This is a genomic window from Streptomyces sp. NPDC091282 (assembly GCF_044757385.1).
Lineage (GTDB): Bacteria > Actinomycetota > Actinomycetes > Streptomycetales > Streptomycetaceae > Streptomyces > Streptomyces gramineus.
Genome location: NZ_JBIVUX010000003.1, coordinates 223,869 through 278,925, shown reverse-complemented (window position 1 = coordinate 278,925; position 55,057 = coordinate 223,869). Strand labels below are relative to the sequence as shown.

Below are 55,057 nucleotides of genomic sequence, written 5' to 3'. Positions count from 1 at the left end.
ACCCACGGAGTGGATGCCCTCACGCTTGAGGCAGTTGTAGGAGCGGACCGTGAGCTCCAGCTCCTCGATCGGCAGCGCCAGGTCGGCGGCCAGGGCGGCGTCCGTGGGGGACGGGCCCATGTCGATGCCCTCGGCGTCGATGTTCAGCTCGCGGGCGAGACCGAACAGCTCCACCAGGGTCTTGCCCGCCGACGCCATGGCGTCGCGCGGCCGCATGGCCTGCTTCGTCTCGACGTCGACGATCAGCTTGTCGAAGTCGGTGCGCTGCTCGACACGGGTCGCCTCGACCTTGTACGTGACCTTGAGCACCGGCGAGTAGATGGAGTCGACCGGGATACGGCCGATCTCCTGGCCCACCTGCTTGTTCTGCACGGCGGAGACGTAACCGCGGCCGCGCTCGACCGTCAGTTCCATCTCCAGCTTGCCCTTGCCGTTGAGCGTGGCGAGGACCAGGTCGGGGTTGTGCACCTCGACACCGGCCGGGGGCGCGATGTCGGCGGCGGTGACCAGACCCGGGCCCTGCTTGCGCAGGTACATCACGACCGGCTCGTCGTGCTCCGAGGAGACGACCAGCTGCTTGATGTTGAGGATCAGGTCGGTCACGTCCTCCTTGACGCCCGGCACGGTGGTGAACTCGTGCAGGACACCGTCGATGCGGATGCTGGTGACAGCAGCGCCGGGGATCGACGAGAGGAGGGTGCGACGCAGGGAGTTGCCGAGGGTGTAGCCGAAGCCCGGCTCCAGCGGCTCGATCACGAACCGGGAGCGGAATTCGTCGACGACCTCTTCGGTCAACGAGGGACGCTGAGCGATCAGCATGGTGTGGATCCTTCAGTTGCGGGCGCCCGCTATTTGACGCCCTGCTGGTACTGCAAGGGTACGGGCGATACGGCCCTTTTACGGAGCCGTACCGCCCGGAAACCTCAGGCCCGAAGGCGTCGCGTCAGACGCGGCGGCGCTTCGGCGGACGGCAGCCGTTGTGCGGGGTCGGGGTGACGTCCTGGATGGAGCCGACCTCGAGGCCCGTGGCCTGCAGGGAGCGGATCGCGGTCTCGCGACCGGAACCCGGGCCCTTCACGAACACGTCGACCTTGCGCATGCCGTGCTCCTGGGCGCGGCGGGCAGCCGACTCGGCGGCCATCTGCGCGGCGAACGGCGTGGACTTCCGGGAGCCCTTGAAGCCGACGTGGCCGGCGGAGGCCCAGGAGATCACGTTGCCGGACGGGTCCGTGATGGAGACGATCGTGTTGTTGAACGTGCTCTTGATGTGCGCGTGGCCGTGAGCGACGTTCTTCTTTTCCTTGCGGCGCACCTTCTTGGCAGCGCCCTGACGACCCTTGGGGGGCATCTAGTAACTCCTACGGGGAGGTGGTCGGTCCTACAGCGAAGACCGCTGATGAAGCGTTGTCCGCTGAGGACTACTTCTTGCCCGGCTTCTTCTTGCCGGCGATGGCGCGACGCGGGCCCTTGCGGGTGCGGGCGTTGGTGCTGGTGCGCTGACCGCGGACGGGCAGACCGCGGCGGTGACGCAGACCCTGGTAGCAGCCGATCTCGACCTTGCGGCGGATGTCGGCCTGGATCTCGCGACGGAGGTCACCCTCGGTCTTGATGTTGTTGTCGACGTACTCACGAATCGCGACCAGCTGCTCTTCAGACAGGTCACGGACGCGGGTGTTCGGGTCGATGCCGGTCTCGGCCAGCGTCAGCTGGGAGAGCGTGCGGCCGATGCCGAACACGTAGGTGAGGGCGACTTCCACACGCTTTTCGCGCGGGATGTCAACACCGGAAACGCGTGCCACTTCAATGGCTCCTGGTGATCTTCGGAGGTCTTCCGCAGGACCGGCTCCCAGCCGCCGTACCAGGTACGAACTGGGTCCCCGGCCTCCGAACCGGGGGTGTCGAGCCGCGTGCGGCTCGGGCCCTGCGTATGAACAAATTCAGCTTGCGTCGCGCGAAACTCTGCGATGGGTGCAGAGGGATCGGTCGTGCGTCAGCCCTGGCGCTGCTTGTGGCGCGGGTTCTCGCAAATGACCATGACCCGACCGTGACGGCGGATCACCCTGCACTTGTCGCAGATCTTCTTGACGCTCGGCTTGACCTTCATGGGATTGAGGTTCTCCGGGTCAGTTGCCGGCAGCCCCGCTCACACGGGACCTGGGCAAGATCTACTTGTATCGGTAGACGATCCGGCCACGCGTCAGGTCGTACGGAGAGAGCTCCACCACGACCCGGTCGTCAGGGAGGATGCGGATGTAGTGCATACGCATCTTGCCGCTGATGTGTGCCAGGACCTGGTGGCCGTTCTGGAGCTCGACCTTGAACATCGCGTTCGGAAGAGACTCGACGACAGTGCCCTCGATCTCGATGGCACCTTGCTTCTTGGCCACGCTTCGCCCTTCGAATCGACTACCTTGATCGACTCCCGCATTTTCCCTCTCGGGCGCATGCGGACATGCGGGTGCACGAGAGCCGACGAGTCAGTCTACGTCAGCGCACCCGGAAAGACGAATCGAGAGATCCTGCCCCGGAAGGCAGATCATTAAGCGCGCCGGTCATGGGCGCTGGGGGTCCCCCCGGCCGAAGGCTGGGGGAGGAACTGCGCGCTCGGCCCCCACCGGGCCGCAGATTCCGAGATGCTCAGCCCAGCGGATCCGGCGCAGCCGTGATCCCATGCTCGGCCAGCTTGGCCTTGCCTCCGTCGGGCGCCGTCAGCACCAAGGGACCCTCTTCGGTCAGCGCCACACTGTGCTCCCAGTGCGAGGACCACGTCCCGTCGGTCGTGATGACCGTCCAGTCGTCCTCCAGCACCTCCGTCCGCGGCGTCCCCAGCGACACCATCGGCTCGATGGCCAGGCAGAACCCGGGGACCAGCTTCGGGCCCTTGCCCCGGCGCCGGTCGACGTAGTTCAGCAGGTGCGGGTCCATGTGCATCTCGGTGCCGATGCCGTGGCCGCCGTAGTCCTCGATGATCCCGTAGCGGCCGCCGCCCGGCTTCGGCTGCCGGCGGATGTACGTCTCGACCGCACGGGAGACGTCGACCAGCCGGTTGCCCAGCTTCATCGCGGCGATGCCGGCCCACATCGACTCCTCGGTCACCCGGGACAGCTCGATGAGTTCCGGAGCGTGACCGGAGCCCACGAACGCCGTGTAGGCCGCGTCGCCGTGCCAGCCGTCGACGACCGCGCCGCAGTCGATGGAGATGACGTCGCCGTCCTTCAGGACGACGTCCTCCGAGGGGATGCCGTGCACGACCACGTCGTTGACGGACGTGCAGATCGTCGCCGGGAAGCCGCCGTAGCCGAGGAAGTTCGACTTGGCGCCGTGCTCCGCGAGGACCTTGCGGGCCACCTCGTCCAGGTCCTTGGTGCTGGCACCGGGGACCGCCACCTCACGGGTGGCCGCGTGGATGGCGGCTACGACCAGGCCCGCCGCCCGCATCTTGGCGATCTGCTCGGGGGTCTTGATCTGCACCATGGGGGGCCTGCGCTCTCCGTCACTCACGTCAACGTCAACCGGATACCTGACAACAGTACGGCCGCGGCACCCGACGGGGCACCGCGGCCGGAACCGCCGTGGAACTACTTCTTCTCGTCCTCGTCCCGTCCGAGCGCGTCCAGCGCCCGCCGGGTGATCTCCTCCACCGGGCCCAGCGAGGAGATCGTACGGACCAGGCCCTGCGACTTGTAGTAGTCGATGATGGGCTCGGTCTGCGTGTGGTAGACCTCCAGCCGCGTCCGGACCGTGTCCTCGGAGTCGTCGTCGCGCTGGTACAGCTCGCCGCCGCAGATGTCGCAGACACCCTCGGTCTTCGGCGGGCTGTAGGTCACGTGGAAGACGTGGCCGTTGTCCTTGCGGCAGATGCGGCGGCCCGCGATCCGCTTGACGACCTCGTCCTCCGGGACCTCCAGGTCCAGGACCGCGTCGAGCTTGATGCTCTCGTTCTTCAGGAGCTCGTCGAGCGCCTCGGCCTGCGAGACGTTGCGCGGGAACCCGTCCAGCAGGAAGCCGCCGGTCGCGTCCGGCTGCTCCATGCGGTCCTTGGCCATGGCGATGGTGACCTCGTCCGGGACGAGGTTGCCGGCGTCCATGTAGGACTTCGCGAGCTTCCCGAGATCCGTCTGCTGGCTGATGTTGGCCCGGAACAGGTCGCCCGTGGAGATGTGCGGGATCTTCAGCTTCTCGGCGAGGCGAACGGCTTGCGTTCCCTTACCGGCACCGGGCGGCCCGACGAGGACGATTCGCATCAGCGGAGGAACCCTTCGTAATTGCGCTGCTGAAGCTGGCTCTCGATCTGCTTCACCGTTTCGAGGCCCACACCCACGATGATCAGGATGCTGGTGCCACCGAACGGGAAGTTCTGGCTTGCCCCAAAGCCAACCAACGCCATCGTCGGTACGAGAGCGATCAGACCCAGATACAGCGAACCCGGCCAGGTGATCCGGTTGAGCACGTACGACAGGTACTCAGCGGTCGGCCGGCCAGCCCGGATGCCCGGGATGAAGCCACCATACTTCTTCATGTTGTCGGCTACTTCTTCGGGGTTGAAGGAGATAGCGACGTAGAAGAACGCGAAGAAAACGATCAGCAAGAAGTACAGGGTGATGTAGATCGGGTGGTCACCCTTGGTGAGGTTCGTGCTGATCCACTGCTTCCAGCCGGAGTTGCCGCCGGCGAACTGCGCCACGAGCGCCGGGATGTACAGCAGCGACGAGGCGAAGATGACCGGGATGACACCGGCCTGGTTCACCTTGAGCGGGATGTACGTCGACGTACCGCCGTAGGACCGGCGGCCGATCATGCGCTTCGCGTACTGGACCGGGACCCGGCGCTGGGCCTGCTCGACGAAGACCACCAGGGCGACCATGACCAGGCCGACCGCGATGACGGTGCCGAACTCGATCCAGCCGCCCGCCAGGGTGCCCTGCTTCTTGATGGCCCACAGCGCGGACGGGAAGGTCGCGGCGATCGAGATGAACATCAGGATCGACATGCCGTTGCCGATGCCGCGGTCGGTGATCAGCTCACCGAGCCACATGACGACGGCCGTACCGGCGGTCATGCAGATCACCATCGTGATGGTGGTGAAGATGGCCTGGTCCGGGACGATGCTGGAGGCGACCGTGCAGCCGTTGAAGAGCGCGCCGCTGCGGGCGGTGGCGACCAGGCCGGTGCCCTGCAGGATGGCGAGGGCCACCGTCAGGTACCGGGTGTACTGCGTGATCTTCGTCGTGCCCGCCTGGCCCTCCTTCTTCAGGGCTTCCAGGCGCGGGATGACCACGGTCAGCAGCTGCAGGATGATGCTCGCGGTGATGTACGGCATGATGCCGAGCGCGAAGATCGTGATCTGGAGCAGCGCGCCACCGCTGAACATGTTGACGAGACCGAACAGGCCCTGGTTGCCGGAGGCCTCGTTCACACACGTCTGAACGGCTTTGTAGTTGACGCCGGGGATCGGGATGTGGGTGCCGACCCGGTACACCACGATGATGGCCAGCGTGAAGAGCAGTTTCTTGCGCAGGTCGGGCGTCCTGAACGCCCGGGCGAACGCGGTGAGCACGGTGCCTCCTGCGACCCCCGCGTGTGCGCGCGTGAGGTGGATGACTAAGGGTTTGATGGCCTGTGGAACGAGATTACGGCATGCCGAGACGGCGCTGGATACCAGCGGCCCAGCCTACCCATATCGAGGTCCTTACGGGACACCGATCCGCATGGCTCTTACGGGTCAATGTCTCGAACACCTGCGTACAAAAACCTCTTTACCGCTCGCACGGGCATACCGCGGCCCCCGCGCTCGAACGGCTGATCGACGATCCGCGACATGAGAACGGCCGGGGACGACCCTCCTGAGAGGGCGTCCCCGGCCGTCTTCGCTGACGTGAGTCAGACGGTCACCGGACTCAGACGAGCTCGGTGACGGTGCCGCCGGCGGCGGTGATCTTCTCCTTGGCGGAGCCGGAGACGGCGTCGACCGTCACCTGCAGCGCCACGGAGACCTCACCCTGGCCGAGCACCTTGACGAGGCTGTTCTTGCGAACGGCACCCTTGGCGACGAGCCCCTCGACGGTGACCTCGCCACCCTCCGGGTACAGCGCGGCCAGCTTGTCGAGGTTCACGACCTGGAACTCGGTCTTGAACGGGTTCTTGAAGCCCTTCAGCTTCGGAAGACGCATGTGGAGGGGCATCTGGCCACCCTCGAAGCGCTCCGGCACCTGGTAACGGGCCTTCGTACCCTTGGTACCACGACCAGCCGTCTTACCCTTCGACGCCTCACCACGACCCACACGGGTCTTGGCGGTCTTGGCGCCCGGGGCGGGACGGAGGTTGTGGATCTTGAGCGGGTTGTTCTCCGCCATGATCAGTCGACCTCCTCGACCGTCACGAGGTGGCGGACGGTGTGCACCATGCCGCGGAACTCGGGGCGGTCCTCCTTGACGACCTGCGTGTTGATGCCCTTGAGACCAAGGGAACGCAGGGTGTCACGGTGGTTCTGCTTGCTGCCGATGTAGGACTTGACCTGCGTAATCTTGAGCTGCGCCATGATTACGCACCCGCCCCGGCACGCGCACGCAGCAGAGCCGCGGGAGCGACGTCCTCCAGGGGCAGACCGCGGCGGGCCGCGATCTCCTCGGGACGCTGCAGGCCCTTCAGGGCCTCCACCGTCGCGTGCACGATGTTGATCGCGTTGTCGGAGCCGAGCGACTTCGACAGCACGTCGTGGATACCGGCGCACTCGAGCACGGCACGCACCGGGCCACCGGCGATAACACCGGTACCGGGGGACGCGGGCTTGAGCAGGACGACGCCGGCAGCCTTCTCACCCTGGATGGGGTGCGGGATGGTGCCCTGGATACGGGGGACCTTGAAGAAGTGCTTCTTGGCCTCCTCAACACCCTTGGCGATGGCGGCCGGCACCTCCTTGGCCTTGCCGTAACCGACACCCACGGTGCCGTCACCGTCGCCCACCACGACCAGCGCGGTGAAGCTGAAGCGACGACCACCCTTCACAACCTTGGCGACGCGGTTGATCGCGACAACGCGCTCAACGTACGCGGTCTTCTCGGCGGCAGCAGCGCCGCCGTCACGGCCCTTCCGGTCCCGCCGCTCGCCGCCACCGGCACCGCCACCGCGGCGCTGGGGTCCAGCCATTGGATTACCTCTCTCTTTCCGCTAGCTACAAGCGGCTCAGAACTTGAGCCCGGCTTCGCGGGCGGCGTCCGCCAGGGCGGCGATGCGCCCGGCGTACTGGTTGCCACCACGGTCGAACACCACGGCCTCGACACCGGCGGCCTTGGCACGCTCGGCGACCAGAGCGCCGACCTGCTTGGCCTGCGCGGACTTGTCACCCTCGCCACCACGGACCGAGGTGTCCAGCGTGGACGCCGACGCCAGGGTGTGACCCTTGATGTCGTCGATCACCTGGGCCACGATGTGGCGGTTCGAGCGGGTAACGACCAGACGGGGACGCTCCGCCGTACCGGAAATGTTCTTACGGATCCGGATGTGACGGCGCTTGATCGCGGCGCGCTTGTAGGCGTCGCCCTTGAGGATCTTCTGTCCGTATGCCATGGCTTACTTACCCGCCTTTCCGACCTTGCGGCGGATGACTTCGCCCTCGTACTTGACGCCCTTGGCCTTGTACGGGTCGGGCTTGCGCAGCTTGCGGATGTTGGCCGCGACCTCGCCGACCTTCTGCTTGTCGATGCCCTCGACCGAGAACCGGGTGGGGTTCTCGACCTTGAAGCTGATGCCCTCGGGGGCCTCGACGAGGATCGGGTGGCTGTAACCGAGCGCGAACTCGAGGTTGGCGCCCTTGGCGGTCACGCGGTAACCGACACCGCTGATCTCGAGCTTCTTCACGTAACCCTGGGTCACGCCGGTGATCATGTTCGCCACCAGCGTGCGGGACAGGCCGTGCAGGGCCTTGCTCTGACGCTCGTCGTTGGGGCGGGTCACCGCGAGAGTGCCGTCCTCGCCCTTGGCGATGTCGATCGGAGCCACGACGGTGTGGGTCAGCTCGCCCTTGGGGCCCTTGACCTTCACCGTGCGGCCGTCGATGGTGACGTCCACGCCGGCGGGAACCGCGATGGGGAGCTTGCCGATGCGCGACATAGCTGTTTCCTCCGTTCCCTTCTGCTACCAGACGTAGGCGAGGACTTCTCCGCCTACGCCCTTCTTGCCGGCCTGCTTGTCGGTGAGGAGCCCGTGCGACGTGGAGATGATCGCCACGCCCAGGCCGCCCAGCACCTTCGGCAGGTTGGTGGACTTCGCGTACACCCGGAGACCGGGCTTGGAGATGCGCTTGATGCCCGCGATGGAGCGCTCACGGTTGGGACCGAACTTCAGGTCCAGGACGAGGTTCTTGCCGACCTCGGCGTCCTCGACCTTCCAGCCCGTGATGAAGCCCTCCTGCTGGAGGATCTCCGCGATGTGAGACTTGATCTTCGACGCCGGCATCGTCACGGAGTCGTGGTATGCCGAGTTCGCGTTCCGCAGACGCGTAAGCATGTCTGCGATCGGATCAGTCATGGTCATGAATTGGCCTTCGGCCTCTCTCGCCGGGGTTTCCAGGTGCCCATCCCTCTCCTCGATCCGAGACGAGGCGGGTGCGGTGCGGTGGACCTACGGCGTAGTAAGTCGTACGGGGCGTCAGGCGCCCAACCCTCCAAGCCTAAGCCATGGAAGGGTGGGCCCCTGACACGCCCATTGCTTACCGAGAGCTTCGGGAATCCCTAAAAGCAGGGACTACCAGGAGCTCTTGGTCACGCCCGGCAGCTCGCCACGGTGAGCCATCTCACGAAGGCACACGCGGCACAGGCCGAACTTGCGGTACACGGAGTGCGGGCGGCCACAGCGCTGGCAGCGGGTGTAGCCACGCACACCGAACTTCGGCTTGCGAGCAGCCTTGGCAATCAGAGCCTTCTTCGCCATCTCGCTCACGCCTCCTTGAACGGGAAGCCGAGGTGACGAAGGAGCGCGCGGCCCTCAGCGTCGTTGGTCGCCGTGGTCACCACGGTGATGTCCATACCCCGGGTGCGGTCGATCTTGTCCTGGTCGATCTCGTGGAACATGACCTGCTCCGTGAGACCGAAGGTGTAGTTGCCACGGCCGTCGAACTGCTTGGGGGACAGACCACGGAAGTCGCGGATGCGCGGCAGCGCGAGCGACAGGGTGCGGTCCAGGAACTCCCACATGCGGTCGCCACGGAGCGTGACGTGGGCACCGATCGGCTGGCCCTCACGCAGCTTGAACTGCGCGATGGACTTGCGGGCCTTGGTGACCTGCGGCTTCTGACCGGTGATGGTGGTCAGGTCGCGGATCGCGCCCTCGATCAGCTTCGAGTCACGGGCGGCGTCGCCGACACCCATGTTGACCACGATCTTGACGAGGCCGGGGATCTGCATGACGTTCTCGTACTTGAACTCGTCACGCATCTTGCCCGCGATCTCCTCGCGGTACTTCAGCTTCAGACGCGGAGCAGTGGTGGTAGCCATCAGATGTCCTCACCCGTCCGCTTGGCAACGCGGATCTTGTTGCCTTCGTCGTCGAAGCGGTAACCGACACGCGTGACGACCTTGTTGCCGTCCTTCTCAACGACCAGCTGGACGTTGGAGACGTGGACGGGCGCCTCGGTCGTGACGATGCCGCCGGCCTGGGAACCGCGAGCGGTCGGGCCGGCCTTGGTGTGCTTCTTGACCCGGTTGACACCCTCGACCAGGACGCGGTCCTCGCGGGGGTAGGCCGCGATGACCTTGCCCTGCTTGCCCTTGTCCTTGCCGGTGATGACCTGGACCAGGTCGCCCTTCTTGATCTTCATGCTTACAGCACCTCCGGAGCCAGCGAGATGATCTTCATGAACTTCTTCTCGCGCAGCTCACGGCCGACGGGGCCGAAGATACGGGTGCCACGAGGGTCGCCGTCGTTCTTGAGAATGACAGCGGCGTTCTCGTCGAAGCGGATGTACGAGCCGTCCGGACGGCGGCGCTCCTTGACGGTGCGAACGATGACCGCCTTGATGACGTCACCCTTCTTCACGTTGCCGCCGGGGATCGCGTCCTTGACGGTGGCGACGATGACGTCACCGATGCCCGCGTAGCGGCGACCGGAGCCACCGAGCACACGGATGCAAAGGATCTCCTTCGCACCAGTGTTGTCGGCGACACGCAGTCGCGACTCCTGCTGGATCACGTCTATCTCCTGTTTGTCTGCCGGTTCCCGGCAGGGGCCTCAGTGAAGAGGGCCCCTGCCGAGCCTGGCGGAACTGTCCTGCGAGGGATGCCCCGCAGGAACGTACTTTTGGGAATTCCCTTGCGGGAATTACCTACTTGGCCTTCTCGAGGATCTCGACGACGCGCCAGCGCTTCGTCGCGGACAGCGGCCGGGTCTCCATGAGGAGGACACGGTCGCCGACGCCCGCGGCGTTCTGCTCGTCGTGCGCCTTGAGCTTGTTCGTACGGCGGATGACCTTGCCGTACAGCGCGTGCTTGACGCGGTCCTCGACGGCGACGACGACGGTCTTGTCCATCTTGTCGCTGACGACGAGACCCTCACGGGTCTTGCGGAAGCTGTCGCGCGCCTCAGTGTTCTCAGTCACGTTGCTCTCGCTCATCAGGCGCTCTCCACCGTCTCGATGCCCAGCTCGCGCTCACGCATCAGGGTGTAGATCCGCGCGATGTCCTTACGGACGGCCTTGAGCCGACCGTGGTTCTCGAGCTGACCCGTCGCCGCCTGGAAGCGGAGGTTGAACAGCTCTTCCTTGGCCTCGCGGAGCTTGCCGAGAAGCTCCTCGTTGCCCAGCTCGCGCAGCTCGGACGCCTTGGTACCGGCCGACATCACGCTTCACCTGCCTCGCGCTTGACGATCCGGCACTTCATCGGCAGCTTGTGGGCTGCGCGAGTCAGGGCCTCACGGGCGATCTTCTCGTTGGGGTAGGACAGCTCGAACATGACCCGGCCCGGGTGCACGTTCGCGATCCACCACTCCGGAGAACCCTTACCGGAACCCATGCGGGTCTCGGCAGGCTTCTTCGTGAGCGGGCGGTCCGGGTAGATGTTGATCCAGACCTTGCCGCCACGCTTGATGTGGCGGGTCATCGCGATACGAGCGGCCTCGATCTGGCGGTTGGTCACGTACGCCGGCGTGAGGGCCTGGATGCCGTACTCGCCGAACGCGACCGTGGTACCGCCCTTGGCCTCACCACGCCGCTTGGGGTGGTGCTGCTTGCGGTGCTTGACCCTACGGGGGATCAGCATGTCGGTCAGGCCTCCGTTCCGGTGCTCTCAGCAGCCGGAGCGGCGGCGGCCTCGGCCTGGGGGGCCTCGGCAGCGGGAGCCTGCTGCGGCTTGCGACCGCGCCGCTCGCCACCACGGCCACCACGGGCCGGGCGGTCACCAGCGCCACCGCCACGGGCCGGGCGGTTGCCGGCACGGGCTGCGGCGTTCTCGGCGCGGACCTCGGCGATGTTCTTGACGTCGCCCTTGTAGATCCAGACCTTCACACCGATGCGGCCGAAGGTCGTCTTGGCCTCGAAGAAGCCGTAGTCCACGTTCGCGCGGAGCGTGTGCAGGGGCACGCGGCCCTCGCGGTAGAACTCCGAGCGGGACATCTCGGCGCCGCCGAGGCGGCCACCGCACTGGATCTTGATGCCCTTGGCGCCGGCCTTCATCGCCGACTGCATGCTCTTACGCATGGCGCGGCGGAAGGAGACGCGGGAGGAGAGCTGCTCGGCGACGGCCTGAGCAACCAGCTGAGCGTCCGTCTCGGGGTTCTTGACCTCGAGGATGTTCAGCTGGACCTGCTTGCCCGTGAGCTTCTCGAGGTCGCCGCGGATGCGGTCGGCCTCGGCGCCACGGCGGCCGATGACGATGCCCGGACGCGCGGTGTGGATGTCCACACGCACACGGTCACGGGTGCGCTCGATCTCCACCTTCGAGATGCCGGCGCGCTCCATGCCGGACGTCATCATCCGACGGATGGCGACGTCTTCCTTGACGTAGTCCTTGTACAGCTTGTCGGCGTACCACCGGGACTTGAAGTCCGTGGTGACACCGAGCCGGAACCCATGCGGGTTAACCTTCTGGCCCATTACCGGGTTCCTTCCTTGCTGCTGACGACCACGGTGATGTGGCTGGTCCGCTTGCGGATCCGGTAGGCACGGCCCTGGGCACGCGGCCGGAACCGCTTCAGGGTCGGGCCCTCGTCGACGTACGCCTCGGAGATGAAGAGGCTGTCGGCGTCGGTGTGGTCGTAGTTGTGCGCGGCGTTGGCGATGGCGCTGTCGAGCACCTTGCCGACCGGCACGGAGGCTGCCTGCGGAGCGAATCGCAGAACAGCCTGAGCCTCCGTGGCATCCATGCCACGGATAAGGTCCACCACGCGGCGGGCCTTCATGGGCGTAACGCGGATGTACCGCGCCTGGGCCCTGGCTTCCATGGTTGTCCCTCTCAGTTACTTACGTGTCTGAATGCGATCCGCTACTAGCGGCGCTTCGACTTCCGGTCGTCCTTGACGTGGCCCCGGAAGGTGCGGGTCGGCGAGAACTCGCCGAGCTTGTGACCGACCATCGACTCGGTGACGAACACCGGGATGTGGGTCTTGCCGTTGTGCACCGCGAGCGTGTGACCCAGCATGGCCGGGACGATCATGGAGCGACGGGACCAGGTCTTGATGACGTTCTTGGTGCCGGCTTCGTTCTGGGCGTCCACCTTCTTGATCAGGTGGTCGTCTACGAAGGGCCCCTTCTTCAAGCTACGAGGCATCTCAACCAGTCCTTAACGCTTCTTGTTCGTCTTGCGGCGGCGGACGATGTACTTGTTCGACGCCTTCTTGGGCGAACGAGTACGACCTTCCTTCTTGCCCCACGGGGAGACAGGGTGACGACCACCGGACGTCCGGCCCTCACCACCACCGTGCGGGTGGTCGACCGGGTTCATGACGACACCACGGACGGTCGGGCGAACGCCCAGCCACCGCTTGCGGCCGGCCTTGCCCCAGTTGATGTTCGACTGCTCGGCGTTGCCGACCTCACCGACGGTGGCGCGGCAGCGCGCGTCCACCATGCGGATCTCGCCGGACGGCATACGGAGGGTCGCCATGGCGCCCTCACGGGCGAGCAGCTGCACCGAGGCACCCGCGGAGCGGGCGAACTTGGCGCCACCGCCGGGACGGAGCTCGATCGCGTGGATCGTGGTACCGACCGGGATGTTGCGGAGGGCCAGGTTGTTGCCCGGCTTGATGTCGGCCCCGGGACCGTTCTCCACGGTGTCGCCCTGCTGCAGGTTGCGCGGGGCGAGGATGTAGCGCTTCTCGCCGTCCGCGTAGTGCAGCAGCGCGATGCGCGCGGTGCGGTTGGGGTCGTACTCGATGTGCGCGACCTTCGCAGGCACGCCGTCCTTGTCGTGACGACGGAAGTCGATCACTCGGAAGGCGCGCTTGTGTCCGCCACCCTGGTGGCGAACGGTCACACGACCGGCGTTGTTACGGCCGCCCTTGCTGTGCAGCGGGCGGACCAGCGACTTCTCCGGCGTGGACCGCGTGACCTCGACGAAGTCGGCGACGCTGGCGCCACGACGGCCCGGCGTAGTCGGCTTGTACTTGCGGATTCCCATTTCTCAGTCCTCGTCCGATATCGGACGATCCGACCCGCTTACGCGGTCGGACCGCCGAAGATGTCGATACGGTCGCCCTCGGCGAGGGTCACGATCGCGCGCTTGGAGCCCGCGCGCTGACCGAAACCGGTCTTGGTGCGCTTGCGCTTGCCCTGGCGGTTGAGGGTGTTGACCCCGGTGACCTTGACGTCGAAGACCGCCTGGACGGCCTGCTTGATCTGGGTCTTGTTGGCGCCGGGCGCGACGATGAACGTGTACTTGCCCTCGTCGAGGAGCGCGTAGCTCTTCTCCGAGACGACCGGCTTGAGCAGCACGTCACGGTGGTCCGTGAAGGACTTGCTCAGCGGGGTCTCGACGGTGTTCTTGCCCTCGGCGGCGTGACGGCGCGCCTTGGCGACGCGCGCGGCCTTGGCGGCCTTGGCGGCCTTCGAGGCGATGCTCGGGTGACGGGTAGCCATCAGACCTCGGTCCCTTCGGTGTCGTTGGCCTTCGGGCCGGCGACGAAGGACTCGAAAGCGGCCTGGGTGAAGACCACGTCGTCCGAGACGATCACGTCGTACGTGTTCAGCTGGCCCGGCTCCAGGATGTGGACCTGGGGCAGGTTGCGGGCGGACAGCCACGCGGCCTCGTCGGCGCGGTCGACGACCAGGAGCAGGTTCTTGCGCTCCGAGATCTTGCCGAACAGCGTGCGAGCGGCCTTGGTGCTGGGGTTCTCGCCCTCGATCACGCCGGTGACGACGTGGATGCGGTTGTGGCGCGCCCGGTCGGTGAGGGCGTGACGCAGAGCGGCAGCCTTCATCTTCTTCGGGGTGCGCTGCGAGTAGTCACGCGGCTGCGGGCCGTGGACGACGCCACCGCCGGCGAACTGCGGGGCGCGGGTCGAGCCCTGACGGGCGCGGCCGGTGCCCTTCTGGCGGTACGGCTTCTTGCCACCACCACGGACTTCGCCACGGGTCTTGGTCTTGTGCGTGCCCTGGCGGGCAGCGGCGTTCTGCGCGACGACGACCTGGTGGATCAGCGGGATGCTGACCTTCTCCACGCCGAAGATCTCCGCGGGGAGCTCGACGCTACCGGTCTTCTCGCCGGCAGGCGAAAGGATGTCAACAGTGCTCATCGGTACCTCAGGCCCCCTTGGCCGCGGTGCGGACCAGGACGAGGCCGCCGTTCGGACCGGGAACCGCGCCCTTGATGAGCAGCAGACCCTTCTCCGCGTCAACGGCGTGGACGGTCAGGTTCTGGGTGGTGACCCGCTCGTTGCCCATGCGACCCGCCATGCGGAGGCCCTTGAACACGCGGCCCGGGGTGGCGCAGCCACCGATGGAACCGGGAGAGCGGTGCTTGCGCTGGGTGCCGTGACCGGCGCCGAGGCCCTTGAAGTTGTGACGCTTCATGACACCGGCGAAGCCCTTGCCCTTGCTCTTGCCGGTGACGTCGACCTTCACGCCGGCCTCGAAGACCTCGGCGGTGACTTCCTGACCGAGGGTGTACTCGGTGGCGTCGGCCGTCCGGATCTCGACGAGGTGACGACGGGGGGTGACGTCGGCCTTCGCGAAGTGACCCTTGAGGGGCTTGTTCACCTTGCGCGGGTCGATCTCGCCGAAGGCGAGCTGGACGGACTCGTAGCCGTCGACGTCGTTCGTACGGACCTGGGTGACGATGTTCGGGCCGGCCTTGACGACGGTGACCGGGACGACACGGTTGTTCTCGTCCCACACCTGCGTCATGCCGAGCTTCTCGCCCAGGATGCCCTTGATCTGCTTAGCCATTCTCAGATCACCGGCCCTCAGAGCTTGATCTCGATGTCGACACCGGCCGGGAGGTCGAGTCGCATCAGAGAGTCAACGGTCTTGGGCGTCGGGTCGAGAATGTCGATCAGGCGCTTGTGCGTGCGCATCTCGAAGTGCTCGCGCGAGTCCTTGTACTTGTGCGGCGACTTGATGACGCAGTACACGTTCTTCTCAGTGGGCAGCGGCACCGGGCCCGCGACCGACGCACCAGTGCGGGTCACCGTCTCGACGATCTTCTTCGCCGAGGAGTCGATGACCTCGTGGTCGTAGGCCTTGAGCCGGATGCGGATCTTCTGTCCCGCCATGGCTACTCAGTAGTCCTGTCTCTTCTTACGCTCCGGAACCCGGCGGATTCGTCCTGCTGCCTTCGCGTCTCCGACCCACGCGGTCGGGCGTGTCGCGCTCCCGCTGACACAGATGCCCCTTGTTCGAACATCCCTGTGGGGAATGCACACGGCCCTTCCGGAACCGCAGGCCGGGGGCGGAAGGCCCACCGGGTGCCTGGTCGGTGCCGCACCTTGCTTCCCGAAAGATTCCCGTACGTCCGTCCCAGTGCTGCCGTGTGGCAGTTAGGACGACGAGTACTGTGGGACTCGCTTCCGGTCCTCCCGGCGGGAGGCGCGCAGCATCAACACTCGACCGAGCAACCCCGCTAGTCTGCCATACGTGACAGGGGGCTGGCCAATCGAGCCGGAGAGAATACCCCCAGGGTGACGTAGGTCAAACACAGGGCCGAGCGGGGCGGGGTCAGAATCCCCAGGGGTCGGGGTGGGGCTTGGCCGCGGGATCCTCCGACCAGGTCAGCCGGGCCTCGATCTGGTCCCCCGTGAGACCGAGCAGCCGTTCGGCGGCCCAGCCGTTCCACTGGACGGCGCGCGGGAACTGGGGCAGCCGGAAGGCGGGCAGCCCGGCCGGCAGTGCTTCGGGGCGGTACACGGGTTTCTTGATCTCGCCGTTCCGCTTCGGTTTGGACGACCTGCGGAGGTCGAGGCAGTCGACGACCTGGTCGACGAGGAACAGGACATAGTCGTCGCCCTTGCCGTTGCGGATCTCGACGGGTACCAGGCTTCCGGCCGACAGCAGCTCGTCCCCGAACCCCTCGGCCAGGCGGCGGCTGAGCACGGGCGCTCCGGGACTGCCGCTCGGGAACTCGCTCCTGGGCGCGGAGTCGTCCATCCATTCGGCACGCAGCCCGGTCGGCCGGTCCGCGTCGCCGCCGCTCCGCTGCCACCGCATGAGCCTGCTCTGGTCGGCACCGTCCAGCCGCAGCGTCTCGTAGTCGCTCAAGCCGGGCAGGAGCCTGCAGACTGCCCGACGCGGCACGCCGTCGGCCCCAGGGGACCTGGTCCGTTCGTACCCCAGGATGTTCACACCGCCTCCCTCACACCCCGTCGATCAAGCCGATGCCGCCCTTGACGGTCCGCGAGGCCCGGTTCGCCCAGGGGCCGGACGGGTCAGCGCAGGCTCTCCTCCACCAGGGGCAGCAGCTCGTCGAGCCCCAGTTCCTGGGTGTTGTCGGACGCGTCCGACAACACCCACGTGCCGTTCCGGTCCCACCGCACGCGGCGGACGTCACCGGCGTGGTTCTCGTACTCCACGAACCCGCCGGGAGCGTCCCGCAGCTCCGGGATCTCGGCCAGCAGGACCTGGGGCCGGGCCAGGGCACGCCCCGGGTTGTCGCTGCCTCCCCCGGTCCGGGGGTTGTCGAAGCGCATCTTCAGGAACGGCATGGGGCCACGGCCGATGTCCGCGGTCGCCAGCATCTTGTGGTACCTGGCCTCCGCCTCCTCCACCGTCTCCCGCCCCGAGAACTCGCACAGGTACGCGGGGAAAACGATGGTCGTCAGAGGCGTGAGGTCGGGGTTCTGGACCCGGTGGTGGCCGTGCACCCCGGGCACGACGGCCGCGACGGCGTCGAAGGAGTACCCGGGCGCCTCGAAGCCGCCGACGCAGGTCAGGAAGCGCCCTTCGGCGAACAGCTCGGACTCGTGCGCGCGGGCGAAGGCGAGCACCGCGGCGGCCAGCGCGTCGTCGTGCCGGCGCACCTGGTTCATCTGGAGAAGCCGGGTGCCGTCGCCGGTCAGCGCGCCCGCGAAGTTCAGCACCGGGTTCAGCCGCCAGGTCCAGGCGCGGTCCAGGCCGTCGATCGGCGTGGCCCGCGGAAATGCGGTGACGGTGGACTGCAGGTCCATGGTTCCTTCCGGGGTGTGCGGGGTCGGTTCCGGTCGGTGGGGCCCGGCCTTCAGCGGCAGGAGTAGTTGTCGCCCGTGTCCTGCCGGTATCGCGCGTCCATCAGCGCACCACCGCGAGAGTTCTTGCTCTTCTCCATGGCTTCCATCTTGTCGGCGTCGTTGTAGAAGTCGTTCCGGGTGGCCCGGCCGGTGTCGTAGCCGGTGCTGTTCCAGTGATCCACGACGGGTTGCGTGTGCTCGTACGTGACCGTCTCATGGAACGGTTTCGAACCGGGGTTCTTCGGGTCCCAGATGATGTCACCCTTGGAGTCGAACCAGGTGAGATCCTCCCGCGGGATCTTGTTGCCCCTCGCGTCGACCGGCCGCGCGTCCTGGTCCACACCCTCCAGCGTCCAGTTCTTGGCCATCTCGTCGTGTGTGGACTCCCGGTATCCGGACGGGTACTCGCTCTTCCTGTTGTGCGCCGTGTCCGGTGCGTCGGGGTCGCGGGCGTACTGGCCGTTGTCCTCGTCCCGGTAGAGGCCGAGCGGGTCGATCCACCGGTACGGGTTGGACACATAGGCGGTGTCGTTGGCGGCGGGCAGCAGCCCGAGCGGATCGGGGGTCGTGTAGTGCCCGGTCTCGGGGTCGTAGTGGCGGTGGCGGTTGTAGTGCCAGCCGGTCTCGGCGTCGGCGTACTGGCCGGGAAAGCGCAGCGGGCAGGCGATCTCGCCGGCCGGTTCCCCGGCGCCACCGGACGTCGCCCCCATGGGCAGACCCCACAGCGTGCTGAGTCGCTTCCAGACCAGCTCACCGTCGGGTGAGACGAGTTCGGCGGGTGCCCCCGACAGGTCGGTGATCACCGCGTGGAAGCGGGTGCCCTCCCCGGGGCCGTCGGTCAGACGGTCGATCTGGGTCAGCGGCAGGTGGGTACCCGGGGCGTAGTCCCAGGAGGTCACCCGGCCACTGGTGCTGATCTGTTCGGCAAGCCGCGCGCCGTCCCAGGTGAAGCGCGTCTCCTCGGCGACGGTGCCGTCCGCGGCGAAACACAGCTTCGCCACTCTGCGGCCCTCCGCGTCGTAGCGGTAGCGCCAGCGCGTGCCGTCCGGCGTCACGGTGCCGACGAGCTGGCTCTGGCTGTTCCAGGCGAACGTACGGACGCGTTTCTGCCCGTTGAGCAGTCGGCGCACCGAACGGACGATCCGGCCGTCGGAGTCCCGTTCGTAGCTGGTCCGGCCGCTTCGGCGGATCAGGGTTCCGGTGAACTGCCGGTCCCTGTCGTCGCCGCCGGTGACCGGTGTCGAGGCCTGGACCAGGTTCCCGAGGTCGTCGTAGGCGTAGGTCTCGGTCCAGTCGCGCGCGTGGACGGCGGTGACGCGTCCGCCGCCGTCGAGTTCGAACCGCCGTGTGCCGCTGGTCAGTTCGCTCAGCTCTACCAGGTAGCCGTCGGCGCGGTAGGCGTAGCTGCGGTGCTGGAGCAGTGTCTCCGCGCCCTCCGGGTGCCGGGAAAGCGTCTGGGACGTGAGCCGGCCGGCCTCGTCCCAGGACTGGCCGAGCGTGATCCCGGGGCCCAGGCTGCGGGCGGTCTCCCGTCCTGCGGCGTCGAAACGGAAGCCGATCCTATGACCCGCGGCCTCCAGGCCGTCGGGTCGCCCGGCCGCGTCGTAGGTCCATGTGGAGACGATCCCGGAAGGCGTCCGTCGCTCGACCCGGCGGCCGAGTGCGTCGTAGCGGAAGGTCGTGGTGCGGCCGTCGACGCTCTCCGAGAGGAGCCTGCCGACCGGGTCGTAGGCGCGGGTGACCCCTACCTCGGGCCCGGCCTGTTCGACCAGCTGTCCCTGTCTGTCGTACCGCAGCACCGTGGTCCCGCCGTCGTGGCGGAAGGACGTCGTGCGGCCCAGGGCGTCCCGGCCGAACGAGACGGTCTCACCGGCGCCGTTGGTGGCCGCCGTGAGCCCGCCCATGGCGTTCACCTCGTAGGTGAGCGTGCGCCCGTTGAAGTCGGTCTCGGCGATCACCCGGTTCACCGCGTCGTAGGCGTAGTCCCAGGTGGCTCCCTGGGGGTTGGTCACCTGGACCAGGTTCAGCTCGGTGTCGTAGGTGAACGTGTAGCGCGAGCCGTCGGGGCGGGTCCGGGTGGCGGCGAGCTGGAAGTGCGTGGGCGTGTAGGTGCTGGTGTTGCCGGCCTCGTCGGTGTACCGCACGAGGTTCCCGGCGGGGTCCCACTCGAAGCGTTCCGCGGGTGCGTCACCGGTCTGCCGCCAGGAGAGCCACCCCTCGGCGGTCCATCCGAACCGGGTGACCTGTCCCATCGCCCCGGTGAGAGCCGTGGTCCGGCCGAAGGCGTCGTACTCGGCCGTCGAGGCGCTGCCGACCGGGTTCGTGAGCCGGACCGGCAGCCCCACGGTGTTCCCGACGGCGGTGTGCCGGTTTCCCAGGGCGTCGGTGACCTCGGTCAGGAATCCGGTCGCGTCGTAGGAGTAGCGGGTTTCCGCGCCGAGCGGATCGCGGGTGACGGTCCGGTTTCCCCGTTCGTCGTAGCCGTGCTGCCAGGTGACGCCGTCCTCCTCGGACACGGAGACCGGCAGGCGGAGGTCGTTGTAGGTGGCGGCCGCGGACGTGCCGTCGGGGCGCGTGATCCTCGTGACGTTTCCCTCGCTGTCGTAGGCGTAGCCGAAGGTGTGCCCCAGGGCGTCGGTGCGGCTCACCAGACGGTCGTACTCGTCCCACACGTTGTGCACGGCCGCGCCGAGCGGATCGGTGGTGGAGACGAGCTGCAGCCGTTCGTTGTGCCGGTAGACAGTGGTACGGCCGAGGCTGTCGGTGTAGCAGGTGGCTCGGGCCTCGGCGTCGTAGTCGACGGTGCAGTCGAGCACGCCGTCCGCGCCCTCGCCCCGGACGACGCGATCGCGGTCGTCGTAGTGGTAGCGGTACCAGGAGCCGTTCCGGTCCGTACGGGACTCGATCCTTCCGGCGAGGTCGTAGCCGAAGGTGTACGGCACTCCGGTGGAATCGTGGATCTCCGTCAGGTCCCCGGCCCCGTCGTAGCCGAACCGCAGGATCGTGGTGCCCGAGGGCCCGTCGGCGGGATCGCGCAGGCTGAGCCCGACCACGCGGCCTTCCCGGGTGTCGACGTGAAGGTGGTAGCCGCCCGAGTGTCGTACCGCCACGGGCGCGCCGTCGGGGGTGCGGTCGAAGTGCACGCGGTTGCCATTGCGGTCCGATATCGCGGCCAGCGGCAGGGTGACCGCCGATTCGTTCCGGTTTCCGCTCGCCGACGGAGCGAAGTGCCGGGTGATCCCGGTCCTGGGGTCGGTGACCCGGAGTTCCCCGGGGTGTTCGTCGTCCTGGGTCAGGGGCCAGCGCGGTCCCGCCACCGGCAGCGCCGTACCGTCGGCATCCGGAACCGGATAGCGGAGGATCATTCCGTCCTCGGTGGCGAACAGCACCTCGTCCGCGTCCACTTCCAGCCGCTCGTCGAGGGTGGACGCCCATGACTCGCCGAACCAGTTGCCCCAGTGATAGGTGGACAGGTGCGTCCGGCGAAGGATGACGGGAAGCACACCGGGCAGACCCACGTCGGTCTGCTCGATGAGCATCTCGCCGGAGACCATGTCGATGGGGTCGCCGTTCTTGCACCGCCCCTTGCCCGGCTTGCTCTTCTCGAAGGCGTCCTCGGCTCCCTTGCGCAGGTCCCTGCCGAGCCCTCTGCCCATGGCCTTGAGGCCGCCCTTGAGGAACTTCATCTCCTTCACGCCCTTGGCGAGTTTGCCCAGTGACGTGATGCCCTTGCCGCCGGGTATGCAGTCCAGGGCCGCGAACGCGACGTCCCACAGCGACGCTTGGCCTTTGGAGTATTTGTAGAGGGTGTCCGCGAGGACGACGAGGGCGGCGACCAGGACGATCGCGCCGAGGATCGGACCGCCGATGATCAGCGCGATGATCCCCACGACCGCGACGACGACCTTGCAGACCGTGACGATCGTGTCCCAGTTGTCCTCGAACCAGTGGCCCACGTCCTGCCACCAGTGCCGGTTCGGGATCCCCGCGTCCGACGCCTCGTCGATCTTCCGCTTCGCCTCGCCCGCCGCGTCGTCGCGCATCCTCCGCGCGTCCTCGGCCATCTTCTTCGCCGCGTCCAGCGCGCTCTGCGCGGTGGTGACGTCCGACTGGGCAGCGGTGTGGGCGGACTTCGCGTTCCGCATGTCCCGGGTCGCGGCCCGCACCTTCGCCTCGTCCGGCTTCTCGCCGTCCGACTGCGCGCCGGTGGGGTCGTCCTTGTACTTGTCGGCTTCCTTCCCGGCCCGCGTCACCCACGAATCAGCCGAGGACAGACGCGACTTGGCCGACGACAGATCCGACTGCGCGTCCTTCGCCTTCGCGAGCGCCCGGTCCGCCAGAGCCTGCGCCCGCTCCAGCTTCGGCCAGTAGTCCGCCAGCGCGTCCCCGCACAACTCGTAGGACTTCTTCAGCTTCTTCAGGTTCTTCGGAACGTCCTTGAACTGCTCCTTGAACACGTCCGCGGACTTCCCCGCCCACTGCAGCAGGGTGTCCTCACCCGCCATGCCCTTCACCAGACGCAACGCGTCCGAGACGTCATCGGCGAAAGCGTGCAGCTGGGAGGCGAGCGTACGGACCCGGTACGGATCACCGGGCGTCGGATCCCGGTCCAGATCGAGTGGCTGCCAGTCCGCCGGCCGGTACCCCGCCATACCCCGCAACCCCCGTCGCGTACGCCCCGTCAACCCGCCTGTGCACACGCGAACTTACAAGGAACTGGCGTTCGGGGTGAAGGCCGGCGGCACGGCCGCACCCTGTACCTGGTGGTGGTCGTTGGTCCGCCGGGACGGATCCCGGAAGGAGACGACGTGAACCGAGCGGACATGGTCACGCTGTGGGAACGGCACACGGAGTACGAGTTCGTCGCCAGGGACGCCGACCTGGCGGTGTCCACCATGGTCGAGGACGCCCGCGTGATGCACCTGCCGACGATGAGCGGCGGCTTCGGCAGGGAGAACCTGCGCGCCTACTACCGCGACGTCTTCATTCCCGGCGTTCCGCGGAACACCACCATGGAGACGGCGGACCGGTCGGTGGGCGACGACTTCCTGGTCGAGGAGATCGTCATGCGGATGCCGCACGACCGGGAGATCCCGTTCCTGCTGCCGGGGCTGGCCGCGACCGGACGCACCGTGGAGGTACCGCTGGTGGTGGTCGTGAAGTTCCGGGACGGCCTGATGGCGAGCGAACGGATCTACTGGGACCAGGCGGCCGTGCTCGCCCAGGCCGGGCTGATCGACGACGGCGACCTGCCCATGGCCGGCTGCACCGAGGCGGCCCGCTTCCTGCGGGAGCGGGTCAGGACCTGACCGTGTCCGCGAAGCGGAACGTCGACGTGACCGCGTCGAAGATGTCGAGGAAGGAGTCCGCCAGGTCCAGGACCTGGCTGCTGCCGGCGACCAGGGCGACCTTGCCCTCCTGGCCGGGAACCGGGATGAACGTCTGCATCAGGACCGCGCGGATCGTGCGGCCCAGGCTGTCCTCGGGGACCGGGATGTCCTCGATGCCATAGGTGCGCGCGGCGGGGCCGACGCCGGGGATGTCGACGGTGGTCACCTTGCGCCAGGAGTCGCCCTCGCGGTGCGCCTCCTTGGGCGCGAGCTGGGCGGCGATGGCGGCCGGGTCGTTGGAGAGCGGCGCGCCCTCGCGGGTGCGGCCGCCGACCAGCGAGACGGTGACCGAGCCGGTGATCGGGGTGTCGCCGCCGAAGCTCTCCGCCATGCAACCGCAGTACAGCGCGCCCGACTTCCACGCGTCGGCCGCGGACTTGCGCAGGAAGCCGACGTAGGTGTCCCGGTAGGGAGCCAGCTCCGGGTGCTGGGCGACGCGTTCGTCGACCATCCGCCGGATGGAGTCGTCGCGGGACTCCGGCCGTACGTCGAACTCCCACCACGACTCGGGCACCTTGATCCGGAATCCGCCGCGCTCGATCGTGAGCGTCTCCATGTAGCGGGCCATGGTGTACGTCGTCCCCGTTCCGGTGATCTGATATACGGTGCGGCCAGACTACGAGATGCGCGGACGGGGGACGGTCACGTGGGCACGGGCAAGAGCGACCTCGCGATACCGCTGAGCGAGCTGGAGGACTACGGCCGCAAGCTGCGTTCCATCAAGGAGCGTCTCGACCACACCAAGAAGATGTTCGAGTCCTACCGGGACGACGTCGGCAGCGGCACGGTCTACGACGCGCTGGACGACTTCGAGTCCAACTGGCACGACGGCCGCGAGGACATCACCAAGCAGATCGACTCGCTCGCCGACATGTCCGACACCGTGGTCCGCGAGTTCAAGAAGCTGGACGACGACCTCGCGAAGAAGGCGAAGGACGCGGTACGGCCGGAGGGCCGACAGCAGGGCGGCGGCGGGCAGCCCAAGGCCGAGTAGCCGACCGGCCTTGGGGCCCCAGGCTCCAGGGATCCGGCAGCTCGGCGCCGCCGAGGAGCGGCGCGGTGTTTCGAGTCGGACACCGGCCGGCCGTTGGCCACCGCCGGTGAGCGTCCCACCGCCGATCCGTCCTCGGACTTCAGCACCTCGATGCAACCCGCCAGGCCCGCGTGCCCCTCACGATCCGTCGGCATCACCTGCAGCTCGACGTTCCGCCGAGTTCCACCGCCTTGGCCTCCAGCTGTGCCAGGTCGCGCACTTTCTTCGGATACCGGACGCGGCCCACGTCCTCTTTCATCGCGGAAAGCGGTCCGTCCGCGCGCAGTACTTCGTCGGCGCGGTCCAGGTATTCCGGCCGGGGAATGCGTTTCCGCCCTCGATCTTGTAGACCAAGTCCTCGCCGTAGCCGACCGTCTCCCCGAACTCGGCGGCCCAAGGCCCTGAGCCGTTCCACCGTGCCGTCCACGCTCATCCCGCACCCCATCCGTCGTACGACCGTGCCGTGACGCCGACCGGTGACCCCACGTGACGGCGCCGTCACCGCTCACCGTAGGCACATGCGGCGACGCCGAGTGACCGGAGCGGGCGGATCTCCACCCGGCGTGAAGCGTGTGCCACCACCGGAAAAAGTCGAGGTTAATGGCGGGTTATTCGACGTGGATGCGGAGCGAATAGCAGAGGGCATTCACTGGTGAGCGACCCTTGGGGAACATTTCCGGACCCTGTGACAATTACTGGCCACGGCTTTACCATCGCCCAATGCGCATTTCCGAGGTCGAAGCAGCCAATGCCCGCATGCTGGCCCACGCACCATCGGTCCGGCCCGTCGCCACCGGCGACATCATCCGCGTGCACCGCAAGAAGTTCCCCTACCGCGGCTACGTGGAAATCGATTCGCCGTACTGTCCGCCGTTCGTGATGTTCTGCGTCAACGACGACGCGGTCGCCATGGACACCCTGTGGAACGGGACGTTCGGCTACGAGCCGGGCACCCTCGCCACCTGGGCCCGGCTGGCGGCACGGAGCGCGACGATCGCGGACGTCGGCGCGCATGTCGGCTACTTCTCGATGATCGCCGCGCACGCGAACCCGAGGGCGAAGGTGCACTCCTTCGAGCCGGTCGACCAGATCCACTCCCGGCTCTCGGTGAACGTCCGCTCCAACGGCGTCCAGAACGTCAAGCTCCACCAGGCCGGCGTCTCCGGCGAGCCGGGCTGGGCCGACATCAGCGTCCGGTTCTCCGGGAACCTGCTGTCCACCGGTTCGACCCTGGAGGCCGCGGCCCCCGACGCGCAGCTCAAGCGCATCCGACTGGTCACGCTGGACGAGGTGTTCGCCGACACCCGGCTGGACCTCGTCAAGATCGACGTGGAGGGCCACGAGATGTCGGTGCTGCGCGGGGCCCGCCAGGTGCTCAAGCGCGACCGGCCGTTCCTGGTCATCGAGGCCCTGGTCGACGCCTCCCTGGACGAACTGTTCGCCGAGTTCGAACCGCTCGGCTACGACGCCCACTGGATCACCGAGGCGGACGGCACCCCGGTGCACTGGCGCGAGCCCCGGCCCGCCCACACCAGGAACCTGCTCTTCACCCCGCGCGTCTGAGGCTGTCCCCACCCCCGGCACACCTGCCTCCCGGATGGTCCGGGCCGGGCCGCGTCCGGCACCGTGGCGACCGGAAGCGAACTCGCGTGGGGGAAGGACATCGTCGTGAGCGTAGGTCGCCGTGTCACTGTCGGAACCGGGGCCTGTGCCCTGGCCCTGACCCTGGCCGCCCTGGGAGTCGCGGGCGCGCCGCACGCCCGGGCCGGCGGCGCAGGCCCGCTGGAGGGCGTGTGGCGGATGGACGGGTACGGAACCGTTCTCGCCGTCGACGGCCGCGAACTCCGGGAGTACCAGACCACCGCCGTCAGCTGCCTCCCGGGCGACGTGGCGCGGGCGACCGGGCGGCCGGGGTCGTACGAGGCCGGCGGCAGCGTGCTCACCCTGCGTCCCGCCGCCGACGGCGACCACGCCCGGCTGAGCGCGAACCAGGACGTCGGGCACCGGCTGCTGCGGCGGATCGCCGCCCTGCCGGAGGCCTGCACCGTGCCGCCCGCCTCTTCCGGCCCGCGCGCCGCCTTCGACGTCTTCTGGCAGTCGTTCGAGGAGAACTATCCCTTCTTCGCCGCCAAGGGCGTCGACTGGCGTGCCGTCCGCGACCGCTACCGCCCGCTGGTGCACGCGGACACCACCCGGTCCGAGCTGTACGACCTGTTCAGCCGCATGGTCGCACCGCTCCACGACGCCCATGTCGCCGTCCAGGACGGGGACGAGATCCACGGGGTCGGGCGGCCGGGAACCGTCCTGCCGACTCCGGAGCTGGACGCGCGGGTGAAGGCGTTCGTCCGTGAGCGCGATCTCGCCGGCGCCTCGCACGTCCAGGACTTCGCCGACGGCCGCATCACCTACGCCGATCTGGGCGCGGGCCACGGCCGGCTGGGCTACCTGCGCGTCTCCGGCTTCACCGGCTACGACCCGCACGACGGGTCGTACGTCGCCCAACTGGCCGCCCTGGACCGGGCCCTGGACACCGTCTTCACCCCGGCGCGCACCCGGCGCCTGCACGGTCTGGTCATCGACCTCCGCGTCAACGGCGGCGGCTCCGACGCCCTCGGCATCCACCTCGCGGGACGCCTCACCGACACCCCGTACACGGCCTACTCCAAGCGCGCCCGCAACGATCCCGCCGACCCGGCCGGCCGTACCCGCCCCGAGCCGGTCCCCGTCACCCCGGCCCGCGCCCCGCGCTACACCGGCTCCGTCGCCGTGCTCACCGGCGGCTCGACGGTCAGCGCCGGCGAGACCTTCACGCAGGCCCTGATCGACCGTCCCGGCCGCACGGTCCGTATCGGCCGGCCGACACAGGGCGTCTTCTCGGACATCCTTATCCGCCGTCTCCCCAACGGCATGGCGGCCTGGCTGCCGAACGAGGAGTACCTCACCCGGACCGGCCGCACCTTCGACGGCACCGGAATCCCGCCCCGGATCAGCGAACCGGTCTTCACCCGGGAGGAGTTCGCGAAGGGCCGGGACTCGGCCTTCGACCGGGCCGTCGCCCTGCTCCGGCGCGGGCTCTGAGGCTCCGCGGCCGCGGTGTCCCCCGGGCATGCGGAAGGGGCCCGTACGACCGAAGTCGTGCGGGCCCCTTCAGACAACCGGGTCAGCCCTTGCGGGCCGAGATCACTTGTTGATCTTGGTGACCTGGCCGGCGCCCACCGTGCGACCACCCTCACGGATGGCGAACTTCAGGCCCTCCTCCATGGCGATGGGCTGGATCAGCTCCACCTTCATGTCGGTGTTGTCGCCCGGCATGACCATCTCGGTGCCCTCGGGGAGGGTCACGACGCCGGTCACGTCCGTGGTACGGAAGTAGAACTGCGGGCGGTAGTTGTTGAAGAACGGCGTGTGACGGCCACCCTCGTCCTTGGACAGGATGTACGCGGTCGCCTCGAACTCGGTGTGCGGCGTGACCGAACCCGGCTTGATGATGACCTGGCCGCGCTCGACGTCCTCGCGCTTGATGCCACGGAGGAGCAGACCGACGTTCTCACCGGCCTGGCCCTCGTCGAGCAGCTTGCGGAACATCTCGATGCCGGTGACCGTGGTGGTGGTCTTGTCCTGCTTGATGCCGATGATGTCGACGGTCTCGTTGACCTTGAGGACACCACGCTCGATACGACCGGTGACGACGGTGCCACGACCGGTGATCGTGAAGACGTCCTCGATCGGCATCAGGAACGGCTTGTCGACGTCACGCTCGGGCTCCGGGATGGACTCGTCGACGGCCTTCATCAGGTCGAGGACGGACTGGGTCCACTCGGCGTCGCCCTCGAGGGCCTTGAGCGCGGAGACCTTGACGACCGGCAGGTCGTCGCCCGGGAACTCGTACTCGGAGAGCAGCTCACGGACCTCGAGCTCGACGAGCTCCAGGATCTCCTCGTCGTCCACCATGTCGGCCTTGTTCAGGGCGACCACGATGTACGGCACGCCGACCTGGCGGGCCAGGAGCACGTGCTCCTTGGTCTGCGGCATCGGACCGTCGGTGGCGGCGACGACGAGGATCGCGCCGTCCATCTGCGCGGCACCGGTGATCATGTTCTTGATGTAGTCCGCGTGACCCGGGCAGTCGACGTGGGCGTAGTGACGGGTCTCCGTCTGGTACTCGACGTGCGCGATGGAGATGGTGATACCGCGCTGGCGCTCCTCGGGCGCCTTGTCGATGTTGTCGAACGCGGTGGCCTCGTTCAGGTCCGGGTACGCGTCGTGCAGCACCTTGGTAATGGCGGCCGTGAGGGTCGTCTTACCGTGGTCGATGTGACCGATGGTGCCGATGTTGACGTGCGGCTTAGTCCGCTCGAACTTCGCCTTCGCCACTGGGGTCCTCCTGGGAGTGGTTCTGTACGCCTTGATTCGATCGGCGCCAGGTGATCTTTGCTGTTGGTTCCCGGGCCCCGGGTCATTCCGCCGCGAAAGCGGAGGAACGACCCGTGAGGCTCCGGGGTCAAGCCTAAAGCGTCGTAGCGCGGTGCGTTACTCGCCCTTGGCCTTCGCGATGATCTCCTCGGCGACGTTCCGCGGAACCTCGGCGTAGGAGTCGAACTGCATGGAGTAGCTGGCCCGGCCGGACGTCTTGCTGCGCAGGTCGCCGACGTAACCGAACATCTCCGAGAGGGGCACGAGGCCCTTCACGACGCGGGCACCGGCCCGCTCCTCCATGGCCTGGATCTGACCACGGCGGGAGTTGATGTCGCCGATGACCTCACCCATGTAGTCCTCGGGCGTGGTGACCTCGACGGCCATCATCGGCTCAAGGAGCACGGGGGACGCCTTGCGCGCGGCCTCCTTGAAGGCCTGCGAACCGGCGATCTTGAACGCGAGCTCGGAGGAGTCGACCTCGTGGTAGGCGCCGTCGAGAAGCGTGACGCGGACGCCCGTCATCTCGTAGCCGGCGAGGATGCCGAACTGCATGGCCTCCTGCGCACCGGCGTCCACCGAAGGGATGTACTCCTTCGGGATGCGGCCACCGGTCACCTTGTTCACGAACTCGTACGAGGCGTCGCCGCCCTCGATGGGCTCGATCGCGATCTGCACCTTGGCGAACTGACCGGTACCACCGGTCTGCTTCTTGTGGGTGTAGTCCACGCGCTCGACGGCCTTGCGGATCGTCTCGCGGTAAGCGACCTGCGGCTTGCCGACGTTGGCCTCGACCTTGAACTCACGGCGCATACGGTCGACCAGCACCTCGAGGTGCAGTTCACCCATACCACCGATGATGGTCTGGCCGGTCTCCTCGTCCGAGTGGACCTGGAAGGACGGGTCCTCCTCGGCCAGGCGCTGGATCGCGACGCCCAGCTTCTCCTGGTCACCCTTCGACTTGGGCTCGATGGCGACCTGGATGACCGGCGCCGGGAAGTCCATGGACTCCAGGATCACCGGCTGCTTGTCGTCGCACAGCGTCTCACCGGTCGTGGTCTGCTTCAGACCCATGACGGCGATGATGTCGCCGGCGCCCACCGACTCGATCTCCTCACGCTTGTTCGCGTGCATGCGGTAGATCTTGCCGATGCGCTCCTTCTTGCCCTTGACGGAGTTCAGCACGGCGGTGCCGGACTCCAGGCGGCCCGAGTAGACCCGGACGAAGGTGAGCTTGCCGAGGTGCGGGTCGCTCATGATCTTGAACGCGAGCGCCGACAGCGGCTCCTCGTCGGACGGCTTGCGCTTGACGATCTCCTCCGCGTTGTTGACGGCGTGGCCCTCGATGGCCTCGACGTCGAGCGGGGAGGGGAGGTAGCGCACGACCGCGTCGAGCAGGGGCTGAACGCCCTTGTTCTTGAACGCGGTACCGCAGAACACCGGGGTGACCGTGGTGCCGTCGGACTTGCCGGACGCGATGGTGATACGACGGATCGCGGCGTACAGCTGCTCCTCGGAAGGCTCTTCGCCCTCCAGGTACAGCTCCATGATCTCTTCGTCGTTCTCGGCCACGGCCTCCAGCAGCTTGCCGCGGTACTCCTCGGCAGCCTCGGTGTGCGTGGCCGGGATGTCGACGGTGTCGTACATCTCGCCCTTGGTGGCCTCGGCGGACCACACGAGCGCCTTCATGCGGACGAGGTCCACGACGCCCTGGAAGTCGGCCTCGGCACCGATCGGGAGCTGCATGACGATCGGCTGCGCGCCCAGACGGTCCTTGATCATGTCCACGCAGCGGTGGAACTCGGCACCGGTCCGGTCGAGCTTGTTGACGAAGCAGATGCGCGGGACGCCGTAGCGGTCCGCCTGACGCCAGACGGTCTCGGACTGGGGCTCGACACCAGCGACGCCGTCGAACACCGTCACGGCACCGTCGAGCACGCGAAGCGAGCGCTCCACCTCGACGGTGAAGTCGACGTGGCCCGGGGTGTCGATGATGTTGATCGTGTGGTCGACGTCTTCCAGCGGCCAGTGACAGGTGGTGGCAGCAGAGGTGATCGTGATGCCACGCTCCTGCTCCTGCTCCATCCAGTCCATGGTGGCGGCGCCGTCGTGAACCTCGCCGATCTTGTACGACACACCGGTGTAGAACAGGATCCGCTCGGTAGTGGTCGTCTTGCCCGCGTCGATGTGGGCCATGATCCCGATGTTGCGGACCTTGGCCAGGTCAAGTGAAGTGGTAGCCATAAGGCTTCAGTCTTCTCTCGGTCTCGATGTGGGTAGCGACTACCAGCGGTAGTGCGCGAAGGCCTTGTTGGACTCGGCCATCTTGTGGGTGTCCTCGCGCTTCTTGACGGCCGCACCGAGGCCGTTCGAAGCGTCGAGAAGCTCGTTGAGCAGACGCTCGGTCATGGTCTTCTCGCGACGGGCGCGGGAGTAGCCGACCAGCCAGCGCAGCGCCAGGGTGTTGGCGCGGCCGGGCTTGACCTCGACCGGCACCTGGTAGGTGGCGCCACCGACACGGCGGGACTTGACCTCAAGCGTGGGCTTGATGTTCTCCAGCGCGCGCTTGAGCGTGATGACCGGGTCGTTGCTGGTCTTCTCGCGCAGGCCCTCCATGGCGCCGTACACGATGCGCTCGGCGGTGGAGCGCTTGCCGTTCAGCAGCACCTTGTTGATGAGCGACGTGACAAGAGGAGAACCGTAGACCGGGTCGATGATGACCGGGCGCTTCGGGGCAGGGCCCTTACGAGGCATTCTTACTTCTCCTTCTTGGCGCCGTAGCGGCTGCGGGCCTGCTTGCGGTTCTTGACACCCTGGGTGTCGAGCGAGCCGCGGATGATCTTGTAGCGAACACCGGGCAGGTCCTTCACACGGCCGCCGCGCACGAGCACGATGGAGTGCTCCTGCAGGTTGTGTCCCTCACCCGGAATGTAAGCAGTGACCTCGATGCCGCTGGTCAGACGCACACGCGCGACCTTACGCAGGGCCGAGTTCGGCTTCTTCGGGGTGGTCGTGAACACACGCGTGCAGACGCCACGGCGCTGAGGGGAACCCTCGAGTGCGGGCGTCTTGTTCTTCTCGACCTTGTCCTGCCGGCCCTTACGGACCAGCTGCTGGATCGTAGGCACTACTTCTCCGGTTTCTGTGTGCCGAATGGTGAAGCTAACCTGGAACGTCACCGACCCACGCGGTCGGGTGTGTCGGATTCCGCGGACTCCTGCCGAACGGCAGAAGGGGGCGCGGATCGCGGTGGCCGCTTCGTCACTCAGGTGCGGTTTGAAGGCACGCACGAGGATCAGGGCACACCCCAGGCACAAGGTCTGAGCGTACCCAGCGCAATCACTTCGGTCAAAACAAAAGAAGCGCGGCCGATCGCGAACGCCCTGACCTGCGGTTTCGTCGAGGCCTCCGACGTACCACGAAAGCCGCCGACACGCGAACCGCGGGAGTCGCGGACCGCCGGAACGCGCCACGCGGGCCTCCGGCCATCCGCCGGCCACCCCCCGGCCGCCCGAAGCGCCCCTCAGCGCCCGCTGAGCCCCCGCCCGGCCGTCGCCCACGCCCACCACCGCCGGGACCCTCCGCCGGCCCCTCCCCCGGCCCCGGAGCGCCGCCCGCGGAGCCGGCACGGGGCAGGCATGCCGAAGGGCGGCCGCCCCGAGGTGGGACGGCCGCCCTTCAGCACTCACTTCTACTGGTTGTACGGACCGTAGTCGTAGTCCTCCAGCGGAACGGCCTGGCCGGAGCCCGTGCCGAACGGCGAGTAGTCGATGTCGTCGTAGCCGACGGCCGAGTACATCGCGGCCTTCGCCTCCTCGGTCGGCTCCACCCGGATGTTGCGGTAGCGGGACAGACCCGTACCGGCCGGGATGAGCTTACCGATGATGACGTTCTCCTTGAGGCCGATCAGGGAGTCGGACTTGGCGTTGATCGCCGCGTCCGTCAGGACCCTGGTCGTCTCCTGGAAGGACGCCGCCGACAGCCAGGACTCCGTGGCCAGCGAGGCCTTGGTGATACCCATGAGCTGCGGACGACCGGAGGCCGGGTGACCGCCCTCCTGGACCACACGACGGTTCTCGTGCTCGAACTTCGAGCGCTCGACCAGCTCGCCGGGCAGCAGCTCGGCGTCGCCGGACTCGATGATCGTCACGCGGCGCAGCATCTGCCGGATGATGATCTCGATGTGCTTGTCGTGGATCGACACACCCTGCGAGTTGTAGACCTTCTGGACCTCGCCGACCAGGTGGACCTGGACGGCACGCTGGCCCAGGATGCGCAGCACGTCGTGCGGGTTGGTGGCACCCACGGTGAGCTTCTGGCCCACCTCGACGTGCTCGCCCTCGCTGACCAGGAGCCGGGCACGCTTCGAGATCGGGAACGCCGTCTCGTCGCTGCCGTCGTCCGGCGTGATGACGATCTTCTTGGTCTTCTCGGTCTCCTCGATCCGCACGCGGCCCTGGGCCTCGGAGATCGGGGCGACACCCTTCGGGGTACGGGCCTCGAAGAGCTCGACGACACGCGGCAGACCCTGGGTGATGTCGTCACCGGCCACACCACCGGTGTGGAAGGTACGCATCGTCAGCTGGGTACCGGGCTCACCGATGGACTGGGCGGCGATGATGCCGACCGCCTCACCGATGTCGACCAGCTTGCCGGTGGCCAGCGAACGGCCGTAGCACATGGCGCAGGTGCCGACGGCGGACTCACAGGTCAGGACCGAGCGGGTCTTGACCTCGGAGACGCCACGGGCGACCAGTTCCTCGATGAGGACGTCACCGAGGTCGGTGTTGGCCGGGGCCAGCACCACGCCGTCGACGACGATGTCCTCGGCCAGCGCACGTGCGTACACGCTGGTCTCGACGTTGTCCGCCTTGCGCAGCACGCCGTCGGCGCCGACCTCGGCGATCTGCAGCTTGAGGCCGCGCTCGGTGCCGCAGTCCTCCTCGCGGATGATGACGTCCTGCGAGACGTCCACCAGACGACGGGTGAGGTAACCCGAGTCGGCGGTACGCAGGGCGGTGTCCGCCAGACCCTTACGGGCACCGTGGGTGGAGATGAAGTACTCCAGCACGGACAGGCCCTCACGGAACGAGGCCTTGATCGGACGCGGGATGGTCTCGTTCTTCGCGTTCGACACCAGACCACGCATACCGGCGATCTGCCGCATCTGCATCATGTTTCCTCGGGCACCCGAGTCAACCATCATGAAGATGGGGTTCGTCTTGGGGAAGTTCTCGTTCATCGCCTCGGCGACCTCGTTGGTCGCCTTGGTCCAGATCGCGATGAGCTCCTGAGTGCGCTCTTCCTTGGTGATCAGACCGCGCTCGTACTGCTTCTGGACCTTCTCGTCCTGGGCCTCGTAGCCCGCGACGATGGCCTTCTTCGCCTCGGGGACGACGACGTCGGAGATGGCCACGGTGACACCGGAGCGGGTGCCCCAGTAGAAGCCGGCCGCCTTCAGGTTGTCGAGCGTCGCCGCCACGATGACCTTGGGGTAGCGCTCCGCCAGGTCGTTGACGATCTCGCCGAGCTGCTTCTTGCCCACCGAGTAGTCGACGAACGGGTAGTCCTCGGGCAGCAGCTCGTTGAAGAGCGCGCGGCCCAGGGTGGTCCGCAGGCGGAAGGTGTCGCCGCTCTGGTACTCCGGCTCGCCCTCCTCGACGGCCGGCGGGGTCCAGCCGCGCGGCGGGATGGTGCCCACCGGGAAGCGGATGTCGATCGCCGACTGCAGCGCGAGCTCGCCGGCGTCGAACGCCATGGTCGCCTCGGCCGTGGAGCCGAACGCGCGGCCCTCGCCCTTGGTGTCGCGCAGCTCGCCGTCGGTGGTGAGGAAGAACAGACCGAGGACCATGTCCTGGGTCGGCATCGTCACCGGACGGCCGTCGGCGGGCTTGAGGATGTTGTTCGAGGACAGCATCAGGATGCGGGCCTCGGCCTGCGCCTCCGCGGACAGCGGCAGGTGCACGGCCATCTGGTCACCGTCGAAGTCCGCGTTGAACGCGGTGCAGACGAGCGGGTGGATCTGGATGGCCTTGCCCTCGACCAGCTGCGGCTCGAAGGCCTGGATGCCGAGGCGGTGCAGGGTGGGCGCACGGTTCAGCAGCACCGGGTGCTCGGCGATGACCTCTTCGAGGACGTCGTACACGACGGTGCGGCCGCGCTCCACCATGCGCTTGGCGGACTTGATGTTCTGCGCGTGGTTCAGGTCGACCAGGCGCTTCATCACGAACGGCTTGAACAGCTCCAGCGCCATCGCCTTGGGCAGACCGCACTGGTGCAGCTTGAGCTGCGGGCCGACGACGATGACGGAACGCGCCGAGTAGTCGACTCGCTTGCCGAGCAGGTTCTGACGGAAGCGGCCCTGCTTGCCCTTGAGCATGTCGCTCAGGGACTTCAGCGGGCGGTTGCCGGGACCGGTGACCGGGCGACCACGACGACCGTTGTCGAAGAGGGCGTCCACGGCCTCCTGGAGCATGCGCTTCTCGTTGTTCACGATGATCTCGGGCGCACCGAGGTCGAGAAGGCGCTTCAGGCGGTTGTTGCGGTTGATCACACGGCGGTACAGGTCGTTCAGGTCGGAGGTCGCGAAGCGGCCACCGTCCAGCTGCACCATCGGGCGAAGGTCCGGCGGGATGACCGGGACGCAGTCCAGCACCATGCCCTTGGGGCTGTTGCTGGTCTGCAGGAACGCGGAGACGACCTTGAGGCGCTTGAGCGCACGGGTCTTCTTCTGGCCCTTGCCGGTGCGGATGATCTCGCGGAGCTTCTCGGCCTCCTCGTCGAGGTCGAAGGACTCCAGGCGCTTCTGCAGCGCCGCGGCACCCATCGAACCGTCGAAGTACGTGCCGAAGCGGTCGCGCAGCTCGCGGTAGAGAAGCTCGTCGCCCTCCAGGTCCTGGACCTTGAGGTTCTTGAAGCGGGTCCACACCTCGTCGAGGCGGTCGATCTCGCGCTGCGAACGGTCGCGCAGCTGCTTCATCTCACGCTCGGCACCCTCGCGCACCTTGCGGCGCACGTCGGCCTTGGCGCCCTCGGCCTCCAGCTCGGCGAGGTCGCTCTCCAGCTTCTTGGCGCGGGCCTCGAGGTCGGAGTCGCGGCGGTTCTCGATCTGCTGGCGCTCGACCGAGACGTGCGCCTCCAGGGAGGGCAGGTCGCGGGTGCGGCGCTCCTCGTCGACGAACGTGATCATGTACGCCGCGAAGTAGATGACCTTCTCCAGGTCCTTCGGGGCGAGGTCGAGCAGGTAGCCCAGGCGCGAGGGGACGCCCTTGAAGTACCAGATGTGGGTGACGGGCGCGGCCAGTTCGATGTGGCCCATCCGCTCACGGCGCACCTTGGCGCGGGTCACCTCGACGCCGCAGCGCTCACAGATGATGCCCTTGAAGCGGACGCGCTTGTACTTGCCGCAGTAGCACTCCCAGTCCCGGGTGGGGCCGAAGATCTTCTCGCAGAAGAGCCCGTCCTTTTCCGGCTTGAGGGTGCGGTAGTTGATCGTCTCGGGCTTCTTGACCTCGCCGTGGCTCCACTGACGGATGTCGTCAGCGGTGGCCAGGCCGATCCGGAGCTCGTCGAAGAAGTTGACGTCGAGCACTATGCGTCAATCCCTCTCAGGGTTGTGAGTCTTTGGTCTGAAACGGGGGCCTGGGGGTCGGCGGGGGTCTCACACGGCGGTGAGACCCCTACCGGACTCCCGTCAGACCTCTTCGACGCTGCTCGGCTCGCGCCGGGACAGGTCGATGCCGAGCTCCTCCGCAGCGCGGAAGACGTCCTCGTCGGTGTCACGCATCTCGATGGACATACCGTCGCTGGACAGCACCTCCACGTTCAGGCAGAGCGACTGCATCTCCTTGATGAGGACCTTGAAGGACTCGGGGATGCCGGGCTCGGGGATGTTCTCGCCCTTGACGATGGCCTCGTAGACCTTCACGCGGCCGGTGACGTCGTCGGACTTGATGGTCAGCAGCTCCTGGAGGGCGTACGCGGCGCCGTAAGCCTCCAGCGCCCACACCTCCATCTCGCCGAACCGCTGGCCACCGAACTGGGCCTTACCACCCAGCGGCTGCTGGGTGATCATCGAGTAGGGGCCGGTCGAACGGGCGTGCAGCTTGTCGTCGACCAGGTGGTGCAGCTTGAGGATGTACATGTAGCCGACCGAGATCGGGTCCGGGAACGGCTCACCGCTGCGGCCGTCGAACAGCCGCGCCTTGCCGGACGGGAGGACCAGGCGGTCGCCGTCGCGGTTCGGGATGGTGTGCTGCAGCAGACCCGCCAGCTCGTCCTCGCGGGCACCGTCGAACACCGGGGTGGCGACGTTGGTGCGCGGGTCGACCTGGTCGGCGCCGATGACCTGGAGACGCTGGGCCCACTCGTCGGCGAGGCCGGAGACGTCCCAGCCGCGGCTGGCGAGCCAGCCGAGGTGGATCTCCAGGACCTGTCCCGGGTTCATTCGGGACGGGACACCCAGCGGGTTGAGGATGATGTCGACCGGGGTGCCGTCCTCCAGGAACGGCATGTCCTCGATCGGCAGGATCTTGGAGATGACACCCTTGTTGCCGTGGCGGCCGGCGAGCTTGTCACCGTCAGTGATCTTGCGCTTCTGGGCGACGTAGACGCGGACCAGCTGGTTCACGCCCGGGGGAAGCTCGTCGCCCTCCTCGCGGTCGAAGACGCGGACGCCGATGACCTTGCCGATCTCGCCGTGCGGGACCTTCAGCGAGGTGTCACGGACCTCACGGGCCTTCTCACCGAAGATGGCGCGCAGCAGGCGCTCCTCCGGCGTCAGCTCGGTCTCGCCCTTGGGCGTGACCTTGCCGACGAGGATGTCGCCGGCGACGACCTCGGCACCGATCCGGATGATGCCGCGCTCGTCGAGGTCGGCGAGGACCTCCTCGGAGACGTTCGGGATGTCCCGGGTGATCTCCTCGGGGCCGAGCTTGGTGTCACGGGCGTCGACCTCGTGCTCCTCGATGTGGATCGAGGAGAGGACGTCGTCCTGCACGAGGCGCTGCGACAGGATGATCGCGTCCTCGTAGTTGTGACCCTCCCACGGCATGAACGCCACGAGCAGGTTCTTGCCGAGGGCCATCTCGCCGTTCTCGGTGGCCGGACCGTCGGCCAGGACCTGGCCCGTGATGATCCGGTCGCCCTCGTTGACGATGACCTTCTGGTTGACCGAGGTGCCCTGGTTGGACCGGGAGAACTTGGCCAGGCGGTACGTGATGTACGTGCCGTCGTCGTTGGCGGTGGTGATGTAGTCCGCGGAGACCTCCTGGACCACACCGTCCTTCTCGGCCTTGACCACGTCGCCGGCGTCGACGGCGGAGCGGTACTCCATGCCGGTGCCGACGAGCGGGGCCTCGCTCTTGATGAGCGGCACGGCCTGGCGCATCATGTTCGCGCCCATGAGGGCACGGTTGGCGTCGTCGTGCTCCAGGAACGGGATCATGGCGGTCGCGACCGACACCATCTGGCGCGGCGAGACGTCCATGTAGTCCACGTCTTCACCGGCGACGTAGTCGACCTCGCCGCCGCGGCGGCGGACCAGGACGCGGTTCTCGGCGAAGCGCATGTCGTCGTTGAGGCCGGCGTTGGCCTGCGCGATGACGAATCGGTCCTCTTCGTCGGCGGTCAGGTAGTCCACCTCGTCGGTGACCTGGCCGTCGACGACCTTGCGGTACGGGGTCTCGACGAAACCGAACGCGTTGACCCGGCCGTAGGAGGCGAGCGAGCCGATCAGACCGATGTTCGGGCCTTCGGGCGTCTCGATCGGGCACATGCGGCCGTAGTGCGACGGGTGCACGTCACGGACCTCGAAGCCGGCCCGCTCACGGGAGAGACCACCCGGGCCAAGGGCCGACAGGCGGCGCTTGTGGGTGAGACCCGACAGCGGGTTGTTCTGGTCCATGAACTGGGACAGCTGGCTGGTGCCGAAGAACTCCTTGATGGAGGCGACGACCGGCCGGATGTTGATCAGGGTCTGCGGCGTGATCGCCTCGACGTCCTGGGTGGTCATGCGCTCGCGCACGACGCGCTCCATACGCGCCAGACCCGTGCGGACCTGGTTCTGGATCAGCTCGCCGACGCTGCGCAGGCGGCGGTTGCCGAAGTGGTCGATGTCGTCGGTCTCGACGACGATCGAGCCACCGCTGTCGCCGACCGTCTCGGTCTCACCGGCGTGCAGCTTCACCAGGTACTTGATCGTCGAGATGATGTCCTCGACGGTCAGGATGCCGGCGTCGAGCGGAGCGTCCGCGCCGAGCTTCTTGTTGACCTTGTAGCGGCCGACCTTGGCGAGGTCGTAGCGCTTCGGGTTGAAGTACAGGTTCTCGAGCAGGGTCTGCGCCGCCTCCCGCGTCGGGGGCTCGCCCGGACGCAGCTTGCGGTAGATGTCGAGCAGCGCGTCGTCCTGGCCCTGGGTGTGGTCCTTCTCCAGGGTGGCGCGCATGGACTCGTACTCGCCGAACTCCTCGAGGATCTGCTCGGTGGTCCAGCCGAGCGCCTTGAGCAGGACGGTGACCGACTGCTTGCGCTTGCGGTCGATGCGGACACCGACCATGTCGCGCTTGTCGATCTCCATCTCCAGCCAGGCACCGCGGGAGGGGATGATCTTGGCGGAGAAGATGTCCTTGTCGGACGTCTTGTCGATCGAGGAGTCGAAGTAGACACCCGGCGACCGGACGAGCTGCGACACCACGACACGCTCGGTGCCGTTGATGACGAAGGTGCCCTTGTTCGTCATGAGCGGGAAGTCGCCCATGAAGACCGTCTGGGACTTGATCTCACCGGTCTCGTTGTTGGTGAACTCCGCCGTGACGAAGAGCGGGGCGGCGTACGTGAAGTCGCGCTCCTTGCACTCGTCGATGCTGTTCTTCGGCGGCTCGAAACGGTGGTCGCGGAACGTCAGCGACATCGACCCGGAGAAGTCCTCGATCGGGGAGATCTCCTCGAAGATCTCCTCCAGACCGGACTTGGTGGGGACGTCCTGACCGGACTCCAGAGCCTCCTCGACCCGACTCTGCCAGGCGGTGTTGCCGAGCAGCCAGTCGAAGCTCTCGGTCTGCAGCGCGAGCAGGTTGGGAACCTCAAGAGGCTCCTTGATCTTTGCAAAGGAGATGCGCAGCGGGGCAGTGCTGGCGCCGTTGTTCATATTCGCGTTCGAGGCAGTGCGCGAGGCGGCCAAGAGGGGGTCCTTCCGAGGGCTCGGACTCACTACGCGCTCCCCGGTCCCTTCCCGGCCGCAGAGACGGAAACCCCAGTTCAGAAGAGGTTCGGTCGTCGGCATTCGGGTGAGGGCAGACCCCTGGTGACGGGCAGGGGACAGCTAACAGGCAGCGCAAAGGGTCAGTGTAGCCACTTGGCACACTGATGTCCAGTCTCCATTTTCTGAGACCCTCGTCATCGTCAACGCCTGCGTCACATGCCTGCCTTCAAACGCACGTTGATCCTGCCCTCTTCGTCGCCGATCCATGCCTCGGATTCGGACCGTTCTGGCGACGCGTCCTGAGAATTGCGCGCTGCGTGCGGTTCGTCAAGGCCCCCCTGCGCAAACCCGGTGCGCCAGGGACACGACGAAGATCACCATACCCCCCGCCGGAGCGGGTGCAAGGCAACCGTGGTCGGCCTTCCGGGAACGCCGAAGAGCGACCACCCGGATGGATGATCGCTCTTCGGTGCTTGAGCGTTACAGCCCTCTGTACGACGGCTGCGGCCCGTGCGGGTCCCTGCGGACCCGCGGGGTGTTACTTGACCTCGACGGAGGCGCCGGCGCCCTTGAGGGACTCGGCGGCCTTCTCGGCGGCGTCCTTGGCGACCTTCTCGAGGACGGGCTTCGGGGCGCCGTCCACGAGGTCCTTGGCCTCCTTCAGGCCGAGGGAGGTCAGCTCACGCACGACCTTGATGACCTGGATCTTCTTGTCGCCGGCGCCCGTGAGGATGACGTCGAACTCGTCCTTCTCCTCGACGGCCTCGGCCGGGACGGCCGGACCGGCGGTGCCCGCGACGGCCACGGCGGCGGCGGCGGTGACGTCGAACTTCTCCTCGAACGCCTTCACGAACTCGGAGAGCTGGATGAGGGTCATGCCCTCGAACTCGGCGAGCAGTTCGTCCTGGGTGAGAGCCACGATGGCTTTCCTTCCACTAATTTCGGCAGGTGCCGGATGTACATGTCTGGCGGGCGTACGTTCGGCCCGCTACGACCTCTGCCTCAGGCGCGTCGCCATGGACGGCGAGCCTCAGGCGGCGGTCATTTCGGGAGCCGAATTACTCGGCACCGCCCTGCTCGTCCTGCTTGGCACGGAGCGCGTCCACGGTGCGGACGAGCTTCGAGGGAAGCGCCTGGAAGAGCTGCGCAGTCTGCGTCTGCTTGCCCTTCATGGCGCCCGCCAGCTTGGCGAGCAGAACCTCGCGGGACTCGAGGTCCGCAAGCTTCTTGATCTCGTCGGCGGACAGCGCCTTGCCGTCAAGGACACCGCCCTTGATGACGAGGTTCGGGTTGTCCTTGGCGAAGTCACGAAGACCCTTCGCCGACACCACCGGGTCACCGGTGACGAAGGCGACCGCCGTCGGACCGTTGAACAGGTCGTCGAGCGTGGAGATCCCGGCCTCGTTGGCCGCAATCTTGGTCAGCGTGTTCTTCACCACGGCGTACTGGGCGTTCTCACCGAGCGAACGACGCAGCGTCTTGAGCTGCGCCACGGTGAGACCCCGGTACTCGGTCAGCACGGCGGCGGTCGAGCTGCGGAACTGCTCCGTCAGCTCGGCTACCGCGGCAGCCTTGTCGGGCCTTGCCATAGAGCGTCGGCCTCCTTCCGGGTGATGAGGACCGCTCAGAAGGGGCTGGGAAAACGAAACGCCCCGGCGCAGGCGCACGGGGCGTAGCTCGACCGATCACACACACCTGAGTGCGGGTCCCGGGAGCACTTCCACAGTCACCTGCGCGGGTCGTCCGCGGTTCAGCGGATCCTTCGGCCACCGCGCCCTCTCGCGAGCACACGGCAACGACCAGCGGTCTTTGGCTTCTCCAGGAGAGTACGGGACCGGTACGCCGTCAGGCAAATCCGGTCCGAAGGGGCGCTCTCACGAGGTCGGTCCGGTGCCGTCCTGCTCCTTCAGCAGCGTCCGGAAGTCCTCGGTGTCGGCGGCCGGGGGCTGCTCGGCGCTGACCCGCACCCCGTAGTCGCGGTAGTAGGCGGTCTGGGTCATCGCGCCGTTCGCCGTGGCGGCCTTCTCGACCTTCTTGACCAGCAGGTCCTGGTCGTCGACCCAGATGTCGACGGTCTCCGTGCCGACGCCGGCCCCGGTGAGCTGGTCGCGCAGCTCGCTGCCCGCGTCCAGGTCCGAGGCGCTGACCGTGCCCGTGTAGTGGGTGGTGCGGCGGCCGGAGACCTGCTCCCGGCCCGCCACGCGCACGTCCCCGGCGGCCAGCAGCAGCCGTACCGGCCGGTTGGGGGTGGTGTTGCGCATCAGGTCGGTGATCATGGCGCCCGAGCCGCCGCCGAGGGTGGCGAGGTAGGCGTAGGGGTACTTGATCCAGTGCTTGCCGCCCAGCCGGCGGGCGAAGGCGGGGCCGACCTTGGCGTAGTAGGCGTCCTGGAGGTAGCGGGTCTCCAGGGACGTGGAGTCGAGGCGGCGCATCAGGTCGGCGGTGCTGCCGCCGGTGTAGGTGATGGTGAGGGTGCCGGTGAGGCCGTCCGTCCAGCCGAGGGCGCCCTCGGCCCTGGTGGACATCAGGGAGCCCAGCGCGGTGGTGGAGCGGACCCGCACCGAGCGGGCCCGCTGCGTGGACCGCTCGGCGGAGCGCAGGGCGGCCAGGGCGCGGGTCCGGTGCGCGGCGGCGGTGTCCTCGGGGTCGGGGCCGGAGGACGCGGTGCAGGCGGCCGCACCGGTCAGCGCGGTCGCCACCGCGATCGCCAGGACCACCCGGCACACCCTCGACCTCGTCATGTCGCCCCACCCCCTGTGTCTCCCGCACCCCCGACGCTAACCCAGCCCGCCGTCAGCCGTCCCCGAAGCCCCGCGAAGCGCCGGGGAAACGGAACGGGCCCCGCAACCCTCGTGGGTTGCGGGGCCCGTCCTGGTGGTGACGCGTCCCTGACGCGGCTGCCGGACCGAGCGCGGGGCTCAGACGGCGGCCGGGTCCTCCTCGACGAGGAGGTTGCGGGTGCGGTTGGAGTCGACCGGAATGCCGGGGCCCATCGTGGTGCTGATGGCGGCCTTCTTGATGTAGCGGCCCTTCGCGGCGGACGGCTTCAGACGGAGGATCTCCTCCAGCGCGGCGCCGTAGTTCTCCACCAGCTTGTCGTCCTCGAAGGACGTCTTGCCGATGATGAAGTGAAGGTTCGAGTGCTTGTCGACGCGGAACTCGATCTTGCCGCCCTTGATCTCGGTCACGGCCTTGGCGGTGTCCGGGGTCACGGTGCCGGTCTTCGGGTTCGGCATCAGACCACGCGGGCCGAGGACGCGGCCCAGGCGGCCGACCTTGCCCATGAGGTCCGGGGTGGCGACGACGGCGTCGAAGTCCAGACGGCCCTTCGCCACCTCGTCGATCAGTTCGTCGGCGCCGACGATGTCGGCGCCCGCGGCACGCGCGGCCTCGGCACGGTCACCGGTCGCGAAGACCAGGACCCGGGCGGTCTTGCCGGTGCCGTGCGGGAGGTTCACGGTGCCACGGACCATCTGGTCGGCCTTGCGCGGGTCGACACCCAGGCGGAAGGCGACCTCGACGGTGCCGTCGAACTTGGTCGTGGAGGTCTCCTTGGCGAGACGGACGGCCTCGAGCGGGGCGTACAGCTTGTCCCGGTCGATCTTCTCGTCCGCAGCGCGAAGGGCCTTGCTGCGCTTGCTCACAACTTGCTCCTGTGGGGTTCTGAAGGAGTCGTGGTGTACGGGCCGAGCAGGCCCTGCCACGGTGGTTCTACGAAGGTGGGGTTCAGCCCTCGACCGTGATGCCCATGGAACGGGCGGTGCCGGCGATGATCTTCGACGCGGCGTCCAGGTCGTTGGCGTTCAGGTCGGGAAGCTTGGTCGTGGCGATCTCACGGACCTGCGCCTCGGTGATCTTGGCGACCTTGGTCTTGTGCGGCTCGCCCGAGCCCTTCTCGACACCGGCGGCCTTGAGGATCATCTTCGCGGCCGGCGGGGTCTTGGTCACGAAGGTGAAGGAGCGGTCCTCGTAGACCGTGATCTCCACCGGGATGACCCAGCCACGCTGCGACTCGGTCGCGGCGTTGTAGGCCTTGCAGAACTCCATGATGTTGACGCCGTGCTGACCCAGCGCCGGACCGACCGGCGGGGCCGGGTTCGCCGCACCGGCGTTGATCTGGAGCTTGATGAGCCCCGTGACCTTCTTCTTCTTGGGAGGCATAGCTCTCCGGGTCCTTTCCATTCGGGTCCTGCCCGCGCCCGGGGACCACCCGGACACAGGCATACCGCACAACGATAACGGGTATAGATGCGCGGCCAAAAACCGAGCAGGTCAGGCGATGCCTGACCTGCTCGGACGTGCGATCTCCAGAAGGGACTAGTTCTTCTGGATCTGGTCGAAGGACAGCTCCACCGGCGTCTCCCGGCCGAAGATCTCCACCAGACCCTTGACCTTCTTGGAGTCGGGGTTGATCTCGTTGATCGTGGCCTGGAGGGTGGCGAAGGGACCGTCGGTGACGGTGACCGAGTCGCCGACCTCGAAGTCCAGCACCTGGACCTCGACCTTGCGCTGCGGCGCCGGCTTGCCCTCGGCCTCGGCGGCCTCGCGGGCGGCCTTCTCCTCGGCCTCCGGGGCGAGCATCTTGACGATCTCGTCCAGGGTCAGCGGGTACGGGTCGTAGGCGTTGCCGACGAAGCCGGTGACACCCGGGGTGTTGCGGACGACGCCCCAGGACTCGTTCGTCAGGTCCATGCGGACGAGCACGTAACCGGGCAGCTTGTTCTGCTTGATCGTCTTGCGGTCGCCGTTCTTGATCTGGACGACCTCTTCCTGCGGCACCTCGGCCTGGAAGATGTAGTCCTCGACGTTCAGCGAGACGGCGCGCTGCTCCAGGTTGGTCTTCACGCGGTTCTCGTAGCCGGCGTAGGTGTGGATGACGTACCACTCGCCGGGCAGGAGACGCAGTTCCTCGCGGAGCGCCTGGACGGGGTCGACGGGCTCGGCGGGCTCTTCCTCGGCGGCCGCCACGGCCTCGTCGTCGTCCTCGTCGGCTTCTTCGGCCTCATGGGCTTCTTCGGCCTCGTCGGCCTCTTCCGACTCCTCCGCGTCGACGTCCTCGTCCTCGACGTGGACCGCGGTCTCCTCGGCCGGCTCCCCCAGTTCGGCCTCTGCAGCCTCGAACTCGTCCTGCTCGTCCGCGCCCTCGACGATGTCGAGCTCGTCGTCGACCGTCTCGGCCGCCTGCCCGCGGGGCTCGGTGGCGTCGTCGTTCAGGTTCGGGTCAGACACGATGGCTGCTTCTTCCTGGATACATAGGGGTGGAACATGCGAAAAGGGGCGCCGGTACCACGGCGCCCTTCGCTCTGTGCTCAGCCGAAGACGTACTTGGCGGCGTGGTTGAGCCCATAGTCAATCACGGTCACCAGAGCGATCATGATGGCGACGAAGAAGATCACCACGGTGGTGTACGACGTCAGCTGGTTGCGAGTCGGCCAGACGACCTTGCGGAGTTCCGCGATGATCTGGCGGTAGAAGGTGGCAAGACGCTTCAGCGGGCCCTTCTTGGCGCGCTTACCGCCCTTGCGGGTCTTCTTGGACTCCGACACCTCGTCCTGAGCATCAGGCGTATCGATGGAGCCCACGGCGTCCGTCATTCATCCTCACCTGATCCCGGGTCGTGGCCGTGCCGCGCCCGGTTCCAGAGCCGCACGGCGGTGCAATGCTTGTACGTACATGGGCACACATCCTGGCGGTGTGTGTAGCAGGGCCGGAGGGACTTGAACCCCCAACCGCCGGTTTTGGAGACCGGTGCTCTACCAATTGAGCTACGACCCTTTGCTGCGTCCCCCAACGTACCGCATCCGACCGAGTGCTCGGAGTGCACCGGTTCGGTCGCGCCTGCTGAAGGCCAACGAGGAGTGAGTGTACGTGGTCGCGGGCGCCGCGTCGAACAGAAAGCGGCAGTCCGGGGCGACCGTACGGAAGATCGTCCTGGCCGGGGCCGGGATCCGGACGCTTGTTCACGGTCCGGCCCGTGGTTGTTCAGTCTGTGAAACCGGCGTGCCAGCCGGGTTTCCGGTCTGAAACGATGGACCCCATGAGCGCTGCAACCCCTCCCACCGAGCGCCGGGTCTCCGCCCGAGTCGGCGCGATCTCCGAGTCCGCCACCCTCGCCGTGGACGCCAAGGCCAAGGCCCTGAAGGCCGCCGGGCGTCCGGTGATCGGCTTCGGCGCCGGTGAGCCCGACTTCCCGACCCCGGACTACATCGTCGACGCCGCGATCGAGGCCTGCAGGAACCCGAAGTACCACCGGTACACGCCGGCCGGCGGTCTGCCCGAGCTGAAGGCCGCGATCGCCGCGAAGACGCTGCGGGACTCCGGCTACGAGGTGGACGCGAGCCAGGTCCTCGTCACCAACGGCGGCAAGCAGGCGATCTACGAGGCCTTCGCCGCGGTCCTGGACCCGGGCGACGAGGTCATCGTCCCCGCCCCCTACTGGACGACGTACCCGGAGTCGATCCGTCTGGCCGGCGGTGTCCCGGTGGACGTCGTCGCCGACGAGACGACCGGCTACCGCGTCTCCGTCGAGCAGCTGGAGGCGGCGCGCACGGAGAAGACGAAGGTCCTGCTCTTCGTCTCCCCGTCCAACCCGACCGGCGCCGTCTACAGCGAGGCCGAGACCGAGGCGATCGGCCGCTGGGCCGCCGAGCACGGCCTGTGGGTGCTGACCGACGAGATCTACGAGCACCTCGTCTACGGCGACGCGAAGTTCACCTCGCTCCCGGCGATCCTGCCCGAGCTGCGCGACAAGTGCATCGTCGTCAACGGCGTCGCCAAGACGTACGCCATGACGGGCTGGCGGGTGGGCTGGCTCATCGGCCCCAAGGACGTCGTCAAGGCCGCGACCAACCTCCAGTCCCACGCCACCTCGAACGTCTCCAACGTGGCGCAGGCCGCCGCCCTGGCCGCCGTCTCCGGCGACCTTAAGGCCGTGGCGACGATGCGCGAGGCCTTCGACCGGCGCCGCAGGACCATCGTGCGGATGCTCAACGAGATCGACGGCGTGGTCTGCCCGGAGCCCGAGGGCGCCTTCTACGCGTACCCGTCGGTCAAGGGGCTGCTCGGCAAGGAGATCCGCGGCCGGCGGCCCGCCTCGTCGGTGGAGCTGGCCGAGCTGATCCTGGAGGAGGCCGAGGTCGCGGTCGTACCCGGCGAGGCCTTCGGCACGCCCGGCTACCTGCGGCTGTCGTACGCGCTCGGTGACGAGGACCTCGCCGAGGGCGTGAGCCGCCTGCAGAAGCTGCTGGCCGAGGCGCAGGACTGACCCGGATCCGTCGTCCTTGTGCGCCGTACGCGCGCGTACGGGCCGTTTCCCCGCGGGGAGGCGGCCCGTTCGTCTGTGCGAGCAAGGCCACTAACGGGGAATCCGCTACCGGTACGGCCGCCGCGTACGGCAGGATCCTGGAATGGAGCACGTACGTGATGTCTCTGAGCTGCCGAAGGCTCATCTGCATCTGCACTTCACCGGTTCGATGCGGCCGGCGACCGTCCTGGAGCTGGCCGACAAGTACGGCGTACGCCTGCCGGAGGCGCTGACCGACGCCCTGACCAGCGGCGAACCACCGAGACTGCGGGCCACCGACGAACGGGGCTGGTTCCGCTTCCAGCGTCTGTACGACGCCGCGCGCTCCTGCCTGAGAGAACCCGAGGACATCCGCCGGCTGGTCCGGGAGGCCGCCGAGGAGGACATCAGGGACGGTTCGGGCTGGCTGGAGATCCAGGTGGACCCGACGTCGTACGCGCCGCGTCTGGGCGGGCTGATCCCGGCGCTGGAGATCATCCTGGACGCGGTGGAGACGACGTCCCGGGAGACGGGGCTCGGGATGCGCGTCCTGGTGGCCGCGAACCGCATGAAGCACCCGCTGGACGCGCGCACGCTCGCGCGGCTGGCCGTGCGGTACGCGGACCGGGGTGTGGTCGGCTTCGGGCTCTCCAACGACGAGCGGCGGGGCATGGCCCGGGACTTCGACCGGGCCTTCCACATCGCGCGCGACGGCGGGCTGCTGGCGGCCCCGCACGGCGGCGAGCTGACCGGCCCTGCGTCGGTGCGGGACTGCCTGGACGATCTGCACGCCTCCCGGATCGGGCACGGTGTGCGGGCCGCGGAGGACCCGAGGCTGCTCAAGCGGCTCGCGGACCGGGGCATCACCTGCGAGGTGTGCCCGGCCTCCAACGTGGCTCTCGGCGTCTACGAGAAGCCCGAGGACGTCCCGCTGCGCACGCTCTTCGAGGCGGGCGTCCCGATGGCGCTGGGCGCCGACGACCCGCTCCTGTTCGGCTCCCGGCTGGCCGCCCAGTACGACATCGCGCGCGTGCACCACGGTTTCACGGACGCCGAACTGGCCGAGCTGGCCCGGCAGTCGGTACGGGGTTCGGCGGCCCCCGAGGACGTGAAGGAACGCCTGCTGACGGGCATCGACGCCTGGCTCACGACACCGGTGTCCTGAACGGGCGGCTGCGGCGGGGTCGGCTGAGTCCGTCGTGGTCGCCCGTGAGGGTGCCGACGGGTGCGGGTTCGCGCGGCGTGGTGTGGCGCAGGGGCTGCCGGGGCTGGACGACGCGGTGTGCGTGCGGGCCGGTGCGAGGCCGGAACTCGCGCAGCCTCAGCCGCATGGGGCGCTCCTCATGGCGCCAGGGTCGCGGACGGCGGTCCCTTACGGCAACGGAATTCCGCCTCCCCGGGCGTGGTCCCGTCCGGGGAGGCACCGGAGCGACGGCGGCTACAGGCTCACGCCCACGGTCACCGGCTCGTTGACGAGGGTCACCCCGAAAGCCCTGTGGACACCGGCGACGACCTCCCGCGCGAGCGCCAGCAGGTCCTCGGTGGTGGCCCCGCCCCGGTTGGTCAGCGCCAGCGTGTGCTTGGTGGAGATCCGGGCGGGCCCGCTGCCGTACCCCTTGCCGAACCCGGCCTTGTCGATCAGCCAGGCCGCCGAGGTCTTGGTACGGCCCTCCCCCGCCGGGTAGGCGGGCGGCTCGGCCCCGTCGCCGAGCCGCTCGCGCACGCGCGCGTGGAAGTCGGCGAACTGCTCGTCCGTGAGGATCGGGTTGGTGAAGAAGGATCCCGCCGACCAGGTGTCGTGGTCCTCGGGGTCGAGCACCATGCCCTTCCCGGCGCGCAGGGCGAGCACGGCCTCGCGGGCCCGGGCCAGCGGTGCCCGGTCGCCCTGTGCCACTCCGAGCGCCCGTGCGGCCTCGGCGTACCGCACCGGCGCCGACAGCCCGCCGGCGTCCTCCAGCCCGAAGCGCACGCGCAGCACGACGTACCGCTCGGGGTCGGCCTTGAACCGGCTGTGCCGGTAGGAGAACGCGCACTCCTCGTTGGTCAGCGTCACCGTCTCGCCGGCCCGCCGGTCGTAGGCGACGACCTCGGTGATGGTCGAGGAGACCTCCTGGCCGTAGGCCCCGACGTTCTGGATGGGGGTGGCGCCCGCGGAGCCCGGGATCCCGGCGAGGCACTCGACGCCCGCGAGGCCCGCCTCGACGGTGCGGGCGACCGCGTCGGTCCACACCTCGCCGGCCGCCAGCTCCAGCGACGTGCCGCGGGCCTCGAAGCCGGTGGTGGCGATGCGCAGCGCGGTGCCGTCGAAGCCCTTGTCGCCGATGACGAGGTTCGAGCCGCCGCCGATGACGAGCAGCGGGGTGCCGGTGTCGTCGGCCTCACGGACGGCGGCGATCACATCGGCGTCGGTGACCGCGGTGACCAGCCGGGCGGCGGGGCCGCCGAGCCGGAAGGTGGTGAGGGGGGCGAGGGGGGCGTCGTGGAGTTCCTGCACGCGCCCAAGACTACGAGACGTCACCGGCGCCCCCTCCGTGCTCTCCCCGTGACGGGCCGCACGCGCGCGTGAAGCCCCGTCCGCGGGGAACGGGGCTTCACGCGCGCGTGGCCGTCAGCTGCCGACGGTCTCCAGGGCCGGGGCGGGCTCCGTGCCGGTCACCGTCCGGGCGGCGCGGCGCCGGCCGGGGATGAGGAGGGCGGCGATCCCGGCGACGGCGACCACGGCCGAGCCGGTGACCAGGGCGGGCCGCAGTCCGTCCACGAAGCTCTGGGCGCTCTCGTAGCCGCCCTGGGCGGCGAAGATGGAGGACATGACGGCGATGCCGAGCGCACCGCCGACTTCGCGGAGCGCGTTGTTGGCGCCGGACGCGATGCCCTGTTCCTCCGGCCGCACGGCGGACATCACGAGGTTGGCGGCGGGCGCGAAGTACAGCGCCATGCCGATCCCGCTGATGATCAGCGCGGGCAGCTGGACGCCGTAGGAGGCGTGGGCGGTGGCCACGGAGGCCATGTAGCCGAGCCCGACGGCCTGCAGGAAGAGGCCGGCGGCGGCGACCGGGCGGCCGCCTATCCGGTCGGAGAGGATGCCTGCGATCGGTGCGACGAGCATCGGCATGCCGGTCCAGGGCAGCATCCTGAGGCCCGCCTCGGTGGGCGAGTATCCGAGGACGCCCTGCATGTACTGGCTGAGCAGGAAGATCGAGCCGAACATGCCGAGGAACATCAGCAGGCTGGCCGCGTTGATCCCGGAGAAGGCGCGGGAGCGGAAGAGCCGCATCGGGAGCATGGGGTTCTTGGCGCGGCTGCCGTGGATGACGAAGCCGACGAGCAGCGCGCCGCCCGCGAACAGGCCGGTGAGTACGAGGGAGCTGGTCCAGCCGTCGGCGGGGCCGCGCACCAGGCCGTAGACGATGCCGAAGAGTCCGCCGCTGGCGAGCAGGGTGCCGGGGAAGTCGAGCGGGGCGCCGGTGCCGTGGGACTCGGCGAGCCGGAGCCGGGCGAGCGGCAGCAGGGCGAGGCCGAGCGGGACGTTCAGCCAGAAGATCCAGTGCCAGGACACGTGTTCGGTGAGGCTGCCGCCGATGAGCGGTCCCGAGGCGACCGCAAGTCCGTTGACGGCGCCCCAGATGCCGTACGCCATTCCGCGCCTGGCCTCCGGCACGGCGGCCGTCAGCAGGGTCAGCGTCAGCGGCATCATCACGGCCGCGCCGACGCCCTGCACCGCGCGGGCCGCGATCAGGGAGTCGATGCCGGGTGCCATGGCCGCGGCGGCGGAGGCGCCGGTGAACACGACGAGTCCGGCGAGGAAGAGCCGGCGGCGTCCGAAGCGGTCACCGAGGGCCGCACCGAACATCAGCAGGACGGCGAAGGTGAGCGTGTAGGCGCTCACGGTCCATTCGAGGTCGTCGAGCGCACCGCCGAGGTCCTTGCGGATGGAGGGCAGTGCGGTGGTGACGACGAGGTTGTCGAGGGCCGCCATGAATCCGGCGACGCTGGTGATGACGAGCGCCCATACGGCGCCCCCCTGACGGGCGTTCTGCTGTGCGGTCTCTTGTGACATCGCTCCCCCAGAGCGTGCTTCCGTGAAGGTGAAGGTGAAGATGAAGGTGGAGGTGGTTAGTTATTGATCACTAAATTTTGAACGCAGGGTACGGCCCGAGCCGGAGCGGCGGCCCGCCCCCTCAGCCGTCGTGGCCGGCGTCACCGTCACCGGCGTCGGCATCGCCGCCGGTGACGCAGTCGCGCAGCCGCTCCGTGATCGAGATCTTCTCGTACATCCCTTGCCAGACCCGGTGCTCGGGCGGAAAGCCCATGGCCGCGTAGGTGTTGATGAGCATCCCCTTGGCCAGGAAGGTCGTGGTGCGGTCGACGTCGGCACCCGTGAGCAGGTGGACGGTGTCCCACAGGCGCCCCCAGCCGGTCCGCACCAGGTCGCCGAACTCGTGCTCGCCCTCCGCGTCCGCGGCCGCGACCGTGATGTACGTCTGCATCTGCATCTGGAGCCACTCCGGGCGCTCCTGGATCAGCCGCACGTACGCGTCGCCCATGGCATGCATGGCCTCTTCGCCCCGCACCCCCTGGGCCGCCCCCTCGAACAGCTCGCACATCTCGTCGATGCAGCGCTGCGAGGCGGCGGCGAACATCGCCTTCTTGCCCGGGAAGAGCCGGAAGAGGTACGGCTGCGACACACCGACCCGCCTGGCGATCGCCTCGGTGGAGGTGCCGTAGTAGCCCCTCTGCGAGAACTCGGTGATCGCCGCGCGGACGACACTCTCGCGCCGTTCCTCAGCACTCATCCTGACCATGCGAGAAAGTTAGTACTCAATCACTAACCAAGTCAAGGGGGGCCGGAAGCGCGGAACCCGGTGCCCTGCTCGGCCGTTCGGCGGGTAGGGGGGCGCCTGCACGTAAGGGGCGCCTCGCAACGGAGAACGCCCCTTACTCACCGGTCGGGATCCGTGCCGCTGCCCCTGCCCCTGGCGCCGGCCGGGGATGCCCCAGGCCCCCCAGGCCGGGCCCGGCCATGGAGACCCGTGAGGCTCTCGGACCGGTGAGGCCCGCCCGGCCCAGGTCAGTCACGCCCGGCCCGGCGGGTCATGCCCGGCCCAGGTCCGGCCCGCCCGGCCGGGTCAGTCACGCCCACCCCCGCGGGTCACACCCGGCTCAGGCCAGTCGCACGACCGCCCGTGACATGCCCAGCACCTTCTGGCCCGCGCTCGTCGCCGTCAGGTCGACGCGCACGGTGTTGTCGTCGAGCTTGGCCGCGACCTTGCCGCTGACCTCGATCAGGGCGCCCTGGTCGTCGTTCGGGACGACCACGGGCCGGGTGAAGCGGACGCCGTACTCGGTGACCGCGCCCGGGTCGCCGGTCCAGTCGGTGACCACGCGGATCGCCTCGGCCATGGTGAACATGCCGTGCGCGATGACGTCCGGCAGGCCCACCTCCTTGGCGAACTTCTCGTTCCAGTGGATGGGGTTGAAGTCCCCGGAGGCGCCCGCGTACCGCACCAGTGTGGCGCGGGTCACGGGAAAGGTCTGGGCGGGCAGCTCGGTGCCGACCTCGACGTCCTCGTACGCGATCTTCGACGTCATCGGATCCTCACGCCTCGCCTTCTGCCGCGTCGGCGGCGCGGGCCACCAGCTTGGTGACGGCGCTCACCACGAGTTCGCCCGTCTCGTCGTGGACGTCGCCACGGATGTCGAGGATGTCGTTGCCCGCGAGGGACTTGATGGCCTCGATGGTGGAGACGACGGTCAGCCGGTCGCCGGCCCGCACCGGACGGCGGTAGGTGAACTTCTGGTCGCCGTGCACCACCCGGCTGTAGTCCAGGCCCAGCTGCGGGTCCTCGACGACCTGTCCGGCGGCCCGGAAGGTGATCGAGAAGACGAAGGTCGGCGGAGCGATCACGTCGGAGTGGCCGAGCGCCTTGGCGGCCTCCGGGTCCGTGTACACGGGGTTGGTGTCGCCGACCGCCTCGGCGAACTCACGGATCTTCTCCCGGCCCACCTCATAGGGCTCGGTGGGTGGGTAGGTCCGTCCCACGAAGGACTGGTCGAGCGCCATTGGCCCGGCACCTCCTGATGTCTGCTGTGATGTCCCACAAACTAGCGGGAAAGCCGGTCGTGGAAACGCCGTGAGGCCGCCCCCGAGTCGGGGACGGCCTCACGAACGAGCCTGAAATTATCGCGTTTCGCGGTGCGCGGTGTGCGCGTTGCAACGCGGGCAGTGCTTCTTCATCTCAAGACGGTCCGGGTTGTTACGCCGGTTCTTCTTGGTGATGTAGTTCCGCTCCTTGCACTCCACGCAGGCCAGCGTGATCTTCGGGCGGACGTCGGTGGCAGCCACGTGAGTGCTCCTAAGACGAACGGATGGACTGATTCAACGCAAAAAGAGTAGCCGATCGAAGGACCGACCCCGCAATCGGCTACTGTCAGTAGCGGTGACCGGACTTGAACCGGTGACACAGCGATTATGAGCCGCTTGCTCTACCGACTGAGCTACACCGCTTTGATGAGATCAGTCCCGCCTTGCGACGGGACCTCTCACACCAGAGCCCCAAAACGGAATCGAACCGTTGACCTTCTCCTTACCATGGAGACGCTCTGCCGACTGAGCTATTGGGGCGAGCGATGAAGACATTACACGCTCGGCAGCCGTTCACCCAAATCCGTTTCCCGCCGCTCCGCCGGGCCCGTTCCACCCGGCCCACAGCAGCCTCCGGAGCCGCTTCCGGCGCTCGTCACGCGCGCGCGTGGAACCGTTCCCGACGGGTCCGACGAGGCCGGTACGACTATTGCGCTCCTCCCCGCCGCGCACGGTTCGCCACCCTAGGCTCGACTCACTCTGCGTGATCTTGAGTCCCCCCGGCCCGGACCGACCTCCCTGGAGCGCGATGCCAGACAGCCAGCCGCAGCCGCCCTCGTCGTCGTCCAACTCCCCGGGCTCCTCGGGCCAGTCCGAGCCGACCGGACTCCTGCTGTCCGGGGCACGGCTCACCGACGGCCGCACCGTGGACGTACGGCTGGGCGGCGGGCGCATCGAGGCGGTCGGTACGGCCGGCAGCCTGGCACCGGGTCCGGCCCGCACGGGCGGCGCGCGCGTGGACCTCAGCGGCTACCTCCTGCTGCCCGCTCCGGCCGAGCCGCACGCCCACGGCGACACCGCGCTCTCCGCCGACCACGACGGCCCCGTCCCCTACGACTCCGACGACGTCCAGCGCCGCGCCACCGAGGCCGCCCTGCTGCAACTCGGCCACGGTGCCACGGCGGTACGCGCGCACGTGCGCGTGGGCGACGTCCAGGGGCTTGCCGCCCTCGCCGCCGTTCTGCAGGCACGCCGTTCGCTGCGCGGGCTCGCCGAGCTGACGGCGGTCGCGATGCCGCGCGTGCTGACCGGAGTGGCCGGCGCCGAGGGGCTGGCGCTGCTGCGGGACGCCGCGAAGATGGGCGCGTCGGTACTGGGCGGCTGTCCGGACCTGGACCCGGATCCCACGGGCTACGCGGAGGCCGTCCTGGAGGTGGCCTCCGAGCACGGCTGCCCGGTCGACCTGCACACCGACGCCGTCGATCCGGCCCGGTTGGCGAGGCTCGCGGCGATCTCCGGCGGCATGCGCCCCGGCGTGACGCTCGGCCCGTGCGCCGGGCTCGCGCGCCTGCCCGCGGAGGCGGTCACCCGGGTCGCCGACCAGCTGGCCGCGGCCGGTGTCACGGTGGTGTGCCTGCCCCAGGGCGGCTGCGGCTCCGTCGACCGCCGCGGCACGGCTCCGGTACGGCTGCTGCGCGCGGCCGGGGTGCGGGTGGCCGCGGGCAGCGGCGCCCTGCGCGACCTGTCGAACCCCGTGGGCCGTGGCGATCCGCTGGAGGCCGCCTACTTGCTGGCCTCCCGGCACGGCCTGCGTCCCGAGGACGCCTACGACGCCGTGAGCACGTCGGCCCGCGCCGCCCTGGGCCTTCCCGAGGTCCGCGTCGAGGCCGGCTTCCCCGCCGAACTCCTCGCCGTACGCGGCGACCACCTGGCCGGCGCCCTCTCACTCGCGTACAGCCGGATCGTGGTGCACCGGGGGCGCGTGGTGGCACGCACGAGCGCGGTCCGCGAGTACTGCAACTCGGCGGCCACGTCG

60 protein-coding genes, 3 tRNA genes and 1 pseudogene (2 of these 64 only partly in view) are annotated in these 55,057 nt (G+C 68.2%); 7 read left to right on the top strand and 57 right to left on the bottom strand.

Features of this window, described 5'->3' with window-relative positions:
- The 32 genes from ACIQOE_RS15130 to ACIQOE_RS14975 form a co-directional block, all read right to left on the bottom strand.
- Positions 1-819 carry the 5' portion of a DNA-directed RNA polymerase subunit alpha gene (locus ACIQOE_RS15130; protein ID WP_003966937.1) on the bottom strand. Its footprint begins 204 nt before the window's first position, so only the first 819 of its 1,023 coding nucleotides appear in the window; the start codon lies at positions 817-819; the stop codon falls past the left edge of the window.
- Positions 820-943: 124 nt separating this feature from the next.
- A complete protein-coding gene (gene rpsK / locus ACIQOE_RS15125) occupies positions 944-1,348 on the bottom strand; it encodes a 30S ribosomal protein S11 (protein ID WP_003956432.1) in 405 nt (134 codons plus the stop codon).
- Between the two features lie 70 nt (positions 1,349-1,418).
- Positions 1,419-1,799 (bottom strand): 30S ribosomal protein S13, encoded by a 381-nt coding sequence (gene rpsM, locus ACIQOE_RS15120; RefSeq protein WP_037680379.1) that lies wholly within the window; start codon positions 1,797-1,799, stop codon positions 1,419-1,421.
- A 191-nt stretch (positions 1,800-1,990) separates the two neighbouring features.
- A complete protein-coding gene (rpmJ, locus tag ACIQOE_RS15115; protein WP_003998809.1) occupies positions 1,991-2,104 on the bottom strand; it encodes a 50S ribosomal protein L36 in 114 nt (37 codons plus the stop codon).
- Between the two features lie 61 nt (positions 2,105-2,165).
- A complete protein-coding gene (gene infA, locus ACIQOE_RS15110; RefSeq protein WP_003948620.1) occupies positions 2,166-2,387 on the bottom strand; it encodes a translation initiation factor IF-1 in 222 nt (73 codons plus the stop codon).
- A gap of 250 nt (positions 2,388-2,637) precedes the next feature.
- A complete protein-coding gene (gene map, locus ACIQOE_RS15105; RefSeq protein ID WP_351318176.1) occupies positions 2,638-3,474 on the bottom strand; it encodes a type I methionyl aminopeptidase in 837 nt (278 codons plus the stop codon).
- A 104-nt stretch (positions 3,475-3,578) separates the two neighbouring features.
- Positions 3,579-4,244, bottom strand: a complete 666-nt coding sequence (locus ACIQOE_RS15100) for an adenylate kinase (protein WP_351318174.1) — start codon at positions 4,242-4,244, stop codon at positions 3,579-3,581.
- Positions 4,244-5,557: a preprotein translocase subunit SecY gene (gene secY, locus ACIQOE_RS15095; protein ID WP_351318172.1), complete on the bottom strand. Its 1,314-nt coding sequence runs from the start codon at positions 5,555-5,557 to the stop codon at positions 4,244-4,246. The genes ACIQOE_RS15100 and secY overlap by 1 nt, the downstream gene beginning before the upstream one ends.
- A gap of 340 nt (positions 5,558-5,897) precedes the next feature.
- Positions 5,898-6,353 (bottom strand): 50S ribosomal protein L15, encoded by a 456-nt coding sequence (gene rplO / locus ACIQOE_RS15090; RefSeq protein WP_007443991.1) that lies wholly within the window; start codon positions 6,351-6,353, stop codon positions 5,898-5,900.
- Positions 6,354-6,355: 2 nt separating this feature from the next.
- Complete coding sequence (gene rpmD / locus ACIQOE_RS15085) at positions 6,356-6,538, bottom strand: 50S ribosomal protein L30 (protein WP_003974250.1); 183 nt, start codon at positions 6,536-6,538, stop codon at positions 6,356-6,358.
- A 2-nt stretch (positions 6,539-6,540) separates the two neighbouring features.
- Positions 6,541-7,146 carry a 30S ribosomal protein S5 gene (rpsE, locus tag ACIQOE_RS15080; protein ID WP_009190144.1) on the bottom strand — a complete coding sequence of 202 codons (606 nt, stop codon included), beginning with the start codon at positions 7,144-7,146 and terminating at the stop codon, positions 6,541-6,543.
- Between the two features lie 36 nt (positions 7,147-7,182).
- The gene (gene rplR, locus ACIQOE_RS15075) at positions 7,183-7,566 is read right to left on the bottom strand and encodes a 50S ribosomal protein L18 (protein ID WP_089099426.1); all 384 of its coding nucleotides are present in this window, start codon (positions 7,564-7,566) and stop codon (positions 7,183-7,185) included.
- A gap of 3 nt (positions 7,567-7,569) precedes the next feature.
- Positions 7,570-8,109, bottom strand: coding sequence for a 50S ribosomal protein L6 (gene rplF, locus ACIQOE_RS15070; protein ID WP_351318169.1), 540 nt, complete (start codon positions 8,107-8,109; stop codon positions 7,570-7,572).
- Positions 8,110-8,133: 24 nt separating this feature from the next.
- Positions 8,134-8,532 carry a 30S ribosomal protein S8 gene (rpsH, locus tag ACIQOE_RS15065; RefSeq protein WP_030420829.1) on the bottom strand — a complete coding sequence of 133 codons (399 nt, stop codon included), beginning with the start codon at positions 8,530-8,532 and terminating at the stop codon, positions 8,134-8,136.
- 210 nt (positions 8,533-8,742) lie between these two features.
- Positions 8,743-8,928, bottom strand: a complete 186-nt coding sequence (locus ACIQOE_RS15060; RefSeq protein ID WP_003948630.1) for a type Z 30S ribosomal protein S14 — start codon at positions 8,926-8,928, stop codon at positions 8,743-8,745.
- A 5-nt stretch (positions 8,929-8,933) separates the two neighbouring features.
- Entirely contained in the window at positions 8,934-9,491 is a 558-nt protein-coding gene (gene rplE, locus ACIQOE_RS15055; RefSeq protein ID WP_123974794.1) for a 50S ribosomal protein L5, read from the bottom strand.
- Complete coding sequence (rplX, locus tag ACIQOE_RS15050; RefSeq protein ID WP_030967306.1) at positions 9,491-9,814, bottom strand: 50S ribosomal protein L24; 324 nt, start codon at positions 9,812-9,814, stop codon at positions 9,491-9,493. Before rplX ends, rplE begins: the two co-directional genes overlap by 1 nt.
- A 2-nt stretch (positions 9,815-9,816) precedes the next feature.
- Positions 9,817-10,185, bottom strand: a complete 369-nt coding sequence (gene rplN, locus ACIQOE_RS15045) for a 50S ribosomal protein L14 (RefSeq protein ID WP_003992364.1) — start codon at positions 10,183-10,185, stop codon at positions 9,817-9,819.
- A 133-nt stretch (positions 10,186-10,318) separates the two neighbouring features.
- A complete protein-coding gene (gene rpsQ / locus ACIQOE_RS15040) occupies positions 10,319-10,606 on the bottom strand; it encodes a 30S ribosomal protein S17 (protein WP_089099430.1) in 288 nt (95 codons plus the stop codon).
- Positions 10,606-10,830: a 50S ribosomal protein L29 gene (rpmC, locus tag ACIQOE_RS15035; RefSeq protein WP_030174543.1), complete on the bottom strand. Its 225-nt coding sequence runs from the start codon at positions 10,828-10,830 to the stop codon at positions 10,606-10,608. Before rpmC ends, rpsQ begins: the two co-directional genes overlap by 1 nt.
- A complete protein-coding gene (gene rplP, locus ACIQOE_RS15030; RefSeq protein WP_030788270.1) occupies positions 10,830-11,249 on the bottom strand; it encodes a 50S ribosomal protein L16 in 420 nt (139 codons plus the stop codon). Before rplP ends, rpmC begins: the two co-directional genes overlap by 1 nt.
- A gap of 5 nt (positions 11,250-11,254) precedes the next feature.
- A complete protein-coding gene (gene rpsC, locus ACIQOE_RS15025) occupies positions 11,255-12,082 on the bottom strand; it encodes a 30S ribosomal protein S3 (RefSeq protein ID WP_093499641.1) in 828 nt (275 codons plus the stop codon).
- A complete protein-coding gene (gene rplV / locus ACIQOE_RS15020; protein ID WP_003974262.1) occupies positions 12,082-12,429 on the bottom strand; it encodes a 50S ribosomal protein L22 in 348 nt (115 codons plus the stop codon). The genes rpsC and rplV overlap by 1 nt, the downstream gene beginning before the upstream one ends.
- A 44-nt stretch (positions 12,430-12,473) precedes the next feature.
- Complete coding sequence (rpsS, locus tag ACIQOE_RS15015) at positions 12,474-12,755, bottom strand: 30S ribosomal protein S19 (RefSeq protein ID WP_003992359.1); 282 nt, start codon at positions 12,753-12,755, stop codon at positions 12,474-12,476.
- Positions 12,756-12,767: 12 nt separating this feature from the next.
- The gene (rplB, locus tag ACIQOE_RS15010; protein ID WP_189268841.1) at positions 12,768-13,604 is read right to left on the bottom strand and encodes a 50S ribosomal protein L2; all 837 of its coding nucleotides are present in this window, start codon (positions 13,602-13,604) and stop codon (positions 12,768-12,770) included.
- Between the two features lie 38 nt (positions 13,605-13,642).
- Positions 13,643-14,062, bottom strand: coding sequence for a 50S ribosomal protein L23 (gene rplW / locus ACIQOE_RS15005; RefSeq protein ID WP_351318163.1), 420 nt, complete (start codon positions 14,060-14,062; stop codon positions 13,643-13,645).
- The gene (gene rplD / locus ACIQOE_RS15000; protein ID WP_351318161.1) at positions 14,062-14,718 is read right to left on the bottom strand and encodes a 50S ribosomal protein L4; all 657 of its coding nucleotides are present in this window, start codon (positions 14,716-14,718) and stop codon (positions 14,062-14,064) included. Before rplD ends, rplW begins: the two co-directional genes overlap by 1 nt.
- 7 nt (positions 14,719-14,725) lie before the next feature.
- Complete coding sequence (rplC, locus tag ACIQOE_RS14995; RefSeq protein ID WP_351318159.1) at positions 14,726-15,370, bottom strand: 50S ribosomal protein L3; 645 nt, start codon at positions 15,368-15,370, stop codon at positions 14,726-14,728.
- Between the two features lie 17 nt (positions 15,371-15,387).
- Positions 15,388-15,696 carry a 30S ribosomal protein S10 gene (rpsJ, locus tag ACIQOE_RS14990; protein WP_003948644.1) on the bottom strand — a complete coding sequence of 103 codons (309 nt, stop codon included), beginning with the start codon at positions 15,694-15,696 and terminating at the stop codon, positions 15,388-15,390.
- 442 nt (positions 15,697-16,138) lie between these two features.
- Positions 16,139-16,678 carry a hypothetical protein gene (locus ACIQOE_RS14985; protein ID WP_401411835.1) on the bottom strand — a complete coding sequence of 180 codons (540 nt, stop codon included), beginning with the start codon at positions 16,676-16,678 and terminating at the stop codon, positions 16,139-16,141.
- Positions 16,679-16,845: 167 nt separating this feature from the next.
- Complete coding sequence (locus tag ACIQOE_RS14980; protein WP_401411833.1) at positions 16,846-17,583, bottom strand: hypothetical protein; 738 nt, start codon at positions 17,581-17,583, stop codon at positions 16,846-16,848.
- 50 nt (positions 17,584-17,633) lie between these two features.
- Entirely contained in the window at positions 17,634-22,274 is a 4,641-nt protein-coding gene (locus tag ACIQOE_RS14975; protein ID WP_401411831.1) for an RHS repeat-associated core domain-containing protein, read from the bottom strand.
- Positions 22,275-22,430: 156 nt separating this feature from the next.
- Here ACIQOE_RS14975 and ACIQOE_RS14970 point away from each other — a divergent pair, with 156 nt between their 5' ends.
- The gene (locus ACIQOE_RS14970) at positions 22,431-22,931 is read left to right on the top strand and encodes a nuclear transport factor 2 family protein (RefSeq protein WP_351318151.1); all 501 of its coding nucleotides are present in this window, start codon (positions 22,431-22,433) and stop codon (positions 22,929-22,931) included.
- Here ACIQOE_RS14970 and ACIQOE_RS14965 read toward each other — a convergent pair.
- On the bottom strand, positions 22,921-23,580 hold the full coding sequence (locus ACIQOE_RS14965; RefSeq protein WP_365570577.1) for a hypothetical protein: 660 nt from the start codon (positions 23,578-23,580) through the stop codon (positions 22,921-22,923). The genes ACIQOE_RS14970 and ACIQOE_RS14965 overlap by 11 nt on opposite strands.
- A gap of 78 nt (positions 23,581-23,658) precedes the next feature.
- Here ACIQOE_RS14965 and ACIQOE_RS14960 point away from each other — a divergent pair, with 78 nt between their 5' ends.
- Positions 23,659-24,006: a hypothetical protein gene (locus ACIQOE_RS14960; RefSeq protein WP_351318147.1), complete on the top strand. Its 348-nt coding sequence runs from the start codon at positions 23,659-23,661 to the stop codon at positions 24,004-24,006.
- Between the two features lie 68 nt (positions 24,007-24,074).
- Here the strand turns inward: ACIQOE_RS14960 and ACIQOE_RS14955 are convergent.
- Positions 24,075-24,447 (bottom strand): annotated as a pseudogene (locus ACIQOE_RS14955) (hypothetical protein); the annotation flags it as partial.
- A 318-nt stretch (positions 24,448-24,765) separates the two neighbouring features.
- Here ACIQOE_RS14955 and ACIQOE_RS14950 point away from each other — a divergent pair.
- Positions 24,766-25,608: an FkbM family methyltransferase gene (locus ACIQOE_RS14950; RefSeq protein ID WP_365554871.1), complete on the top strand. Its 843-nt coding sequence runs from the start codon at positions 24,766-24,768 to the stop codon at positions 25,606-25,608.
- A 237-nt stretch (positions 25,609-25,845) separates the two neighbouring features.
- Complete coding sequence (locus ACIQOE_RS14945) at positions 25,846-27,123, top strand: S41 family peptidase (protein ID WP_401412521.1); 1,278 nt, start codon at positions 25,846-25,848, stop codon at positions 27,121-27,123.
- A 102-nt stretch (positions 27,124-27,225) separates the two neighbouring features.
- On the opposite strand, the gene tuf is transcribed toward ACIQOE_RS14945, so the two are convergent.
- The 14 genes from tuf to ACIQOE_RS14875 form a co-directional block, all read right to left on the bottom strand.
- A complete protein-coding gene (gene tuf, locus ACIQOE_RS14940; RefSeq protein WP_351318141.1) occupies positions 27,226-28,419 on the bottom strand; it encodes an elongation factor Tu in 1,194 nt (397 codons plus the stop codon).
- Between the two features lie 156 nt (positions 28,420-28,575).
- Complete coding sequence (gene fusA / locus ACIQOE_RS14935) at positions 28,576-30,702, bottom strand: elongation factor G (RefSeq protein ID WP_351318139.1); 2,127 nt, start codon at positions 30,700-30,702, stop codon at positions 28,576-28,578.
- Between the two features lie 39 nt (positions 30,703-30,741).
- Positions 30,742-31,212: a 30S ribosomal protein S7 gene (gene rpsG, locus ACIQOE_RS14930; protein ID WP_007384059.1), complete on the bottom strand. Its 471-nt coding sequence runs from the start codon at positions 31,210-31,212 to the stop codon at positions 30,742-30,744.
- Positions 31,213-31,214: 2 nt separating this feature from the next.
- On the bottom strand, positions 31,215-31,586 hold the full coding sequence (gene rpsL / locus ACIQOE_RS14925; RefSeq protein WP_003948652.1) for a 30S ribosomal protein S12: 372 nt from the start codon (positions 31,584-31,586) through the stop codon (positions 31,215-31,217).
- Between the two features lie 563 nt (positions 31,587-32,149).
- Entirely contained in the window at positions 32,150-36,049 is a 3,900-nt protein-coding gene (locus ACIQOE_RS14920) for a DNA-directed RNA polymerase subunit beta' (RefSeq protein ID WP_351318137.1), read from the bottom strand.
- Between the two features lie 102 nt (positions 36,050-36,151).
- Positions 36,152-39,637, bottom strand: a complete 3,486-nt coding sequence (gene rpoB, locus ACIQOE_RS14915) for a DNA-directed RNA polymerase subunit beta (RefSeq protein ID WP_365570568.1) — start codon at positions 39,635-39,637, stop codon at positions 36,152-36,154.
- Positions 39,638-40,196: 559 nt separating this feature from the next.
- Positions 40,197-40,580 carry a 50S ribosomal protein L7/L12 gene (gene rplL, locus ACIQOE_RS14910; protein WP_401412519.1) on the bottom strand — a complete coding sequence of 128 codons (384 nt, stop codon included), beginning with the start codon at positions 40,578-40,580 and terminating at the stop codon, positions 40,197-40,199.
- 136 nt (positions 40,581-40,716) lie between these two features.
- Positions 40,717-41,247 (bottom strand): 50S ribosomal protein L10, encoded by a 531-nt coding sequence (rplJ, locus tag ACIQOE_RS14905; RefSeq protein WP_351318133.1) that lies wholly within the window; start codon positions 41,245-41,247, stop codon positions 40,717-40,719.
- 285 nt (positions 41,248-41,532) lie between these two features.
- Positions 41,533-42,399: an LppX_LprAFG lipoprotein gene (locus tag ACIQOE_RS14900; protein ID WP_365554876.1), complete on the bottom strand. Its 867-nt coding sequence runs from the start codon at positions 42,397-42,399 to the stop codon at positions 41,533-41,535.
- 177 nt (positions 42,400-42,576) lie between these two features.
- Complete coding sequence (gene rplA, locus ACIQOE_RS14895; RefSeq protein WP_351318129.1) at positions 42,577-43,302, bottom strand: 50S ribosomal protein L1; 726 nt, start codon at positions 43,300-43,302, stop codon at positions 42,577-42,579.
- An 82-nt stretch (positions 43,303-43,384) separates the two neighbouring features.
- Complete coding sequence (rplK, locus tag ACIQOE_RS14890; RefSeq protein WP_005481290.1) at positions 43,385-43,819, bottom strand: 50S ribosomal protein L11; 435 nt, start codon at positions 43,817-43,819, stop codon at positions 43,385-43,387.
- Between the two features lie 156 nt (positions 43,820-43,975).
- Positions 43,976-44,887 carry a transcription termination/antitermination protein NusG gene (nusG, locus tag ACIQOE_RS14885; RefSeq protein WP_365554879.1) on the bottom strand — a complete coding sequence of 304 codons (912 nt, stop codon included), beginning with the start codon at positions 44,885-44,887 and terminating at the stop codon, positions 43,976-43,978.
- 80 nt (positions 44,888-44,967) lie between these two features.
- Complete coding sequence (gene secE, locus ACIQOE_RS14880; protein ID WP_351318125.1) at positions 44,968-45,252, bottom strand: preprotein translocase subunit SecE; 285 nt, start codon at positions 45,250-45,252, stop codon at positions 44,968-44,970.
- A gap of 108 nt (positions 45,253-45,360) precedes the next feature.
- Positions 45,361-45,433 (bottom strand) — tRNA-Trp (locus tag ACIQOE_RS14875).
- Positions 45,434-45,695: 262 nt separating this feature from the next.
- Here ACIQOE_RS14875 and ACIQOE_RS14870 point away from each other — a divergent pair.
- Together ACIQOE_RS14870 and ACIQOE_RS14865 are read left to right on the top strand one after the other, a co-directional pair.
- Positions 45,696-46,922: a pyridoxal phosphate-dependent aminotransferase gene (locus ACIQOE_RS14870; RefSeq protein WP_401411824.1), complete on the top strand. Its 1,227-nt coding sequence runs from the start codon at positions 45,696-45,698 to the stop codon at positions 46,920-46,922.
- 142 nt (positions 46,923-47,064) lie between these two features.
- Complete coding sequence (locus ACIQOE_RS14865) at positions 47,065-48,105, top strand: adenosine deaminase (protein WP_351318121.1); 1,041 nt, start codon at positions 47,065-47,067, stop codon at positions 48,103-48,105.
- Here the strand turns inward: ACIQOE_RS14865 and ACIQOE_RS14860 are convergent.
- The 9 genes from ACIQOE_RS14860 to ACIQOE_RS14820 all read right to left on the bottom strand — a co-directional run bounded on the left by ACIQOE_RS14860 (position 48,086) and on the right by ACIQOE_RS14820 (position 53,562).
- Positions 48,086-48,271 carry a hypothetical protein gene (locus ACIQOE_RS14860; RefSeq protein WP_401412558.1) on the bottom strand — a complete coding sequence of 62 codons (186 nt, stop codon included), beginning with the start codon at positions 48,269-48,271 and terminating at the stop codon, positions 48,086-48,088. The two genes, ACIQOE_RS14865 and ACIQOE_RS14860, sit on opposite strands and share 20 nt — an antisense overlap.
- A 107-nt stretch (positions 48,272-48,378) precedes the next feature.
- Positions 48,379-49,434: a UDP-N-acetylmuramate dehydrogenase gene (locus tag ACIQOE_RS14855; protein ID WP_401411822.1), complete on the bottom strand. Its 1,056-nt coding sequence runs from the start codon at positions 49,432-49,434 to the stop codon at positions 48,379-48,381.
- A gap of 114 nt (positions 49,435-49,548) precedes the next feature.
- A complete protein-coding gene (locus ACIQOE_RS14850) occupies positions 49,549-50,997 on the bottom strand; it encodes a DHA2 family efflux MFS transporter permease subunit (RefSeq protein WP_365554885.1) in 1,449 nt (482 codons plus the stop codon).
- Between the two features lie 121 nt (positions 50,998-51,118).
- Positions 51,119-51,742: a helix-turn-helix domain-containing protein gene (locus ACIQOE_RS14845; RefSeq protein WP_365554887.1), complete on the bottom strand. Its 624-nt coding sequence runs from the start codon at positions 51,740-51,742 to the stop codon at positions 51,119-51,121.
- Positions 51,743-52,100: 358 nt separating this feature from the next.
- Positions 52,101-52,529 carry a MaoC family dehydratase gene (locus ACIQOE_RS14840; protein WP_351937526.1) on the bottom strand — a complete coding sequence of 143 codons (429 nt, stop codon included), beginning with the start codon at positions 52,527-52,529 and terminating at the stop codon, positions 52,101-52,103.
- A 7-nt stretch (positions 52,530-52,536) separates the two neighbouring features.
- A complete protein-coding gene (locus ACIQOE_RS14835; protein ID WP_365570556.1) occupies positions 52,537-53,001 on the bottom strand; it encodes a MaoC family dehydratase N-terminal domain-containing protein in 465 nt (154 codons plus the stop codon).
- A 117-nt stretch (positions 53,002-53,118) separates the two neighbouring features.
- Positions 53,119-53,283, bottom strand: coding sequence for a 50S ribosomal protein L33 (rpmG, locus tag ACIQOE_RS14830; RefSeq protein WP_003948671.1), 165 nt, complete (start codon positions 53,281-53,283; stop codon positions 53,119-53,121).
- Between the two features lie 89 nt (positions 53,284-53,372).
- Positions 53,373-53,445, bottom strand: a tRNA-Met gene (locus ACIQOE_RS14825).
- Between the two features lie 44 nt (positions 53,446-53,489).
- Positions 53,490-53,562: transfer RNA gene (locus tag ACIQOE_RS14820), tRNA-Thr, on the bottom strand.
- Positions 53,563-53,830: 268 nt separating this feature from the next.
- On the opposite strand from ACIQOE_RS14820, the gene ACIQOE_RS14815 reads away from it, so the two are divergent.
- Positions 53,831-55,057: the 5' portion of an amidohydrolase family protein gene (locus ACIQOE_RS14815; protein ID WP_363014831.1), read on the top strand. Its footprint extends 42 nt past the window's final position; only the first 1,227 of its 1,269 coding nucleotides appear in the window; the start codon lies at positions 53,831-53,833; its stop codon lies beyond the right edge, outside the window.

Excerpts from the sequence above, each read along its gene's own strand:
- ACIQOE_RS14870 (WP_401411824.1), top strand. The coding sequence starts at position 45,696 with ATGAGCGCTGCAACCCCTCCCACCGAGCGCCGGGTCTCCGCCCGAGTC.
- rplC (WP_351318159.1), bottom strand. The coding sequence starts at position 15,370 with ATGGCTAAGCAGATCAAGGGCATCCTGGGCGAGAAGCTCGGCATGACG.
- ACIQOE_RS14840 (WP_351937526.1), bottom strand. The coding sequence starts at position 52,529 with ATGACGTCGAAGATCGCGTACGAGGACGTCGAGGTCGGCACCGAGCTG.
- rpsK (WP_003956432.1), bottom strand. The coding sequence starts at position 1,348 with ATGCCCCCCAAGGGTCGTCAGGGCGCTGCCAAGAAGGTGCGCCGCAAG.
- rplX (WP_030967306.1), bottom strand. The coding sequence starts at position 9,814 with ATGAAGATCAAGAAGGGCGACCTGGTCCAGGTCATCACCGGCAAGGAC.
- rplB (WP_189268841.1), bottom strand. The coding sequence starts at position 13,604 with ATGGGAATCCGCAAGTACAAGCCGACTACGCCGGGCCGTCGTGGCGCC.
- ACIQOE_RS15060 (WP_003948630.1), bottom strand. The coding sequence starts at position 8,928 with ATGGCGAAGAAGGCTCTGATTGCCAAGGCTGCTCGCAAGCCGAAGTTC.
- ACIQOE_RS14860 (WP_401412558.1), bottom strand. The coding sequence starts at position 48,271 with ATGCGGCTGAGGCTGCGCGAGTTCCGGCCTCGCACCGGCCCGCACGCA.
- rpsG (WP_007384059.1), bottom strand. The coding sequence starts at position 31,212 with ATGCCTCGTAAGGGCCCTGCCCCGAAGCGCCCGGTCATCATCGACCCG.
- secE (WP_351318125.1), bottom strand. The coding sequence starts at position 45,252 with ATGACGGACGCCGTGGGCTCCATCGATACGCCTGATGCTCAGGACGAG.
- ACIQOE_RS14980 (WP_401411833.1), bottom strand. The coding sequence starts at position 17,583 with ATGGACCTGCAGTCCACCGTCACCGCATTTCCGCGGGCCACGCCGATC.
- rplE (WP_123974794.1), bottom strand. The coding sequence starts at position 9,491 with ATGGCTACCACCACTGCTCCGCGTCTGAAGCTGAAGTACCGCGAGGAG.
- rplR (WP_089099426.1), bottom strand. The coding sequence starts at position 7,566 with ATGGCATACGGACAGAAGATCCTCAAGGGCGACGCCTACAAGCGCGCC.
- ACIQOE_RS14865 (WP_351318121.1), top strand. The coding sequence starts at position 47,065 with ATGGAGCACGTACGTGATGTCTCTGAGCTGCCGAAGGCTCATCTGCAT.
- rplK (WP_005481290.1), bottom strand. The coding sequence starts at position 43,819 with ATGCCTCCCAAGAAGAAGAAGGTCACGGGGCTCATCAAGCTCCAGATC.
- ACIQOE_RS14845 (WP_365554887.1), bottom strand. The coding sequence starts at position 51,742 with ATGGTCAGGATGAGTGCTGAGGAACGGCGCGAGAGTGTCGTCCGCGCG.
- ACIQOE_RS14835 (WP_365570556.1), bottom strand. The coding sequence starts at position 53,001 with ATGGCGCTCGACCAGTCCTTCGTGGGACGGACCTACCCACCCACCGAG.
- rpsC (WP_093499641.1), bottom strand. The coding sequence starts at position 12,082 with ATGGGCCAGAAGGTTAACCCGCATGGGTTCCGGCTCGGTGTCACCACG.
- rplW (WP_351318163.1), bottom strand. The coding sequence starts at position 14,062 with ATGGCTACCCGTCACCCGAGCATCGCCTCGAAGGCCGCCAAGGCCGCC.
- rpsH (WP_030420829.1), bottom strand. The coding sequence starts at position 8,532 with ATGACCATGACTGATCCGATCGCAGACATGCTTACGCGTCTGCGGAAC.
- rpsS (WP_003992359.1), bottom strand. The coding sequence starts at position 12,755 with ATGCCTCGTAGCTTGAAGAAGGGGCCCTTCGTAGACGACCACCTGATC.
- fusA (WP_351318139.1), bottom strand. The coding sequence starts at position 30,702 with ATGGCTACCACTTCACTTGACCTGGCCAAGGTCCGCAACATCGGGATC.
- rpmJ (WP_003998809.1), bottom strand. The coding sequence starts at position 2,104 with ATGAAGGTCAAGCCGAGCGTCAAGAAGATCTGCGACAAGTGCAGGGTG.
- ACIQOE_RS14975 (WP_401411831.1), bottom strand. The coding sequence starts at position 22,274 with ATGGCGGGGTACCGGCCGGCGGACTGGCAGCCACTCGATCTGGACCGG.
- rpsE (WP_009190144.1), bottom strand. The coding sequence starts at position 7,146 with ATGGCTGGACCCCAGCGCCGCGGTGGCGGTGCCGGTGGCGGCGAGCGG.
- map (WP_351318176.1), bottom strand. The coding sequence starts at position 3,474 with ATGGTGCAGATCAAGACCCCCGAGCAGATCGCCAAGATGCGGGCGGCG.
- rplD (WP_351318161.1), bottom strand. The coding sequence starts at position 14,718 with ATGAGCACTGTTGACATCCTTTCGCCTGCCGGCGAGAAGACCGGTAGC.
- ACIQOE_RS14965 (WP_365570577.1), bottom strand. The coding sequence starts at position 23,580 with ATGGCCCGCTACATGGAGACGCTCACGATCGAGCGCGGCGGATTCCGG.
- rplV (WP_003974262.1), bottom strand. The coding sequence starts at position 12,429 with ATGGAAGCCAGGGCCCAGGCGCGGTACATCCGCGTTACGCCCATGAAG.
- ACIQOE_RS15100 (WP_351318174.1), bottom strand. The coding sequence starts at position 4,244 with ATGCGAATCGTCCTCGTCGGGCCGCCCGGTGCCGGTAAGGGAACGCAA.
- ACIQOE_RS14945 (WP_401412521.1), top strand. The coding sequence starts at position 25,846 with ATGGACGGGTACGGAACCGTTCTCGCCGTCGACGGCCGCGAACTCCGG.
- rplJ (WP_351318133.1), bottom strand. The coding sequence starts at position 41,247 with ATGGCAAGGCCCGACAAGGCTGCCGCGGTAGCCGAGCTGACGGAGCAG.
- ACIQOE_RS14900 (WP_365554876.1), bottom strand. The coding sequence starts at position 42,399 with ATGACGAGGTCGAGGGTGTGCCGGGTGGTCCTGGCGATCGCGGTGGCG.
- rplP (WP_030788270.1), bottom strand. The coding sequence starts at position 11,249 with ATGCTGATCCCCCGTAGGGTCAAGCACCGCAAGCAGCACCACCCCAAG.
- ACIQOE_RS14850 (WP_365554885.1), bottom strand. The coding sequence starts at position 50,997 with ATGTCACAAGAGACCGCACAGCAGAACGCCCGTCAGGGGGGCGCCGTA.
- rpmD (WP_003974250.1), bottom strand. The coding sequence starts at position 6,538 with ATGGCGCAGCTCAAGATTACGCAGGTCAAGTCCTACATCGGCAGCAAG.
- ACIQOE_RS14950 (WP_365554871.1), top strand. The coding sequence starts at position 24,766 with ATGCGCATTTCCGAGGTCGAAGCAGCCAATGCCCGCATGCTGGCCCAC.
- rplO (WP_007443991.1), bottom strand. The coding sequence starts at position 6,353 with ATGGCGGAGAACAACCCGCTCAAGATCCACAACCTCCGTCCCGCCCCG.
- rpmC (WP_030174543.1), bottom strand. The coding sequence starts at position 10,830 with ATGTCGGCCGGTACCAAGGCGTCCGAGCTGCGCGAGCTGGGCAACGAG.
- rplF (WP_351318169.1), bottom strand. The coding sequence starts at position 8,109 with ATGTCGCGCATCGGCAAGCTCCCCATCGCGGTTCCCGCCGGCGTGGAC.
- rpsQ (WP_089099430.1), bottom strand. The coding sequence starts at position 10,606 with ATGAGCGAGAGCAACGTGACTGAGAACACTGAGGCGCGCGACAGCTTC.
- rpsJ (WP_003948644.1), bottom strand. The coding sequence starts at position 15,696 with ATGGCGGGACAGAAGATCCGCATCCGGCTCAAGGCCTACGACCACGAG.